General features: G+C 70.8%; 39 protein-coding genes, 2 tRNA genes and 2 pseudogenes. 11 read left to right on the forward strand and 32 right to left on the reverse strand.

Going from position 1 to position 47,160, the window contains the following annotated elements:
* The 4 genes and pseudogenes from GT045_RS03260 to GT045_RS03275 all read right to left on the reverse strand — a co-directional run.
* A pseudogene (locus tag GT045_RS03260) lies at positions 1 to 465 on the reverse strand (ribonuclease E/G); the annotation flags it as partial.
* Positions 466 to 727: 262 nt separating this feature from the next.
* Positions 728 to 1,504 (reverse strand): TIGR03936 family radical SAM-associated protein, encoded by a 777-nt coding sequence (locus tag GT045_RS03265; protein WP_161288360.1) that lies wholly within the window; start codon positions 1,502 to 1,504, stop codon positions 728 to 730.
* 46 nt (positions 1,505 to 1,550) lie between these two features.
* Complete coding sequence (locus GT045_RS03270; protein ID WP_161333238.1) at positions 1,551 to 2,720, reverse strand: hypothetical protein; 1,170 nt, start codon at positions 2,718 to 2,720, stop codon at positions 1,551 to 1,553.
* A gap of 37 nt (positions 2,721 to 2,757) precedes the next feature.
* Positions 2,758 to 3,357, reverse strand: a complete 600-nt coding sequence (locus tag GT045_RS03275) for a hypothetical protein (RefSeq protein WP_161288356.1) — start codon at positions 3,355 to 3,357, stop codon at positions 2,758 to 2,760.
* A 158-nt stretch (positions 3,358 to 3,515) separates the two neighbouring features.
* On the opposite strand from GT045_RS03275, the gene GT045_RS03280 reads away from it, so the two are divergent.
* Positions 3,516 to 4,760, forward strand: coding sequence for a dipeptidyl aminopeptidase (locus GT045_RS03280; protein ID WP_161333239.1), 1,245 nt, complete (start codon positions 3,516 to 3,518; stop codon positions 4,758 to 4,760).
* A 7-nt stretch (positions 4,761 to 4,767) separates the two neighbouring features.
* Here the strand turns inward: GT045_RS03280 and GT045_RS39430 are convergent, their stop codons facing one another.
* The 4 genes from GT045_RS39430 to GT045_RS03300 form a co-directional block, all read right to left on the reverse strand.
* Positions 4,768 to 7,293, reverse strand: coding sequence for an amino acid permease (locus GT045_RS39430; protein ID WP_237538326.1), 2,526 nt, complete (start codon positions 7,291 to 7,293; stop codon positions 4,768 to 4,770).
* Between the two features lie 227 nt (positions 7,294 to 7,520).
* Positions 7,521 to 8,651: a catalase family protein gene (locus GT045_RS03290; protein WP_161333240.1), complete on the reverse strand. Its 1,131-nt coding sequence runs from the start codon at positions 8,649 to 8,651 to the stop codon at positions 7,521 to 7,523.
* Between the two features lie 54 nt (positions 8,652 to 8,705).
* Positions 8,706 to 10,058: a Dyp-type peroxidase gene (locus GT045_RS03295; RefSeq protein ID WP_161333241.1), complete on the reverse strand. Its 1,353-nt coding sequence runs from the start codon at positions 10,056 to 10,058 to the stop codon at positions 8,706 to 8,708.
* A gap of 220 nt (positions 10,059 to 10,278) precedes the next feature.
* A complete protein-coding gene (locus GT045_RS03300) occupies positions 10,279 to 10,869 on the reverse strand; it encodes a hypothetical protein (RefSeq protein WP_237538324.1) in 591 nt (196 codons plus the stop codon).
* Between the two features lie 481 nt (positions 10,870 to 11,350).
* Here GT045_RS03300 and GT045_RS03305 point away from each other — a divergent pair, with 481 nt between their 5' ends.
* Positions 11,351 to 12,025 carry a GAP family protein gene (locus tag GT045_RS03305; RefSeq protein ID WP_161297602.1) on the forward strand — a complete coding sequence of 225 codons (675 nt, stop codon included), beginning with the start codon at positions 11,351 to 11,353 and terminating at the stop codon, positions 12,023 to 12,025.
* A 226-nt stretch (positions 12,026 to 12,251) separates the two neighbouring features.
* Here the strand turns inward: GT045_RS03305 and GT045_RS03310 are convergent, their stop codons facing one another.
* The gene (locus tag GT045_RS03310) at positions 12,252 to 12,740 is read right to left on the reverse strand and encodes a hypothetical protein (protein ID WP_161333242.1); all 489 of its coding nucleotides are present in this window, start codon (positions 12,738 to 12,740) and stop codon (positions 12,252 to 12,254) included.
* A 54-nt stretch (positions 12,741 to 12,794) separates the two neighbouring features.
* Between GT045_RS03310 and GT045_RS03315 the strand changes: the two genes are divergently transcribed.
* Both GT045_RS03315 and GT045_RS03320 read left to right on the forward strand, forming a co-directional pair.
* Positions 12,795 to 13,139, forward strand: a complete 345-nt coding sequence (locus GT045_RS03315) for a hypothetical protein (protein ID WP_161333243.1) — start codon at positions 12,795 to 12,797, stop codon at positions 13,137 to 13,139.
* A gap of 87 nt (positions 13,140 to 13,226) precedes the next feature.
* Positions 13,227 to 13,916, forward strand: coding sequence for a hypothetical protein (locus GT045_RS03320; protein WP_161333244.1), 690 nt, complete (start codon positions 13,227 to 13,229; stop codon positions 13,914 to 13,916).
* Positions 13,917 to 14,204: 288 nt separating this feature from the next.
* On the opposite strand, the gene GT045_RS03325 is transcribed toward GT045_RS03320, so the two are convergent.
* From GT045_RS03325 to GT045_RS03375, 11 genes are all read right to left on the reverse strand, one after another.
* On the reverse strand, positions 14,205 to 16,166 hold the full coding sequence (locus tag GT045_RS03325) for a TIGR03960 family B12-binding radical SAM protein (RefSeq protein ID WP_161333245.1): 1,962 nt from the start codon (positions 16,164 to 16,166) through the stop codon (positions 14,205 to 14,207).
* Positions 16,167 to 16,236: 70 nt separating this feature from the next.
* Positions 16,237 to 17,736 carry a CYTH and CHAD domain-containing protein gene (locus tag GT045_RS03330; protein ID WP_161333246.1) on the reverse strand — a complete coding sequence of 500 codons (1,500 nt, stop codon included), beginning with the start codon at positions 17,734 to 17,736 and terminating at the stop codon, positions 16,237 to 16,239.
* Positions 17,737 to 17,884: 148 nt separating this feature from the next.
* On the reverse strand, positions 17,885 to 19,081 hold the full coding sequence (gene rodA / locus GT045_RS03335) for a rod shape-determining protein RodA (protein WP_161297606.1): 1,197 nt from the start codon (positions 19,079 to 19,081) through the stop codon (positions 17,885 to 17,887).
* Complete coding sequence (gene mrdA / locus GT045_RS03340; RefSeq protein WP_161333247.1) at positions 19,078 to 21,336, reverse strand: penicillin-binding protein 2; 2,259 nt, start codon at positions 21,334 to 21,336, stop codon at positions 19,078 to 19,080. The genes rodA and mrdA overlap by 4 nt, the downstream gene beginning before the upstream one ends.
* A gap of 146 nt (positions 21,337 to 21,482) precedes the next feature.
* Positions 21,483 to 22,163, reverse strand: a complete 681-nt coding sequence (gene mreD, locus GT045_RS03345) for a rod shape-determining protein MreD (RefSeq protein WP_161297608.1) — start codon at positions 22,161 to 22,163, stop codon at positions 21,483 to 21,485.
* A gap of 12 nt (positions 22,164 to 22,175) precedes the next feature.
* Positions 22,176 to 23,114, reverse strand: a complete 939-nt coding sequence (mreC, locus tag GT045_RS03350; RefSeq protein ID WP_161333248.1) for a rod shape-determining protein MreC — start codon at positions 23,112 to 23,114, stop codon at positions 22,176 to 22,178.
* A 166-nt stretch (positions 23,115 to 23,280) separates the two neighbouring features.
* Positions 23,281 to 24,300, reverse strand: coding sequence for a rod shape-determining protein (locus GT045_RS03355; protein WP_014672705.1), 1,020 nt, complete (start codon positions 24,298 to 24,300; stop codon positions 23,281 to 23,283).
* Between the two features lie 230 nt (positions 24,301 to 24,530).
* Complete coding sequence (gene ndk / locus GT045_RS03360; RefSeq protein ID WP_161297610.1) at positions 24,531 to 24,944, reverse strand: nucleoside-diphosphate kinase; 414 nt, start codon at positions 24,942 to 24,944, stop codon at positions 24,531 to 24,533.
* 66 nt (positions 24,945 to 25,010) lie between these two features.
* Positions 25,011 to 25,373: a DUF4233 domain-containing protein gene (locus GT045_RS03365; protein WP_161297611.1), complete on the reverse strand. Its 363-nt coding sequence runs from the start codon at positions 25,371 to 25,373 to the stop codon at positions 25,011 to 25,013.
* 10 nt (positions 25,374 to 25,383) lie between these two features.
* A complete protein-coding gene (locus GT045_RS03370; protein ID WP_161297612.1) occupies positions 25,384 to 26,898 on the reverse strand; it encodes a folylpolyglutamate synthase/dihydrofolate synthase family protein in 1,515 nt (504 codons plus the stop codon).
* A 197-nt stretch (positions 26,899 to 27,095) separates the two neighbouring features.
* Positions 27,096 to 29,720 (reverse strand): valine--tRNA ligase, encoded by a 2,625-nt coding sequence (locus GT045_RS03375; RefSeq protein ID WP_161333249.1) that lies wholly within the window; start codon positions 29,718 to 29,720, stop codon positions 27,096 to 27,098.
* Positions 29,721 to 29,857: 137 nt separating this feature from the next.
* Here GT045_RS03375 and GT045_RS03380 point away from each other — a divergent pair, with 137 nt between their 5' ends.
* Entirely contained in the window at positions 29,858 to 30,835 is a 978-nt protein-coding gene (locus GT045_RS03380) for a DUF1720 domain-containing protein (RefSeq protein ID WP_161333250.1), read from the forward strand.
* Positions 30,836 to 30,899: 64 nt separating this feature from the next.
* Here the strand turns inward: GT045_RS03380 and clpX are convergent, their stop codons facing one another.
* The 5 genes from clpX to GT045_RS03405 all read right to left on the reverse strand — a co-directional run bounded on the left by clpX (position 30,900) and on the right by GT045_RS03405 (position 35,707).
* Positions 30,900 to 32,186 carry an ATP-dependent Clp protease ATP-binding subunit ClpX gene (gene clpX / locus GT045_RS03385; protein ID WP_161297731.1) on the reverse strand — a complete coding sequence of 429 codons (1,287 nt, stop codon included), beginning with the start codon at positions 32,184 to 32,186 and terminating at the stop codon, positions 30,900 to 30,902.
* Between the two features lie 170 nt (positions 32,187 to 32,356).
* Complete coding sequence (locus GT045_RS03390) at positions 32,357 to 33,022, reverse strand: ATP-dependent Clp protease proteolytic subunit (RefSeq protein WP_161297732.1); 666 nt, start codon at positions 33,020 to 33,022, stop codon at positions 32,357 to 32,359.
* Between the two features lie 69 nt (positions 33,023 to 33,091).
* On the reverse strand, positions 33,092 to 33,697 hold the full coding sequence (locus tag GT045_RS03395) for an ATP-dependent Clp protease proteolytic subunit (protein WP_202516528.1): 606 nt from the start codon (positions 33,695 to 33,697) through the stop codon (positions 33,092 to 33,094).
* A gap of 386 nt (positions 33,698 to 34,083) precedes the next feature.
* Positions 34,084 to 35,451, reverse strand: a complete 1,368-nt coding sequence (tig, locus tag GT045_RS03400; protein ID WP_161333251.1) for a trigger factor — start codon at positions 35,449 to 35,451, stop codon at positions 34,084 to 34,086.
* 179 nt (positions 35,452 to 35,630) lie between these two features.
* Positions 35,631 to 35,707 (reverse strand) — tRNA-Pro (locus GT045_RS03405).
* Positions 35,708 to 35,868: 161 nt separating this feature from the next.
* On the opposite strand from GT045_RS03405, the gene GT045_RS03410 reads away from it, so the two are divergent.
* Positions 35,869 to 35,939: transfer RNA gene (locus GT045_RS03410), tRNA-Gly, on the forward strand.
* Between the two features lie 303 nt (positions 35,940 to 36,242).
* On the opposite strand, the gene GT045_RS03415 is transcribed toward GT045_RS03410, so the two are convergent.
* Positions 36,243 to 36,566: a hypothetical protein gene (locus tag GT045_RS03415; RefSeq protein WP_161333252.1), complete on the reverse strand. Its 324-nt coding sequence runs from the start codon at positions 36,564 to 36,566 to the stop codon at positions 36,243 to 36,245.
* Between the two features lie 48 nt (positions 36,567 to 36,614).
* Positions 36,615 to 36,902, reverse strand: a pseudogene (locus tag GT045_RS03420) (replication initiator); the annotation flags it as partial.
* 220 nt (positions 36,903 to 37,122) lie between these two features.
* On the opposite strand from GT045_RS03420, the gene GT045_RS03425 reads away from it, so the two are divergent.
* Both GT045_RS03425 and GT045_RS03430 read left to right on the forward strand, forming a co-directional pair.
* A complete protein-coding gene (locus tag GT045_RS03425; protein ID WP_161333253.1) occupies positions 37,123 to 37,326 on the forward strand; it encodes a hypothetical protein in 204 nt (67 codons plus the stop codon).
* A 640-nt stretch (positions 37,327 to 37,966) separates the two neighbouring features.
* The gene (locus GT045_RS03430) at positions 37,967 to 38,191 is read left to right on the forward strand and encodes a hypothetical protein (protein ID WP_161333254.1); all 225 of its coding nucleotides are present in this window, start codon (positions 37,967 to 37,969) and stop codon (positions 38,189 to 38,191) included.
* A gap of 143 nt (positions 38,192 to 38,334) precedes the next feature.
* Here GT045_RS03430 and GT045_RS03435 read toward each other — a convergent pair whose 3' ends face one another.
* Positions 38,335 to 38,529 carry a hypothetical protein gene (locus GT045_RS03435; RefSeq protein WP_073894178.1) on the reverse strand — a complete coding sequence of 65 codons (195 nt, stop codon included), beginning with the start codon at positions 38,527 to 38,529 and terminating at the stop codon, positions 38,335 to 38,337.
* Positions 38,530 to 38,970: 441 nt separating this feature from the next.
* On the opposite strand from GT045_RS03435, the gene GT045_RS03440 reads away from it, so the two are divergent.
* A complete protein-coding gene (locus tag GT045_RS03440) occupies positions 38,971 to 40,197 on the forward strand; it encodes an acyltransferase family protein (protein ID WP_161333255.1) in 1,227 nt (408 codons plus the stop codon).
* A 146-nt stretch (positions 40,198 to 40,343) separates the two neighbouring features.
* Here GT045_RS03440 and GT045_RS03445 read toward each other — a convergent pair whose 3' ends face one another.
* Both GT045_RS03445 and GT045_RS03450 read right to left on the reverse strand, forming a co-directional pair.
* Positions 40,344 to 40,799, reverse strand: a complete 456-nt coding sequence (locus GT045_RS03445; RefSeq protein ID WP_161333256.1) for an HD domain-containing protein — start codon at positions 40,797 to 40,799, stop codon at positions 40,344 to 40,346.
* A gap of 270 nt (positions 40,800 to 41,069) precedes the next feature.
* Positions 41,070 to 42,239 (reverse strand): PP2C family protein-serine/threonine phosphatase, encoded by a 1,170-nt coding sequence (locus GT045_RS03450; RefSeq protein ID WP_161297739.1) that lies wholly within the window; start codon positions 42,237 to 42,239, stop codon positions 41,070 to 41,072.
* A 160-nt stretch (positions 42,240 to 42,399) separates the two neighbouring features.
* Here GT045_RS03450 and GT045_RS03455 point away from each other — a divergent pair, with 160 nt between their 5' ends.
* Positions 42,400 to 43,641, forward strand: coding sequence for a GNAT family N-acetyltransferase (locus tag GT045_RS03455; protein WP_161333257.1), 1,242 nt, complete (start codon positions 42,400 to 42,402; stop codon positions 43,639 to 43,641).
* A 148-nt stretch (positions 43,642 to 43,789) separates the two neighbouring features.
* On the opposite strand, the gene GT045_RS03460 is transcribed toward GT045_RS03455, so the two are convergent.
* Positions 43,790 to 44,599 (reverse strand): DNA-formamidopyrimidine glycosylase family protein, encoded by an 810-nt coding sequence (locus tag GT045_RS03460; protein ID WP_161333258.1) that lies wholly within the window; start codon positions 44,597 to 44,599, stop codon positions 43,790 to 43,792.
* 169 nt (positions 44,600 to 44,768) lie between these two features.
* On the reverse strand, positions 44,769 to 45,254 hold the full coding sequence (locus tag GT045_RS03465; protein ID WP_161297743.1) for a ribose-5-phosphate isomerase: 486 nt from the start codon (positions 45,252 to 45,254) through the stop codon (positions 44,769 to 44,771).
* A 255-nt stretch (positions 45,255 to 45,509) separates the two neighbouring features.
* Here GT045_RS03465 and GT045_RS03470 point away from each other — a divergent pair, with 255 nt between their 5' ends.
* Entirely contained in the window at positions 45,510 to 46,928 is a 1,419-nt protein-coding gene (locus tag GT045_RS03470) for an amino acid permease (RefSeq protein ID WP_161333259.1), read from the forward strand.
* Positions 46,929 to 47,160: the final 232 nt, after the last annotated feature.

The raw sequence follows: 47,160 nt of genomic DNA on the forward strand, positions 1-47,160 counted from the left end.
CTCCTCGCCCACGACGACCTCGCCGGCCTCGGCGACGGGCTCAGCGGCGGCGGACGCGGCCGGGACCACGGTCTCGGCGGCGGTCCCGGCGGACACCGGCGCACCGGCGGGAGCCGACGCGCGGCGGGTCGCACGACGACGCGGACGCGCGGGCGCGGGCTCCTCGGCGGCAGCGGCGGACTCGGTCTTGTCGGTCTCTTCGGTCACATCTGCCTCTTCAGCGCCGGTGGCACCGGTGGTACCGGCGGCCTCGTCAACCTCGTCCGTCTCGGTACCCTCGGCCACCTCGGTGGCCTCGGCGGCGTCCGCGACCGGTATGGCCGGCACGGTGACCTCGGCGGACGCCTCGGGTCCGGAGGGCGGTCCCGCCGGACGCGAGGCGGCACGGCGGCGCCTGCGCGGCGGCAGCGTGTCGCTGGGAGTGTTCAGTTCGGAACCCTCTTGGGGTTCGGTCGGCTCGAGCATGCGGGCGTTTCTCCCGTCAGGCTCCCGGGCGCCGCACCTGGTCCGACGCCGGTCTCGAGGGACCGTCCGCCGTTGACGTCCGCGGCCCGCGCGAAGCGCGATGGCCGCCGTCCGGGGCGCGGGCGCCGCACGGGAGCACTCTGTGTCCTGTCTCGCCGGTTCCGTACGCCTTGTCGGTACGGCCTGGCGAAAGTCTTCTGGTCGGTGCGCCGCCCGACCCAGGTGGCTCCCGAGTACGAGGGCTGCGCTACGACGTCCGTCCCTACGCGGGACCTTCCGGCGTCGGCGCCGTCGCGGCGGCAACCGGTTGGGCCGTCAGGGCCTCGGCTGCCTCGCGGTCGGGCGCGAGCGGGTCGGTCACCGTGCCGGTCTCTTCATCGAACAGCCCCTGCGCCAGCCTGGTCACCGCTGCGGGGACCGGCGGCGCCAGGTCGGCCACGGCGCGGAGACCGGACAGGACGTCGTCGGGTCGTACGGCAGGCGTCACGTGCCGAACAACCAGCCGCAGTATCGCACAGGGCCGGTCACTCGGCCTATCAGCCGGTGCACCTTGCGTTTCCAGGCTCACCACGGCCGGGCGGGCGTCGAAGGTGCGGACACCGTTCTTGGTCGCCCGCTGGACCTCGACGGTCTCGGCCCGCCCGAAGGTCTCGGCCGCGCGCCGGGCGTCGGCAGGGTCCACTCCGTCCAGCCGCAGCTCCCAGACGGAGGCGGTCAGCCGGTCGGCGAGGCCCGGGGTCCGTGCCTCGACCGCATCGACGATGTCGAGGCCCGCGGGCAGCGACTCGTCGAGGAGGGCGCGCAGGACCTCGGGGTCACGCGGTGCGGTGAGCGCGATCTCCAGGTATTCCGCCTCACTGCCCGTGCCGGTGGGTGCGGCATTGGCGTACGACACCTTCGGGTGCGGTGTGAAGCCCGCCGAGTAGGCCATGGGCACCTCGGCGCGGCGCAGCGCACGCTCGAAAGCGCGCTGGAAGTCTCGGTGGCTGGTGAACCTCAGGCGGCCGCGCTTGGTGTACCGCAGTCGGATGCGCTGCACCGCGGGTACGGGCGGCGGGCCTTCGGGCTGTCGCTTGCCCAGTGTCCTAGTCCTTCGTGAGAACGGTCGTACTCCTACCAAGAGTACGTGTGTCGTGGGCCGCGGGTTCCCGCCGGTCCACCGCGGCCGGCTCCCGGGGGGTGCCGAAGGCCCTCTGCCGGTCCACCGCGGCCGGCTCCCGGGGGGCGCCGAAGACCATCCGCCGGAACTCCGCACGGGCCTGGCGGGCCGTGTCACGGGCCGAGACCAGCGCCTCGCGCCCGATCCTCCCGGCCGTGCGCAGACCCGCGGCGACGGGCCGCAGCACGGCGGCCCGCAGGGCGTGCCCGACCGGAGTGAGCACGGTCCGGTACACCCAGCGCACCGGTTCCACGAGGATCCACCGCAAGAGGGTCCGGAGGACCCGCCCGACGGCCCGCGAGATCCGCCCGGCCACCCGCCAGGCGTGCCCGAGGGCCGCGCCCACCTCGCGCGCGACGAGGGCGAGGAACCTGCCGGCGGGGGCGAGGACCCGGCGCCACAGCACCAGCGCGGGCAGGACGAGCAGCACGCGGGCGGTCCGGTACAGGGCCAGGCCGATCCCGGTGACCAGCAGGGCCAGCAGCCGGCCCAGTCCGCGTACGCACCAGGCGACGGCCCGGCCGACGGGCGCGAGGACCCAGGTGTACAGCAGGCGGGCGGGTACGACGCACAGACACCGGGCGAGCCAGGCTACGGCCGTCCACACCCCCAGGCCGACGGCGGCCACCACCGCGCCGACGCCCCGCAGCAGCCAGGCCAGCCCGTGTCCGACCGGGCGCAGCACGCGCGCGTACACCCAGGCCAGCCCGGCGCCGATCCCGCGCGCCAGCAGGGCGACGGCGTGACCGAGCGGGGTGAGGACATGGCGGTGCAGCAGGCGCGCCGGGACGACGAGGAGGACGTGCCCGAGCCATCCGAGCGCCTTCCCGGCGGGCACCAGGACGTACCGCCACAGGCCCACGAGCGGCCACACGAACAGGGCCCTGCCGGTCCACAGCAGGGCCCGCCCGAGCGGCCTGAGCACGGTGTCCCGCAGAAGCCGCCCGGTGGCGACGAGCGCGTCCCACACCATCCGCACGGGCACGACCAGCACGAGGACGACGATCCGCACCGGCAGGCGCACGGCGACGACGAGACATCCTTCGGGCCGGGCCGGTGCTGGCGGCGGGGCGGACGGCGGTTTCTGCAGATCCATACAGGGGTAGACGCACGAGCCACCCGTCCGGATGCGGCTAGGTCGTGCGGGCCTTGTACGCCTCCGGGTAGCGGGCCGTGAACTTCACGGCCACGACGAGCAGGGCGACGGGGACGACCCAGTTGAACCAGTCGTCCTGGGCCGGGTAGCGCACGGCCAGCCAGGTGGAGACCGTCATGAGGGCGAAGGCGGCCCCCCACAGGGCCGTCAGCACGCGGTTGATGTGCCGGAAGACGGGCGTGTCCCACAGTTCGCGAGGGGTCTGCTCCCGGGCGTACTGGGCGGTGAACGGGTCGACGAACAGCGACCCGAGCGCCACGACGGCCACCAGCCCGTTGGAGATGACCTGGGCGTACGTCTCCAGCCAGGCGAGCTGCCCGCGGTGCAGGGCCAGCGCGAGGACCGCGAGCACCGCGAAGAACACGATGCCGGTGATGTCGAGGACGCGCAGGTTGCCGTGCAGCAGGTCCTGGCCGGCCAGGACGAGCGAGGCGACCAGCGCGGCGAGGGCCGCGTACTCCCAGGTGCTGGGGCTCGCGACCACCCCGAAGATGATCCACGGGGCGAACGAGAAGAAGATGCCGCCCTCGCTGACGGGCTTCCCGGCCGGGGCCTTCCTCGCCGTCTGCTGAACCATGGGGCTCCTCCCGCCCGGTGACGCGGCCGTCCCTTCACCCATCGTGCGGCCGCCGGGCGGTACCCCGCCTGTCGTGCGGTCCGGACGGAACGCTCCTAGCGTGAACATGCGGTCCGGACGGTCGGGGGTGTGCCGGTACGACCTCCCCGGGAGCGGCCATGAACCACCGGTTCAACGACAACGTCCAGTTCGACTACGAGATCCGTCTCGCCCTGGGCTCGGCCTGGCGCCGGGGCGCCGACGTGGGCGAGGTGCTCGCCACGGCCGCCGCCGTCGCCGACGGGGACGGGGAGGCGTGGTTCACCGCCTGGCTGGAGCTGGGCCGCAGGGTCCGGGAGCAGGCGGACCGCGACGCGGCCGGGGGGCGGACGGTGAGCGCGCGGGACGGCTGGCTGCGGGCCGCCGGGTACTTGGGCACGGCCCTGGTGGGCGTGGACGCGGTCGCCGACCCCGACGCCCGGCTGGCCGAGGTGTTCCCCGAGCACCGCGCGTGTCTCGACCGGTTCCTGGGCGCCTGGGATCCGCCCGCCGAGCGGGTCTCGGTGCCGTACGAGGACACCTCGCTGCCCGGGTACCTCGTGGGCCCGCCGGGGTCCGGGCCCGCGCCCACGCTGATCGTCAACAACGGCAGCGACGGCCCGGTCAGCTCGGCCTGGACACTGGTCGGCGCACCGGCCGTGGATCGCGGCTACCGTGTCCTGCTCTTCGACGGCCCCGGGCAGCAGTCGATGCTCTTCGAACGCGCGGTGCCCTTCCGGCCCGACTGGGAGAAGGTCGTCACCCCGGTCGTCGACTTCCTGCTGTCCCGCGCGGACGTCGATCCCGCGCGGATCGCCCTGGCCGGCATCAGCCAGGCCGGTTACTGGGTTCCGCGCGCCCTCGCCTTCGAGCACCGGATCGCCGCGGCCGTCGCCGACCCGGGCGTGGTCCGCGTCGTGGACAGCTGGTGGCCCCACCTCGGCCCCGAGCTGCGGGCGCTGTGGGAGTCCGGCGACCGTGCCGCCTTCGACGGCTGGCTGGCGGAGGGGCTGCGCCAGGACCCGGCCCTGGCCGCGACGTGGCGCTGGCGCGCCAAGCCGTACGGCATCGACTCGCCGTTCGACCTGCTGGCGGCGGTCTCCCGGTACGACGTCACGCACGTCGCCGGCCGGATCACCACGCCGCTGCTGATCACCGACCCGGACGGCGAGCACTTCTGGCCGGGTGCCTCACGGGAGCTGTACGACCTGCTGCCCGGCCCGAAGCACCTGGTGCGCTTCACCGAGGAGGAGGGCGCGCACCTGCACTGCGAGCCGATGGGCCGCGCGCTGTTCGAACAGCGTGTCTTCGACTGGCTGGACGACCGCCTCGGCGTCCGCGAGGGGCGGCGGCCGGCCGCCGGGACGGCGCCGCCCGGAGGGTAGCCGTCCGCTACCGGCCGTCCGGCGCGGGCAGATCCTGCTCGGTCCAGATCGTCTTGCCGGTGGCGGTGTAGCGCGTACCCCAGTGGTGGGTCATCTGGGCGATGATGAACAGGCCCCGGCCACCCTCGTCGTCGTTCGCGGCGTGCCGCAGGTTGGGCGAGGTGTGGCCGCTGTCGGAGACCTCGCAGATCAGGCTCCGGTCGCGGATCAGGCGTACCTGGACCGGGCCGCCGACGTAGCGGATGGCGTTGGTGACCAGTTCGCTGACGATCAGCTCGGTGGTGAACGCGAGGTCGTCCAGTCCCCAGTCGCCGAGTTGCTTGCTGACGGCCGTGCGGATGGTGGCCACCGCGGCCGGGTCCGGCAGCAGCGCCCACTCGGCGAACTGGTTGCGGTCGAGCCGGCGCGTGCGGACCACCAGCAGGGTCGCGTCCACGTCCACCGCGCCGGGCAGCAGGGTGGTGACCGCCCTGTCGCACAGCGTCTCCAGGGGCTCCCCGACGTCGGCGAGGATCTCCGACAGCCGGGCGAGTCCGGCGTCGCGGTCGTCGGCGGCCTGCAGCAGCCCCTCCGTGAAGAAGGCGACGAGACTGCCCGGCGCCAGCTCCAGTTCCGTGCTCTGGTAGGGCAGGCCGGCGATCCCCAGCGGCGGCCCCGGCGGCAGTTCGGGACAGCTGACGGCGCCGGTGTGCGGTTCGGCGACGGCCAGCGCCGGTTCCCCGGCCCGGGCCAGGCTGCACCTGCCGGACACGGGGTCGTAGACGGCGTACAGGCAGCTCACGGCGTGCGGCCTCCAGCCCCGCGGCCCGGCCCCGTCCTCCTGTATGGCCTGCTCGACCAGGTCGGTCAGCCGGGACAGCAGCTCGTCAGGGGCCAGGTCGAGCCGGGCCAGGACGCGCACCCCCGTACGCAGTCGGCCCATGGTGGCCGCGGCCCGCAGTCCGTGCCCGAGCACGTCCCCGACGACCAGGCCCACCCGGGCACCCGACAGCGGGATGACGTCGTACCAGTCGCCACCCACCCCCGACCCGCTGTCGGCGGGCAGGTAGCGGCTCGCCGCGTCGACCGCGGTGTGCGGCGGCAGGTGGTGCGGAAGCATGCTCCGCTGCAGTTTGAGGGCCACGCTGTGGCCGCGGGTGACCACCGGCATCAGCAGCACACCGATCAGCAGGGCGCCCAGGCCCAGGACGGCGACCCCGCCGGTCCGGCCGATCAGCGGCAGGTCGACGGCGGTCGCGCCGTACCCGGGGTTCGCGTAGACCACGAAGGAGGCGTACAGGAACAGCAGGAGCATGATCAGCCCGCCCAGGCCGGGCAGCAGCCCCTTGAAGACCAGGTCCCTGGCGTTGAGGGTGAGGATCTTGCGGTGGTACCAGACACAGGCGAAGCCGGTCAGTCCGTACTGGAACGCGATCGCGAGGCCGACCGAGTCGATGGAGTCGGCGAGGACGTTCTTGCTGAACGACGACAACAGGACGAGCACGGCGATCGCCGCCACTCCCATGCCGACGGTCCCCCACGTGGGGGTGAGGAACCGGCGGTGGACCCGGGCGAACCGGGAGGGGACCGCCTTGTGGACCGCCATGGAGAAGACGGTCCTGGCCAGGGGCAGGATCGTGGTCTCGGCGGAAGCCAGCGCGGAGATCAGCACCATCAGGATCAGCAGCCTCGACAGCAGCAGACCCGTCTCGCCGCTCCCGAACACGGCCTCGCCGAGGCCGGAGAAGACGTCGTCCGCGTTCTCCGTGTTGCCGAGGCCGATGCCTTTGGTGCCGACCCCCGCGAACGCCTGCGCCGAGGTGGACACGAGCCCGTACATGACCAGGAGCAGCACGGTGGACGTGACCCCGGCCCGGCCCGGCACCCGGGTGCTGTCGACGGTCTCCTCGTTGACCGAGAAGGCGGTGTCCCAGCCCCAGTAGATGAACACCCCCGCGAGCAGGCCCGTGGTCAGGGCCTTCGCCGAGGGCACCTCGAACGGGTTGAACCAGGAGGCGGAGACGTGGATCGCCGTCGGGGGCGGATCGGTGTAGACCCGCACCAGCGCGAAGACGGCGAACACGGCCAGCATCAGCACTTCCAGGCACAGCAGCCACCGCTGGACGGCCGCCGAGAAGCCGATGCCGACGTAGCAGATGACGGTCAGTACGGCGATCCAGACGACGCCCGCCACGGTGGTCCACAGCCGGTCCTCCGCCAGACCGTCCAGCCCCACCAGCCGGAAGCCGTAGGCGGCGGCGATCCCGGCGAGGTTGGCCATCACGATGATGTTGGCGACGATGAGGCCCCAGCCGCCCATCCAGCCGGTGCGCGGTCCGAAGGCGCGGGTGGCCCAGGTGAACGTGGTCCCGCAGTCGGCGTCGCTGGCGTTCAGTTCCCGGTAGGCGTACGCGATGAGCAGCATCGGGACGAACGCCATCATCGTGACGATCGGGGCCTGCAGTCCGACCCCGGCCACGATGATGCCGAGCGCCGCGGCGAGGCTGTACGCCGGACCGGTGGAGGCAAGGCCCATGACCACCGAGGAGAACATCCCCAGGGCGTTGTTCTTGAGCCCCTTCCGGCCGGCCGCGGTCCCGGGCGCGGGACGGCCGGCGGACTCGGCGCCACCAAAGTGCCTCACACTTGATTCCAACGCCGCGCCACTTCCCTCCGCAACAGCGCGAGGTCCACGGGGCGGCCTGCGGTCACCCGTCCGGGCGGCCCCGGGACCGGACGAGGCGGGCGGCAGCGCGCCGGCCGCGTCCTCCGAGCGGTCCTCTAACGAGGCGGTCCGAGCACCTCGTCGGCGCTGCGCGGCTCCGTGCGCGGCTGCCGGTTGAGCTTGTGGCGTTGGACGGAGGAGCGCCGGTAGACCTCCTTGCGGGCCCGCATGATGTTGCCGAGGGGAGCGTGCTCGGCGGTGACCCGCCAGGGCGTGAAGGACAGCGAGTCCATCTTCGCCAGGTTCTCCGGGCCGGAGATGTCCTGCCTCGGAAGCCGCAGCCGGGCGACCGTGACGGAGGGCGAGAGCTGCTCGGGCCACTCCACGGTGGTGTCCTCCACCGGCATCCGCTCCAGGTCGGTGCAGAGCTGGACCTGGATGTCGAAGGCGTAGGGCCGCTCCTGCAGCTCGGCCTGCAGGGCCGGGCGGAACACCTCCTCCCCGGAGGCCGGGTCGATGTGCCGCCGGACCACCGCGGCGGCGGCGGACGGTTCGGGGGTGAAGCGCACCTTGGCCACATGGTCCCCGTGCCGGACCGCCCCCATGGTCCAGTAGCTCGACAGCAGCAGGTTCGCCGCAGGGGTCTTGGACAGGCGGAGGAAGGCCAGGAACTCGTCCCACGCCCAGTCGTCCTGGTCCAGCGTCCCCTTGCCGGTGACGAAGTCGGTGAAGAAGCTGCGCGCGCCGGGACGGCCCCGGGAGAAGTAGGCCGGTGCGTTCAGGAACAGCTCCTGGATGAAGACGTAGTGCTCGACGGTGTTGCAGAAGAAGATCGGTCCGTTGATGTTGGCGTAGTCGAACGTGCCCGTGTCCGGCTCGTCGTCCAGCAGGGTCGGGCCGGGCATGCCGAACATCTTCAGGGCCAGTCCGGTGGCGGCGCCCAGCCTCGCGTCGGCTCCGGCGTGCGGCGAGCCGTTGGAGAAGCGGATGAGCGCGTCGTGGGTCCCCGGGGTCGCGTAGACGCCCTGGGCGTACTCGGCGGGGAGCCCGTCCAGGATCTCCACCTCTCCCCGGACCAGGCCGTAGCCCTTGGCGTGGGCGTCACGCAGGGCCTGACCGGTGCCGCCGGCCGCCACGGACTCGGCGATGTAGCTCTCGGTCCTGTCGATCACCGTCTGCAGGTGCTTGTCGAAGTCCGGGTCGTCGTCCTCGATGTCAGGTGTGTAGCGGACGAACTGTGCTGCCATGGCTTCGGCCTCCCTTCGGAAGGCGTGTTCGGACGTCGGGGACGGCGGTCCCCCTCAGTCCTCCAGTTCGGCGAGCCAGCGCAGGGCGCGCAGACCCGGCACGAAGCAGTACTCGCCGCCGCGGGTGGCCACGAAGCTGGGCAGGTTCCGCAGCCGGCGCCGGACCGGCTTCTCCGGGATGGTGACGCTGCCCGTCCCGCCGTGGTGCCCGGCCACGGGGTCCTGCTCCCCGGGGTAGCCGATGAAGTTGCCGTCGTTGACCCACTCGGCCTTGATGAACTCGAACTGCCGCTCAAGGTGGGCGCCGATGAAGACTCCGACCAGACCGCGGTCGGCGCCGTCGTCCTCCAGCACGCCCTCGGGCAGCGGCGGGCCGTAGGTGGTGCCGCGGCGGATGAGCCGGTGCATCCGGGCGTCACCGATGATCGTGGCGTCACGGGGGTTGTTGCGGCGGATGTGCGCGCCGGCGGGACAGCGCAGGCCGCGGTCGTCGTTCTCCCGGTACAGGAAGTTGTTGACGCGCTGCGGATCCGCGGCCAGTTCCGGGTCGTCGTGGTCCGGCGTCAGCGTCAGCGGTGCCCCGCTCGGCCAGCGCCCGATCATCTTCGCCGCCAGGAGTGCCTCCTCCTCGGCGCCGGAGCTGTTGGCGCGCAGGTAGCGGCGCCAGGCCGCCACGTCGGTGTGGATCTTGCGCACGGCCACGTAGGTGCCGTTGCGGCCCAGCACGTCGGGGCTGGGCATGGGCGGCAGGTTCCCGGTCTCGTCGGGGTAGCCGAGGATGAACTCGCCGGCCTTGATGGGGGCTTCCTGCGGATTGGAGCCGGGCAGTCCGACTCCCTCGATGTTCGGGTGGCTGATGCCGTCGCGGAAGCCGAAGGTGGTGCGCCCGGTCGGGAGCTGGTGGACGTCCTGCTGCCAGATCACCTCGACACCCGGGGTCTCCCGGAGAGCGGCCCCGGCCCGCTCCAGCTCCCGTTCCAGCTGCCCGGCGTCGGAGGACAGGGCGCTCAGCGCGATGTGGACCTCGCCGGTCCCGAAGGGGGCCTCCCAGTTGGCCGGGGCGTTCTCCCCCACGTCCCCGATCAGCCCGGCCCGCGCGGCCATGCCCTCCCGGAACGCCCGCGGGAAGCTGTCCAGCGATTCCTGAGGCACACCCAGGGCCCTCAGCCCCTGGTAGGTGAACGCCACGGCCACCCAGGCGTCGTGACTCCGGTCCGGGCTCGGCAGACCGCCCGAGGTCACCGGGAGCAACCGCCGCAGCAGGGCACGCCCGGCGTGGCGGTCGTCGACACGCAGGAAGACGAACTTCCCCTCGTAGGGCACGGGCCGCGGACGCAGCGCCCCGCTCTGGATGTCGTCGATGTCGACCCGCACACCGGCCGTGTCCCCGCTGTCCACCGTGTTCATGGTCGCTCGTGCCTCCGTATCGGTATCCGCTGGGCGACCCCGTTCCGGCAGGCGTCCGGTGGCCGGCCCGGTACGCCGGCGCCGGGACGGCGCTCGACGGGGGCCTGCTCTGCGGGAGCCGGTGCCGGGGTGGCGCCCGGCGGCGGGCGGGCTCTCGGGTACCGGCGCCGGACCGGCTCCCGACGGCGCACCGGCTCGCGGGCCGGCCGCGCCACGGGTTCTAGGCGGAGGCCTCGTCCAGCAGCTTCTGGAAAGCGGGCGTGGCGACCAGCTCCGCGTTGGCCGGGTTGTCCAGTGCCGCCCGGAACTCCGGGGTGTCCAGCACCTCCTGGAACGCCTGGCTCACGCGCTGGTCCTTCCAGACCTGCTGAACGGTCAGGTCGGGATAGGAACTCACGAAGACACCGGCGGGCTCCTGGTGGGAGACGAACCAGTCCTTCACCCCCGGATCCTTGACGCCGGGGAACCCTTCGGTGTGCGAGAAGACCTTGTCGAAGCGGTCCCCGACCTCCGTCTGGGCGAAGTCGTCGATGTAGTTGTCCCAGGAGCCGTCGAAGACGCTGGCGAACATGTGCCGGGTGTCGTTGTCGAAGATCACGTGCCGTGCGTCGTGCAGGGTGCCGATCTGGCGCAGGGCCGCGTGGACTCTCTCGTCGTTCGTGGCATCGGCGAGCATGGCCAGATCCTCGCGCATGGCGTCCGCGTGGCCCGGTTTGATCTCGGTGAAGACGGTGAACTCATGGGAGACCCCGTCCGACCTGCCTGGCCGCTCGGGGTGAGCTGATCGAGTCGCACCTGTCGTCGCAGTCATCGTGTGATTCTCCTGCCACGGATCGGTGCAAGGGACGCCCAGCGCCCGGGCATGAGGCGCCATCGCCCTCACACGCCCATCCTCACCGCGGATGTACGGCCCCGCATCTCGGCCCCGGACGCCGGGACGAGCACCTCCCGTACCGGGTGCCGCCCTGTGCCCGCCCGGTGCCGCAGCGGAGGCCGTGCGCACGTCAGGGGAGACCGTGCGCACGTCAGGGGAGACCGTGCGCACGTCAGAGGGAGCTCCCGAGGACAGATGGAGCCGGGCGCAGGAAGATGGGACGGGGCGTGCCGGGTACAGGTCGTCGCCTCACCGGCCGGCCGTCCGGGCGTGGCCGTGCAGCCGCGGCGCGGCCGATCGCACGGCAAGGCGCTGCACCGCCCGGGCACCAGGCACCCTGCCTCCGCCCGACCTCTGCTCGACCGGCCACCCGACCTCTGCTCGACCGGCCACCACCTGAACCCAGTTGGAGGCAACCATGGGCGCAGTTCTCGGTGACGTACTGGGTTTTGCGGCCGGCGTCGCGGTCAGTCCGCTTCCGATCATCGCCGTCATCCTCATCCTCGCCACACCCCGGGGACGTCTCAACGGAGTCCTGTTCACCGTCGGCTGGATCCTCGGGCTGGCGGTACTGGGCGCGGTGATGCTGGCGGTCGCCTCCCCCGCGGGCGCCTCCACGAACAAGCACCCGGCCACCTGGGTGGGAGCCCTCAAGCTCGCACTCGGCCTGCTGCTCCTCGTGTTCGGCGCCCGGCAGTGGCGGCGGCGCCCGAAGGATCCCTCGCAGGCGAAGCTGCCGAAGTGGATGGGAGCGATCGACCGCCTCACGCCGGTCAAGATCTTCGGACTGGGGGCGGCCCTGGCCGCGCTCAACGCCAAGAACGCCCCGCTGACCATCGCCGCGGGCGCCGCGATCGGCTCGGCCGGTCTGCCGGTCGGGCAGCAGATCGCATCACTGGCGATCTTCGTCGTGATCGCCACCCTGGGTCTGCTGGTCCCGCTCGGAGTCTTCCTCCTGGGAGGAGAGCGGGCCCGGAACACACTCGGGAACTGGAAGGACTGGGCGGCTCAGCACAACGTCGCCGTGATGGCCGTGCTGTTCTTCGTCCTCGGCCTGAAGCTGGTCGGAGACGGCGTCTCGATCCTGACCTGAACCGGCGGTGCGGCCTCCGGGCCTCTCCCAAGTGCCGTGACGGCGACGTCGGTTGATGGCGGAACGGTCGTGCTGCGGCCGGAAGAACCTCCCGGGGAGTTCACGGCATCCGGTGCGGTGCAACCGCAAGGCGGAGCATCACCCGCGCAACCGGATGTACCCGGGTGATGCGACAACGCGGCGGAGGCGCCGTGCCGGACGTCGCGAGCCGGTGAGCTTCCGGCGGCTAGTCGTCCTCGAAACGCCAGAGGACCAGGACGTTCTCGTCCGACACCCCGACCAGGCAGATGTCGATCGTGGTGCCCGCGAGGACGTTGGCGTGAAATGACGGAGCCAAGAACTCACCCTCTTCGCCGTCTTCCGCGTGCCCGTGGTTGGTGAAGAAACGTGCACCGTTCCCCACGGCCCCGAGGAGCTCCCGCAGGCAGGCGTCGCGTTCCTCATCCGGTGCGCGAAGGGACGCGCAAGGACCGTACAGAAGGGATCCGACCGAGATCAGTGCGGCCAACTGCGCGGCCTGGCCGGGTGAGACCTCCAGGATGCCGCCCCGCAACTCCTGGCGATCGACCTGCCGAAGTACGGGATTCCCCTGGATCGCTTTCATCACCGTGTCGTGCCAGTCCGCACCGCCACGGGCCACGAGCGCGGCGAAGGACCGACGCTCGTCGAAACGCCCCCGTGCGCATGCCGGCAGACCCACCTTCCCCTGCGTCACAGATCCTCCCCTTCGCGAGCGAGACGGTGGGGCAGCGTTACTGCCCCGGCGACGATGTCCAGAGCACTCTCGAACTTCTACTTCACCAAGGAACTCGACGAGAACCGGTTCTACGCAGTGGGTGGCGCCAACAGCGACGTGACCGGTGTGGTCACGGCGGTACTCGACGGCCGCGGCAACCCGAAGATCGGCGTCGACTATCAGACGAACGTCTGGGACCGGTACAACTGGGACGAAGGCAAGGGGGTCACCATCGGCCCGCTGGACATCCCGGACGGACAGCTGGCGAAGCTGCACCGGACCGGACTCGCCCGGAGTTCGACATGGGGGCAGCAGTGGTGTCAAGCAATTCGATCTCGCCTCCTCGCAGCCCGACGACGACCCGCTGCCGGGTCCTGACGAAAGCAGGGACGGACGCATGGACCCCGGCCGGGAGCAGCAGCAGGGCCGCACGGCCGGCAGGGAGACGGGCAGGACGGCGGTCCGGTGAACGACTTCTCCCCCTACCGGACCCCCGAGGGCCCCGTCGGGGACGGCGGCAGCAGCCGTGGTCGCCGACGAGGGTGGCTCGTGGCTGCCGCCCTGACCACCGCCGCGGTGACCGTGGCCGGCGCCGCTGTCGTCGCGGGACCGCTGCTCAGCGGCGGCGGTGACCGGGCGGCGGACAGGGGGCCGGACACACGGTGGGCCGAGGGGATCACACCCGAGTGGATGAGCGACCACATGGGTCTCGACGTCCCGGCCACGGCCCGGTCCGCCCAGGCCGCCTACAAGGTCACGTCCCGCTTCGACACCGGCCTCCTCACCTTCACCCTGACGAGGTCCGAGGCCGAGTCCTACCTCGCAGAGCACCCTCCGTCCGGCAAGTGGCTGACGCCGGCGGCGGCACAGCCCGACACACCTGCGTCGGATTTCGCCCACCTCGGGCTGCCGGAACCGGAGACGTTCAAGGACGGCATGCGGTACGGCGACGTCTGCCCCGGCACCGACGACGAGCCCGCCGGCACTCCGGGCGCACTCGCCACCGATCCGTACGACACCTCGGACGACAACTGCACCAGCCTGTACGCGTACGAGTACGCCTCGAACCGCACCCGCATCTATCTCCGCGCGCACTTCGAACCAGGTGTCAGCCCCCTCCCGAGGACCTCTTCCGCATCGCCACCGGCACACTGAGCGCCCATGCCGGTCGCGGGGCTGACAGCGAGTTCTCAGGCACGCCCCTCCACCGCGTCGGACGGATGGCCGGACGCGGTACCGGTTCGTGTCGCCGCCTACGCGCTGCCGAGATCACCGTCGATGGAGCAGGTCACGCCGACGCCGACGAGCAGCGCCAGGGTGGTGACCGACGCGGCGCTGGCGGACGAAGGCCGGAGGCGCCGACCGCGGCCGGCGCAACCGCCAACTCGTCCTCACTCGCCCCCGCCGGCGCCTCCGTCACCCGACCGAGTGCCCCGGCCCACCTCAGTGCGTGTGACCGCTCGAAGCCGGCGTCGGACCCGCGTTCTTGACCGTCAGGGGCAGCAACTTCTTGCCGGTCGGGCCGATCTGGATCTGGGTGTCCATCTGGGGGCAGACCCCGCAGTCGAAGCACGGGGTCCAGCGGCAGTCCTCGACCTCCGTCTCGTCGAGGGCGTCCTGCCAGTCCTCCCAGAGCCAGTCCTTGTCCAGGCCGGAGTCGAGGTGGTCCCAGGGCAGGACCTCCTCGTAGGTGCGCTCGCGGGTGGTGTACCAGTCGACGTCCACGCCGAAGGGGGCGAGGGCCTTGTCGGCGCACGCCATCCAGCGGTCGTAGGAGAAGTGCTCGCGCCAGCCGTCGAAGCGGCCGCCGTCCTCGTAGACCGCGCGGATGACCGCGCCGACGCGGCGGTCGCCGCGGGAGAGGAGGCCCTCCACGATGCCCGGCTTGCCGTCGTGGTAGCGGAAGCCGATCGCCCGGCCGTACTTCTTGTCGCCGCGGATCTTGTCGCGGAGCTTCTCCAGGCGCGCGTCCGTCTCCTCTGCGGAGAGCTGGGGCGCCCACTGGAAGGGGGTGTGGGGCTTGGGGACGAAGCCGCCGATCGAGACCGTGCAGCGGATGTCGCCCGAGCCGGAGACCTCGCGGCCCTTCTGGATGACGTGGGTCGCCATGTCGGCGATCTGGAGGACGTCCTCGTCGGTCTCCGTCGGCAGGCCGCACATGAAGTACAGCTTCACCTGGCGCCAGCCGTTGCCGTAGGCCGTCGCGACCGTACGGATCAGGTCCTCTTCCGAGACCATCTTGTTGATGACCTTGCGCATGCGCTCCGAGCCGCCCTCGGGCGCGAAGGTCAGACCCGAGCGGCGGCCGTTGCGGGTCAGCTCGTTGGCCAGGTCGACGTTGAAGGCGTCGACGCGGGTGGAGGGCAGCGACAGGCCGATCTTGTCGTCGGTGTAGCGGTCGGCCAGGCCCTTGGCGATGTCACCGATCTCGCTGTGGTCGGCGGAGGAGAGCGACAGCAGGCCGACCTCCTCGAAGCCGGTCGCCTTCAGGCCCTTGTCGACCATCTCGCCGATGCCCGTGATGGACCGCTCGCGCACCGGGCGGGTGATCATGCCGGCCTGGCAGAAGCGGCAGCCGCGGGTGCAGCCGCGGAAGATCTCGACCGACATGCGCTCGTGCACGGTCTCGGCGAGCGGTACCAGGGGCTGCTTCGGGTACGGCCACTCGTCCAGGTCCATCACCGTGTGCTTGGAGACGCGCCACGGGACGCCGGAACGGTTGGGGACGACGCGCGCGATCCGGCCGTCGGGCAGGTACTCGACGTCGTAGAACGCCGGGATGTACACCTCGCCCGTGCGCGCCAGCCGGAAGAGGACCTCCTCGCGGCCGCCGGGGCGGCCCTCGGCCTTCCACTCGCGGATGATCCGCGTCATGTCCAGGACGGCCTGCTCGCCGTCGCCGATGATCGCCGCGTCGATGAAGTCCGCGACCGGCTCGGGGTTGAAGGCAGCGTGGCCGCCGGCCAGGACGATCGGGTCGTCGACCGTGCGGTCCTTGGACTCCAGCGGGATGCCCGCCAGGTCCAGGGCGGTGAGCATGTTCGTGTAGCCCAGCTCGGTGGAGAAGCTGAGGCCGAACACGTCGAAGGCCCTGACCGGGCGGTGGCTGTCGACCGTGAACTGCGGGACACCGTGCTCGCGCATCAGTGCCTCCAGGTCAGGCCAGACGCTGTAGGTGCGTTCGGCGAGGACGCCTTCCTGCTCGTTGAGGACCTCGTAGAGGATCATGACGCCCTGGTTGGGCAGACCGACCTCGTACGCGTCCGGGTACATGAGCGCCCAGCGGACCTCGCAGCCGTCCCACTCCTTGACGGTGGAGTTCAGCTCGCCGCCCACGTACTGGATCGGCTTCTGCACATGCGGAAGCAGGGCTTCGAGCTGCGGGAACACCGACTCGACAGACATCGGGGGAACCTTTGTGAGCTGACAGGGGTGACCATCTAGCCTAACCCGCCCGGAGACCTCCCCCGTACGCTCAGACGGCCGCCTGGCTCCTGGCCTCCTTCCACAGCCCCGGCAGCCGTGCCTCCACCTGCGCCGCCCGCGCCTCCTCCCTGGCGTGCAGCGCCCCGTAGGTGAACCCGTTCTCCCCCGCCGCGTGCGCCACCGCGGACAGCTCGCGCAGGGTGCGGCGGGCCATGACGCTGTCCTGGTGCTCGCCGAGCAGTTTGGTCAGGGACTTCATGGACTTGGCCAGGGAACGGGCGGTGCCGCCGAGGGCGGGGACGGCGGCCTCGGCCGCGTACCGGGTGCGCTTGCCCTTCTTGCGGGCCTCGTGGAGGGCGACGTCGCGTTCCTCGCCGGGCGGCAGCTCCATGGCCTCGGTGACCAGGCGGGACACCTTGGCGAGGTCCTTGCGTACGGCCTTGGCGAGGACCTTCTCAGGCTTCCCGGCGGCCTTCTTCCGCAGCGGCGGGTCGGCGAGGAGGGCGTCCAGGGTGTCGAGCAGGGCCAGGTAGCGGGCCGAGTCCAGGATCGCGAGGAGATGGCCGCGGGCACTGCCGTGCCGGGCGCTCGCCCAGGTGGTGAACCGTTTGCTCACGGGCCCGTGGACCAGGGCGGGCGGGAGATCGCCGAGTGCGGTGGTCAGCCGCTCGGCCAGGACCTCCTGGTCGCGGTCGAGGCCCAGTTCGCCCGCAAGCCACTTCAGCTCGACGGCGATCGCGTCGGTGACGGCGGGGTCGAGGACCTTGCCGAAGGTGCGCAGGGTGCTGCGCAGGCGGCGGGTGGCCACGCGCATCTGGTGGACGGCGTCCGGGACGTCCCGGCGGACCCCCGGGTCGTGTTCGAGGATCTTCTCGCGCTGCTCGCGCACGTAGGCGAGGACGTGGTCGCCGGCGGTCACCGGCTTCGCCCGCCGCCCGGATCCGTGCCGGGTGCCGCCGGTCTGCTCCAGCGCCCGGGCCAGCTTCGACGCCGACTTCGAGGGCCGCACGCCCGCCTTGCGCAGACGCTTGTCCACCCGGTCGAGGAGAGCCGGGTCGGCCTCGTCCGCCAGTTCCACCTCGATCTCCGTCCACTGGGCGCTGCCGCCCTTGCCGATGAGCCGGTCGGCGGTCACGGTGTCGACGCTCGCCTCGGCGAGCACGGCTCCGTCGGCGTCGACGAGGTGGCGTACGTCGCGGGCGGAGCGGAGCCGGACGACGGGGACCAGTTCGGCGCCGCGGACCCGGGAGCGGACCAGTGCGGCGATCTCGGCCGGGACCGTGTCGGAGAGCGGGCACCGGATCTCGTCGCGGACTCCGGGGGCGACCGGGAACTTCAGGTGCCACCCGGCGTCGCTGCCGCCGGTGCGGCGGCGCAGGGTGAGGGACGCGGCGGTCAGGCGCTGGTCGGCGGTGTCGTAGTAGGTGGCGTCGAGTTCGACCAGGCCCATGTCGATCACGTCCGTCACCCCGCCGACGCCGGTCAGGTCGGGCAGCCCACTGTCATCGGATTCGTACTTGCGCTCGATCTCGCGTTTCGTGTCCGCCATGCCCCGAATCTAGTGCGACATGAGTCCGTACGGCAGGGTGCGCCACCACTTCCGGCCTGCCCGGCGATCCGGCCGGGCCCTCAGGGACGGTGTCCGGGGGTGGCCCCGGCCGCCCTCGCGTGGAGGGCCGGCCGGAGCTTCGCGAGACCTATGCCGACATCGGCCGCTGCACCTTGATCGACTGCAGGAGGCCGACGGCGACCCACACGGCGAACATGGAGGAGCCGCCGTACGACACGAAGGGCAGGGGCAGGCCGGTGACCGGCATGATGCCGAGGGTCATGCCGATGTTCTCGAAGGACTGGAAGGCGAACCAGGCGACGATGCCGGCGGCCACGATCGTCCCGTACAGCTCGGTCGAGTCGCGTGCTATCCGGCAGGCCCGCCACAGCAGGACCCCGAGCAGGAAGATGATCAGGCCCGCGCCGAGGAAGCCCAGCTCCTCGCCCGCGACGGTGAACACGAAGTCCGTCTGCTGCTCGGGCACGAACTGGCCGGTGGTCTGCGAGCCGTGGAACAGTCCGGCGCCGGTGAGGCCGCCGGAGCCGATGGCGATACGGGCCTGGTTGGTGTTGTAGCCGACGCCCGCCGGATCGAGGTCGGGGTTGGCGAAGGCCGCGAACCGGTTGATCTGGTACTCGTCCAGGATGTGCAGCTGCCAGATGGCGATGCAGCCGATCACACCGGTGAGGAGCAGGCCGAAGACCCAGCGGTTGGAGGACCCGGAGGCGAGCAGCACGCCCAGGATGATCGCCACCATGGCGAGCACCGAGCCGAGGTCGGGCATGAGCAGCAGGATCAGGATGGGCACGGCGGCCAGGCACAGCGACTGGAACACGGTCCGGTGGTCGGGGTAGGGCTTGTCGCCCGCGTCGACCCGCGCGGCCAGCAGCATGGACATGCCGAGGATGATCGAGACCTTGAGGAACTCGGCGGGCTGGAGCGAGAAGCCGCCGATGACGAGCCAGTTGCGCTGGCCGTTGATCGTCGCGCCCAGCGGGGTGAGGACGACCAGGGCGAGGAGCACGGACAGGCCGTAGAGGATCGGCACGGCGTTGCGCAGGGCCCGGTGGCCGAGCCAGACCGTGGCGATCATCAGGGCGATGCCGATACCGAGGTTCATCAGGTGCCGGACCAGGAAGAAGTACGGGTCGCCCTGGTTCAGCTCGGTACGGTTGCGGGTCGCCGAGTACACCAGCAGCGAGCCCATCAGGGACAGCGCGGTGGCCGCGAGCAGTATCGGCCAGTCCAGCCGGCGGGTGAGCGAGTCCCGGGCGAAGAGCCTGGTCCAGCCGGCCCGCTCGGGGCCGTACCCGGAGACGGAGAAGCTGTTCGTGCCGGTCATGCGGGCATCCTCCGCCTTCCGCGCGGGCGCTGCCCGCGGCGCCTGCGGGTGTCGCGGTTGCCCGTGCCGGGCGAGGGCGTGGTGCCCGCGGGCTGCTGGTCGTCGCCGTTGGTGGGGTTGTCCTTCTGGGCGGCCTCGGCGTCCTTCCCCGGGTCGCCGGTGACCTTGGGGGCGGCGATGGTGCCGTCGGTGCGGACCTTGGGCAGCGTCTTCTGCGGCTCGGGCAGCATCGCCTTCTTGTCGTCGATGGAGCCGTCGCCCTGGACGCCGTAGAGCGCGCTGTAGATGTTGCGCACGGCCTCACCGGAGGCACCGGAACCCGTACCGGCCTGGGCGATCGTCATGATCACCGTGTAGTCCTTGGAGTAGGTGGCCAGCCAGGAGGTGGTCTGCTTGCCGTAGACCTCGGCCGTACCGGTCTTGGCGTGCAGCGGGATCTTGTCCTGGGGCCAGCCGCCGAACTTCCAGGCGGCGGTACCGCGGGTGATGACGCCCGCGAAGGCGTCGTCCATGCCCTTGAGGGTGGCCTGGCTGACCGGCAGCCTGCCGCGCTTCTTCGGCTTGATCGGCGTGACGGTCCTGCCGTCCGGGCTGATGATCGCCTTGCCGATGGTGGGCTGGTACATCGTGCCGCCGTTGGCGACGGCGCCGTAGATCACCGCCTCCTGGATCGGGGTGACGAGGGTGTCACCCTGGCCGATGGAGTAGTTGATCGAGTCGCCCTCGCGCATCTTGTTGCCTTCGAGGCAGTTCTCGTAGGCGATCTTCTCGACGTACGAGCCGTCCTTCTTGCCGGTCCTGCACCAGGCGTCCTTGTTGGCCTTCCAGTAGTCCAGCTTCCACTGGCGGTCGGGGACCCGGCCGGTGACCTCGTTGGGCAGGTCGAGGCCGGTCTCCTTGCCGAGGCCGAACTGGTGGGCGGCCTTGTAGAAGTAGTCCTTCGGCTGGCCCTTCTTGGGGTTGATGCCGCCGTCCCGCTTCCACTCCTTGTCGGCGAGGCCGTAGAAGACGGTGTCGCAGGAGACCTCGAGGGCGCGGCCGAGGGAGATGGGGCCGAAGTTCTCGCCCTCGAAGTTCTTGAAGACCTGGCTGCCCACCGAGTAGGAGCTGGTGCAGGGGTAGCGGCCGTCGAAGGGGTAGCCGGCCTCGACCGCGGCGGCCGTGGAGACCACCTTGAACGTCGAGCCGGGCGCCGCCTGACCCTGTATGGCCCGGTTCAGCAGCGGATAGTCGGAGTTCTTGCCGGTGAGGGCCGTGTAGTCCTTGGCGGAGATGCCGCCGACCCAGACGTTCGGGTCGTACGTCGGCGCGGAGGCCATCGCGACGACCCGGCCGGTCTTGGCCTCCATCACGACGACGGCACCGGAGTCGGCCTTGTAGTTCGTGCCGGTGATCTTGTCGTACTGCTGGCGGGCGACCTTCATCGCCTTGTTCAGTTCGTACTCCGCGACCCGCTGGACGCGGGAGTCGATGCTGGTGACCAGGTTCGAACCGGGCTCGGCCGCGTCCGACTTGGCCTTGCCGATGACCCGGCCGAGGTTGTCGACCTCGTAGCGGGTGACGCCGGCCTTGCCGCGCAGCATCCTGTCGTACGTCCGCTCCAGGCCGGAGCGGCCGACCATGTCCGAGCGCAGGTACGGCGAGTCGGTGTCCTTGGCCTGCTGGATCTCGTCGTCGGTGACGGGCGAGAGGTAGCCGAGGACCTGCGCGGTGTTGGACTTGCCGGGGCCGGGGTAGCGGCGGACGGCCTCGGGCTCGGCGGTGATGCCGGGGAAGTCCTCGGACCGCTCACGGATCTGCAGGGCCTGCTTGGCCGTGGCCTCGTCGGTGATGGGGATCGGCTGGTAGGGCGAGCCGTTCCAGCAGGGCTGGGGGGTCTCGGCGTCGCAGAGCCGGACCTTCTGCTCGACCTCCGTGGGGCTCATGCCGAGGACACCGGCGAGCTTGGCGAGGACGGCCTTGCCGTCGTCCTTCTGCTTCAGCAGGTCGGTGCGGGAGGCGGAGACCACCAGGCGGGTCTCGTTGTCCGCGAGGGGCACGCCGCGGGCGTCCAGGATGTCGCCGCGCACGGCGGGGTCGACCACCTGCTGGACGTGGTTGCCGGAGGCCTCCCGCTGGTACTCGGCGCCCTCGCGGATCTGGAGGTACCAGAGCCGGCCGCCGAGCGTGCCGAGGAGGGAGAGTACGAGAATCTGGATCACGACGAGCCGGATCTGGACCCGTGGGGTCCGACCGGTCTCGGGGATGTTGGTCACTGCGGCTGCCTCCCCCTCTCAGTGCACGGACGTCTGCGCGCGAAGCACGTGTGTGCGAACCTGCCGCACGCGTACGAATGATGAACGACCAGCCTGTGAGCCCGCGTTCCGCCCCTGCCGACCCGTTCGGGTGAACTCCCCGGCCCTCACAGCCGCTTGACCCCCTTGATGCGGCCCGCCCCCCGGGCGGAGCGGGAGCGGGCCTTGGTCTTCAGGGCGCCGAGGCCGCCGCGCTGGCCGCCGATGCGCAGGCCGGTGCCGGAGGAGAGCCAGCCGGAGGAGATGTCACCGGCCTTGGCCGCGGGCCCGGTCTCGGTGAGCGGGTCGTTGTCGGCGCGGCGCGCCAGCCACATGACGCCGGGCACCACGAACGGGGCGAGCAGCAGGTCGTACAGGGCTGCCGAGATCAGCAGGCTGGTCAGGCCGACGTGCCGGGCGGCGGTGTCGCCGACCAGGGCGCCCACGCCGGCGTACAGCAGGGTGGAGCCGACGGCGGCGGCGACCACGACCGCCATGGGGCCCGTCGCCGACTTCAGCCGGCCGTTCTCCGGCCGGATGAGCCCGGCGAAGTAGCCGGTGACGCACAGGACGAGGGCGTAGCGCCCGGCCGCGTGGTCGGCGGGCGGGGCCAGGTCGGCGAGCAGGCCGGCGCCGAAACCGACGAGGGCGCCGCCGACATGGCCGTACACCATGGCCAGGCCGAGGACGGTGAGCAGCAGCAGGTCGGGCACCGCGCCCGGCAGGTGCAGCCGGGCCAGGACGCTGACCTGGATCACCAGGGCCACGACGACCAGCGCACTGGAGAGCAGGATCCGGTTGACACGCATGGGATTCAGCTCCTACTGCTGCTCGTCGGTGCCGGAGGCGCCGGCCGAGGGGGTGACCGTGACGGTCACCGTCGGCGTGGGGACCGGCTTGGGCTTGGTCGGGAGCACGGTGTCCCTCGGGTCCTTCTCCGGGGCCCGCACGACCACGCCGACGACGTCGAGCTTGGTGAAGCTGACGTACGGGGTGACGTAGAGGGTGCGGGTGAGGCCGCCGCCGGAGGGGTCGACGCGGGAGACCACGCCGACCGGCACGCCGGGCACGAACGGCCGGTCGGCCTGGGAGCCGAAGGTGACGAGCCGGTCGCCCTTCTTCACCTCCGCCTTGCCGTTGAGCAGCTCGACCCGCAGCGGGCGGTCGCCCTGTCCGGAGGCGAAGCCGAGTTCGTCGTCGCCCTCCATGCGGGTGCCGACGGTGAAGTCGGGGTCGTTGGCGAGCAGCACGGTGGCGGTGCCGGGGCCGACGGTGGTGACGCGGCCGACGAGGCCGTCGCCGTTGAGCACGGTCATGTCCCGCTTGATGCCGTCGTCGGCGCCGGCGTCGATGGTGATGGTCCAGGAGAAGCCCTGGGCCGACCCTATGGCGATGACCTGGGCGCCCTTGATGCCGTACTGCCCCTTGCCGGCCACCTTCAGCAGCTTGTCGAGCTGCGCCAGGCGGCTGCGGTTGCGGTCGTCGCTGCCGAGCTTGGCCTTGAGGGCCGCGTTCTCCTTCTCCAGCGCGGCGAGCCGGTCGTGCCGGCTGCCCGAGTCGCGGATCGCGGAGACGGCGTTGCCGACCGGGTCGACCGCGGAGCTCAGCCCGTCCTCGACCGGGCCGAACGCCGCTGCCGCGGCGTGCCGGGCACCGTCGACCGGGGAGTTCCGGCCTCCGCGGATGTCCACCGTGATCAGCGCGAACGCGATGGCGATCAGCAGGACCAGGAGCAGCCGGCTCTCTTTCGTGTCCCTCACGTGCGGCGGCCGTGCCCTTCCTCTAAGTAGGAATTCGGGGGTCCCTGGAGAACGCGGAATGGTGCGGCGCACACCAAGAGGCCCATTCGGGGGAGCTTATGCCTCTATATCAACGATCCGCCGCACGAGAGGAGAACGTCTCGTACGGCGGAATCGAAGAGTTACGTCATCTGCGCGGCTGGGCGTCCAGCACCTGCTGCAACGCCTCGAACTCCTCGACGCATTTACCGGAGCCGAGCGCGACGCTGTCCAGCGGGTCCTCGGCGATGTGGATCGGCATGCCGGTCTCCCGCCGCAGCCGCTCGTCGAGGCCGCGCAGCAGGGCTCCGCCGCCGGTCAGAACGATTCCGCGGTCCATGATGTCGCCGGACAGCTCCGGCGGGCACTTGTCGAGGGTGGTCTTCACCGCGTCCACGATCGCGTTGACCGGCTCCTCGATCGCCTTGCGGACCTCGGCCGCCGAGATGACGACGGTCTTCGGCAGCCCGGACACCAGGTCCCGGCCGCGGACCTCGGTGTGCTCGTCGGTGTCGAGGTCGTACGCCGAACCGATCGTGATCTTGATCTGTTCGGCCGTGCGCTCGCCCAGCAGAAGGCTGTACTCCTTCTTGATGTACTGGATGATCGCGTTGTCCAGTTCGTCGCCGGCGACGCGGATGGACTGGGCGGTGACGATGCCGCCGAGGGAGATGACCGCGACCTCCGTGGTGCCGCCGCCGATGTCCACCACCATGTTGCCCGTGGCCTCGTGGACCGGCAGGCCGGAGCCGATGGCCGCGGCCATGGGCTCCTCGATGATGTGCACCTGGCGGGCGCCGGCCTGGGAGGACGCCTCGATGACCGCGCGGCGCTCGACGCCCGTGATACCCGAGGGCACACAGACGACGACCCGCGGCCGGGCCAGGTACCGCCGCTTGTGGATCTTCAGGATGAAGTAGCGGAGCATCCGCTCGGTGATCTCGAAGTCGGCGATCACGCCGTCCTTCAGCGGGCGGACGGCCACGATGTTGCCCGGCGTCCGGCCGATCATCTTCTTCGCTTCGGCGCCGACCGCGAGGATCCCACCCGTGTTGGTGTTGATCGCCACGACGGACGGCTCGTTCAGGACGATTCCGCGACCCCTGACGTACACCAGCGTGTTGGCGGTCCCGAGGTCGACAGCCATGTCACGGCCGATGAACGACATTGAGTTCCCCATCCGGATTCATCTGGCTTTCCTGAGTATGTGAGGGCATATCAGGTCGGCGAGGCGGGTGCTGTGACGTGAAGGCTTCCATCGTAAACGCGCCTGCACGAACACTGCGCGAGGGTCTCCGCCATTGTCACCAGATGGCGTGCCGCCCCGCTTGTGGAGACGGGCGTTCGGGGACGCTCGTTCCCTCGATCGCCGGTACTCGTGCCGGAGATGTCCGGACCCTACGCGCGGCCCGGGAAGAAGATCTTCACCTCGCGCTCGGCGGACTCCTCGGAGTCGGAGGCGTGGATCAGGTTCTCGCGCACGATCACACCGTAGTCGCCGCGGATCGAACCCGGCGCGGCGGCGATCGGGTCGGTCGGGCCGGCCAGCTGGCGCACGCCCTCGATGACCCGCTCGCCCTCCACGATCAGCGCGACGACGGGACCCGAGGACATGAACTCGACCAGCGGCTCGTAGAACGGCTTGCCGACGTGCTCGGCGTAGTGCTGCTCCAGCGTGGCCCGCTCCAGGGTGCGCAGCTCCAGCGCGGTGACCTGCCAGCCCGCCTTGCGCTCGATGCGGCTGATGATCTCGCCGGTCAGGCCACGACGGACGGCGTCGGGCTTGAGAAGGACGAGGGTGCGCTGGCTCACGGGAGGCTCCTTACGCGACGTGCGGGGTGCGGTGGCACGAGGTTACAGGGCGTGTCGGGGCACCTGTCACGCAGCGTCAGGCGTGGAGGTGGACGACTGGGCCCGGGCCGCGAATCTCGCCTTCGCCTCGTCCACCTTCCTCCCGAAGTGCACCGATGCCCACCACAGGGCGGCGAACACCGCGCCCATGAAATACATGGTCGGGACGAAGACCCCGGAGGCGATCAGGGCGAGCTGCAGGGCCCAGCCGAGGGCCACCCCGCCGGGGCGGGTGACCATGCCGCACAGCAGCACGCACAACAGCATGGCGATACCGCTGACCAGCCACACCGTCGAGGTGGACAGGTCCGGGTCCTTCATGGCGACGAGGCCGGCGAAGCCGATGACGAAGAACTCGCCGATCAGGGTCGATGCACAGAGCGTACGCATGTCGGAAGTCTCAGCCCTTCCCGAGCAGCAGCCGGGCCTCGCCGACCGTGATGACGGATCCGGTGACCAGCACACCGCCGCCGGCGAACTCGCCCTCCTCCTCGGCCAGCGTGATCGCGGCCTCCAGGGCGTCCGGCAGCCGCGGCTCGACCTGCACCCGCTCGTCGCCGAACACCTCGACGGCGATCGCGGCCAGCTCGTCCGCGTCCATGGCCCGGTGGCTGGAGTTCTGGGTGACGACGACCTCGGCGAAGATCGGCTCGAAGGCCTCCAGCAGCCCCCGTACGTTCTTGTCGCCGCTCGCGCCGACGACACCCACCAGGCGGGTGAAGTCGAACGCCTCGCGCACGGCCTCGGCGGCGGCCTCGGCACCCGCGGGGTTGTGCGCGGCGTCCAGCACGACCGTCGGGGAGCGCCGTACGACCTCCAGGCGGCCCGGGGAGGAGACGGCCGCGAACGCCTTGCGGACGGTGTCGATGTCCAGCGGCTCCGCGCGCTGCGCGCCGACGCCGAAGAACGCCTCCACGGCGGCCAGGGCGACGGCCGCGTTGTGGGCCTGGTGGGCGCCGTGCAGCGGGAGGTACAGCTCCGGGTACTCACCGCCCAGGCCGCGCAGGGTGAGCAGCTGTCCGCCGACGGCGACCTGCCGGGCGACGACGCCGAACTCCAGCCCCTCGCGGGCGACCGTGGCGTCCACCTCCACGGCCTTCTTCAGCAGCACCTGCGCCGCGTCCACCGGCTGCTGGGCCAGGATGACGGTGGCGCCCTGCTTGATGATGCCGCTCTTCTCGCCGGCGATCGCCGCGGTCGTCTCACCGAGCCGGTCGGTGTGGTCGAGGCCGATGGGGGTCACGACGGCGACGTCGCCGTCGATCACGTTGGTGGCGTCCCAGGAGCCGCCCATGCCGACCTCGACGACGGCGACGTCGACGGGCGCGTCCGCGAAGGCGGCGTACGCCATTCCGGTGAGGACCTCGAAGAAGGACAGCCGGTACTCCTGCGCGGAGTCGACCATCTCGACGTACGGCTTGATGTCGAGGTAGGTCTCGATGAACCGCTCGGCGGAGACCGGGGCTCCGTCCAGGCTGATCCGCTCGGTGACCGACTGCACGTGCGGGCTGGTGTAGCGGCCGGTGCGCAGCTCGAAGGCGCCGAGCAGCGCCTCGATCATGCGGGCGGTGGAGGTCTTGCCGTTCGTGCCCGTGATGTGGATGGAGGGGTACGAGCGCTGGGGATCGCCCAGGACGTCCATCAGGGCGGCGATCCGGGCGACCGAGGGCTCCAGCTTGGTCTCGCCCCAGCGGGTGGCCAGCTCCGCCTCGACGTCACGCAGCGCCTTGTCGACCGCGGGGTCCTCCGGGCGCGTGGGTACGTCGGCCTGCGGCGTGCCTCCCTGCGTGCGCAGGGTGCGGCTGCCGGCCTCGATGACCGCGAGGTCGGGGTCGCGGTCGGTCTCGGCCTCGACGATCTCCTCGAAGGCGTCGAGGGGGTCGGGCTGGTCGTTTTCGTGCGGGACGTCGCTCACGAGGCCAGTCTACGGAGCCGGGAGAGGCTGCGCGGCGCCGGTATGGGGCGGCTTGTCCAGCCGACCGGCCGCGGGTGCGTCGTGGCTGGTCCCGCGGTACCCCGCGCCCCCGGACGAGCGAGGGCCCCGGCACCTTTCCGGTGCCGGGGCCCCAGCTGCGCGCCGGACGGTCACACCGCCCGGGTCGCGTCGGTCCCTCAGGCCGCCGGGAGCCTGTCGAGCTGGGCCTGGAGGCGGGCGATGTCCTCGTCGGCCTTGGCGAGGCGGGTGCGGATCTTTTCCACCACGTTGTCCGGGGCCTTCGCCAGGAACGCCTCGTTGCCGAGCTTGGCCGTGGCCTGGGCCTTCTCCTTCTCGGCCGCCGCCAGGTCCTTCGCCAGGCGCTTGCGCTCCGCGGCGACGTCGATCGTGCCGGAGAGGTCCAGGGCGACCTCGGCGCCGGCGACCGGCAGGGTGGCCGTGGCCGTGAAGGACTCGCCCTCCGGCTGCAGGCGCAGCAGCTGGCGGATGGCGGCCTCGTGCGGGGCGAGGGCCGTACCGTCCAGGGCCAGCCGGGCCGGGACCCGCTGGCCGGGCTGGAGGCCCTGGTCGGCGCGGAAGCGGCGGACCTCGGTGATGACCGACTGGAGGGTGGAGATCTCCTGCTCGGCCGCCGGGTCGCGGAAGCCGCTGTCGGTGGGCCACTCGGCGATCACCACCGACTCACCGCCCGTCAGCGTCGTCCAGAGGGTCTCCGTGACGAACGGGACGACCGGGTGCAGCAGCTTCAGGGTGACGTCCAGGACCTCGCCCAGGACCCGCTTGGAGACCTCGGCCGGCTCGCCGCCCGCCTGGAAGACCGTCTTGGACAGCTCGACGTACCAGTCGAAGACCTCGTCCCACGCGAAGTGGAAGAGGGTGTCGGAGAGCTTCGCGAACTGGTAGTCGTCGTAGTAGGCGTCGACCTCGGCGATGACGGAGTTCAGGCGGGAGAGGATCCAGCGGTCCGTGGCCGACATGGCCGACGCGTCCGGCAGGGGCCCGTCCACCGTCGCGCCGTTCATCAGCGCGAAGCGGGTCGCGTTCCAGATCTTGTTGGCGAAGTTGCGGGAGCCCTGGACCCAGTCCTCGCCGATCGGCACGTCGACGCCCGGGTTGGCGCCGCGGGCCAGGGTGAAGCGCAGGGCGTCGGAGCCGTACTTGTCCATCCAGTCCAGCGGGTTGACCGCGTTGCCGAAGGACTTCGACATCTTCTTGCCGAACTGGTCGCGGACCATGCCGTGCAGGGCGATGGTGTGGAACGGCGGGGTGCCGTCCATCGCGTACAGGCCGAACATCATCATCCGGGCGACCCAGAAGAAGAGGATGTCGTAGCCGGTGACCAGGACGGAGTTCGGGTAGAACTTCGCGAGCGACTCGGTCTGTTCGGGCCAGCCGAGGGTGGAGAACGGCCACAGGCCGGAGGAGAACCAGGTGTCGAGGACGTCCGTGTCCTGGTGCCAGCCCTCGCCGGTGGGGGCCTCGTCGTCGGGGCCGACGCAGACGACCTCGCCGTTCGGGCCGTACCAGACGGGGATGCGGTGGCCCCACCACAACTGCCGCGAGATGCACCAGTCGTGCAGGTTGTCGACCCAGTCGAAGTACCGCTTCTCCATCTCCTGCGGGTGGATCTTGACGCGGCCGTCGCGGACGGCGTCGCCCGCCGCCTTCGCGAGCGGGCCGACCTTGACCCACCACTGCATGGACAGGCGCGGCTCGATGGTGGTCTTGCAGCGCGAGCAGTGGCCGACGGAGTGGACGTAGGGCCGCTTCTCGGCGACGATGCGGCCCTCGGCGCGCAGCGCGGCGACGATGGCCGAGCGGGCCTCCAGGCGGTCCATGCCCTGGAAGGGGCCGTGGACGGTGATGACGGCGTGCTCGTCCATCACGGTGATGGCCGGCAGGTCGTGGCGCTGGCCGATCTCGAAGTCGTTCGGGTCGTGGGCCGGGGTGACCTTGACGGCGCCGGTGCCGAACTCGGGGTCGACGTGCTCGTCGGCGACGACCGGGATGGAGCGGTCGGTCAGCGGCAGCCGGATGAGCTTGCCGACGAGGTGCTTGTACCGCTCGTCCCCGGGGTGGACGGCGACGGCGGTGTCGCCGAGCATCGTCTCGGCACGGGTGGTGGCGACGACGATGGTGTCGTCCCCCTCGCCGTACTTCATGGAGACCAGTTCGCCGTCGTCGTCCTGGTACTCGACCTCGATGTCGGAGATCGCCGTCAGACAGCGCGGGCACCAGTTGATGATGCGCTCGGCGCGGTAGATCAGCTCGTCGTCGTAGAGCTTCTTGAAGATGGTCTGGACGGCCTGGGACAGGCCCTCGTCCATCGTGAAGCGCTCCCGGGACCAGGCGACGCCGTCGCCGAGGCGGCGCATCTGCCCGGAGATCTGTCCGCCGGACTCGCCCTTCCACTGCCAGACGCGCTCGACGAACGCCTCGCGGCCGAGGTCGTGCCGGGACTTGCCCTCCTTGCCCAGCTCGCGCTCGACGACGTTCTGCGTGGCGATGCCGGCGTGGTCCATGCCGGGCTGCCACAGCGTCTCGTGGCCCTGCATGCGCTTGCGGCGGGTGAGGGCGTCGATGAGCGTGTGCTCGAAGGCGTGGCCCAGGTGCAGGCTGCCCGTGACGTTCGGGGGCGGGATGACGACGGTGTACGGCGGCTTCTCGCTCTTGGCGTCCGCCTCGAAGTAACCGCGCTCTACCCAGCGCTCGTACAGCGGCCCCTCTACATCGGCCGGCGCGTACTGGGTCGGCAGTTCGGAGTCGGGCGCGGGTGGCTGCTGCTGAGCGTTCTCGGTCACGGGGCTCAGTTTAGAGGTGTCACGGGGCGGTCCCGAAACGCGTTTGTTCTGTAACGGTGGCGCCCCCGGTGCCGTGCGTCCTGCGGGCCTGAGCCAGGATGACAGGAACACATAAGCTTCTGGAGGGGAACCCAGGAATGAGTCACAACCAGCCGGGCCCGTACGGCCAGCAGCCCCAGCAGCCGGGCCCGTACGGCCAGCCGGGGCAGCCGGGCCCGTACGGCCAGCCGGGGCAGCCTGGGCCCTACGGTCAGCCGCCGCAGCCGCAGGCGCCGCAGCCCGGTTACGGCTACCCCCAGCAGGCTCCCCCGCCCCCGCCGCAGCCCGGGTACGGCTACCCCCAGCAGGGCGTACCGCAGCAGCCCGCGCCGTACGGCCAGCAGCCCGCGCCGTACGGGCAGCAGCCGAACCCCTACGGGCAGCAGCAGCCGTTCGGCATGCCCCAGCCGCCGCAGCCGGCCGGCGGCAAGAAGAAGACGGGTCTGATCATCGGTGCGGTGGCCGTGGTCGCCGCGCTGGCCGTGGGCGCGTACTTCGTGCTCGCCGGCAGCGGCGGCGTGGCGGACGACGGCCCGCACAAGCTGACGACTCCGGAGACGGTGCTGTCGGAGTACAAGAAGTCCGACGGCAAGAGCGGCACCATGTCGGAGAGCGACATGAAGGACGCCGAGAAGTGGGGGGTCCACGACCCCAAGGACGTCAGCGCCTCCTACGAGGCCGGGGACAAGGACAACCCGCTCAGCAAGAAGGAGATCAAGTTCGCCGGGGTCTACGGCACGATCGACGACCCCGAGAAGACCGTCGACGCGATGTTCGCGTACTTCAAGTCCCAGTCGGAGAAGGACGTCGTCCTGAAGGGCGAGCCGAAGGAGTACAAGCCGGCCTCGCTGAAGGGCGCGGTGCTCAAGTGCCAGCAGGCTTCGGCGCCCACCGGCGCGAGCACCGGCGGCCCGAAGGACGTGACGCTCTCGATCTGCATCTGGGGCGACCACAGCACCCTCGGCTTCGTCATGCCGATGGTCTACGCCGACCTCGCGGCGGGCCGGAGCAGTGACCCGGCGGCCGACGCCGAACTGGCCGCCAAGCTCCGCAACGAGGTCCGCGTCAAGATCTGACGTCCTCGCACACGCGGAAGGGCCCCGGCCGGTCGGCCGGGGCCCTTCCGCGTGTGCCGGTCGGTCACGCCGTCTTCTGCTCCCCCGAGCCCCGCCCGCGGGCGTCCCGGGGGATGAGGGTCGGGTTGACGTTGGACAGGACCACGTCGGCGGTGATGACGACGCGGGCGACGTCCTTGCGGGACGGGACCTCGTACATCACGCCCTGGAGGACTTCCTCCATGATGGCGCGCAGGCCACGGGCGCCGGTCTGGCGGAGGATGGCCTGGTCGGCGATGGCCTCCAGCGCCTCGCGCTCGAAGTCCAGCTCCACGCCGTCGAGTTCGAACAGGCGCTGGTACTGCTTGACCAGCGCGTTGCGGGGCTCGACCAGGATCTTCAGGAGCGCCTCGCGGTCCAGGTTGTGGACCGAGGTGATGACGGGGAGGCGGCCGATGAACTCGGGGATCATGCCGAACTTGACCAGGTCCTCCGGCATGACGTCCTCGAAGACGTCCTTGGCCTCCAGCTCGCGCTTCGACAGGATCGTCGCGCCGAAGCCGATGCCCTTGGCGCCGGCCCGGGACTCGATGATCTTCTCCAGGCCCGCGAAGGCACCACCCACGATGAACAGGACGTTCGTCGTGTCGATCTGGATGAACTCCTGGTGGGGGTGCTTACGGCCGCCCTGGGGCGGGACGGAGGCCGTGGTGCCCTCCAGGATCTTCAGCAGTGCCTGCTGGACGCCCTCACCGGAGACGTCACGGGTGATCGACGGGTTCTCGCTCTTACGGGCGACCTTGTCGATCTCGTCGATGTAGATGATGCCCGTCTCGGCCTTCTTGACGTCGTAGTCGGCCGCCTGGATGAGCTTCAGGAGGATGTTCTCGACGTCCTCGCCCACGTACCCCGCCTCGGTGAGCGCCGTGGCGTCGGCGATCGCGAAGGGGACGTTGAGCATGCGCGCCAGCGTCTGTGCGAGGAGGGTCTTGCCCGAGCCCGTGGGGCCGAGCAGGAGGATGTTGGACTTCGCCAGCTCGATGGCGTCGTCGCGGCCGCTCGCGCCGCCGTTCTCCCCGGCCTGGACCCGCTTGTAGTGGTTGTACACCGCGACGGACAGGGCCTTCTTGGCGGCCTCCTGGCCGACCACGTACCCCTCGAGGAACTCGTAGATCTCGCGGGGCTTGGGCAGTTCCTCCCAGCGGACCTCGCTGGTCTCCGCCAGCTCTTCCTCGATGATCTCGTTGCAGAGATCGATGCACTCGTCGCAGATGTACACACCGGGCCCTGCGATGAGCTTCTTGACCTGCTTCTGGCTCTTGCCACAGAACGAGCACTTGAGCAGATCGCCGCCGTCACCGATGCGTGCCACGGTGTGCTTCCCCTTCGCCTGGGAGACGCCTGGACGTTACGAGTCCAGCGGCTCCTGGTGCTGCCTTATGTCCGACGGTACCTTGCCGGACCCGGTGTTCGGGCCCCCCTTGGCAGGGTTCACTTTGACGTGCACCGAGCCAAGGGGGGCCGGACGTGCGTGGATCCGCCTCAGCGGACCGCGCTGTTGTTCAGCTTGCGGGTGGAGATGATCTGGTCGACGAGGCCGTACTCCAGCGCCTCCTCGGCCGTGAGGATCTTGTCGCGCTCGATGTCCTCGCGGATCTTCTCGATCGGCTGGTTCGAGTGCTTCGCCAGCATGTCCTCCAGCTGCTCACGCATCCGGGTGAACTCGTTGGCGATGATCTCCAGGTCGGAGAGCTGGCCGCGGCCGGTGGAGCCGGCCGGCTGGTGGATCAGCACGCGCGAGTTCGGCAGCGCCATGCGCTTGCCGGGCGTACCGGCGGCGAGCAGGATGGCCGCGGCGGAGGCCGCCTGGCCCATGCAGACCGTCTGGATGTCGGGCTTCACGAACTGCATCGTGTCGTAGATCGCCGTCAGGGCGGTCATGTCGCCACCGGGGCTGTTGATGTAGATCGAGATGTCCCGGTCCGGGTCCATCGACTCCAGGCACAGCAGCTGCGCCATGACGTCGTTGGCGGAGGCGTCGTCGATCTGGACGCCCAGGAAGATCACGCGCTCCTCGAAGAGCTTCGCGTACGGGTCGTACTCGCGGATGCCCTGGGAGGTGCGCTCGACGAAGCGCGGGATCACGTAGCGGCTGTCGGGGCGGGGCCCTTCGTACATGCCGCTGGCGGCGCCGGGGAAGTTGCTCATGGGGTGTTCACCGTCCTGGTGGCGTTCTGGGGGCTTCGGTCTCGGCGGTGCGTGGCGTGGCCTGGCCGGTCAGGCACCGGTGCCGCCGCCTCCCGGGACACCCGAGGCGTGCGTGATGATCTCGTCGATGAGACCGTACTCCTTGGCCTCTGCCGGGGTGAACCAGCGGTCGCGGTCGCCGTCGCGCACGATCGTCTCGACGGACTGGCCGGAGTGCAGCGCGGTCAGCTCGGACATCGTCTTCTTGGTGCGCAGCAGGTACTGGGCCTGGATCTTGATGTCCGAGACCGTACCGCCCAGGCCAGCGGAGCCCTGGTGCATCATGATGTCCGTGTGCGGCAGGGCGAAGCGCTTGCCGGCGGTGCCGCCGGTGAGCAGGAACTGCCCCATCGAGGCGGCCATGCCCATGCCGATCGTGACCACGTCGTTCGGGATGTACTGCATGGTGTCGTAGATCGCCATGCCGGCCGTCACCGAGCCGCCGGGGCTGTTGATGTAGAGGTAGATGTCCTTGTCGGGGTCGGCCGCAAGGAGCAGCAGCTGTGCGGTGATCTTGTTGGCGATGTCGTCGTCAACCTGCTGGCCGAGGAAGATGATCCGCTCGCCGAGCAGCCGGTTGTAGACCTGGTCGCCGAGGCCACCACCGATGGAAGGCTCGCCGGCGGCGGAGGGCATCAGATTCGTCACGTATCCACCTGCTCGTCTTACGACGGCGCCGGGCCGTCTCACGTCGTCCTGCCGGGGGCTTGGCGGGGGTTTCAGGAGACTCCCCTGCCCCCGTATTCATGGACCCTAACGCTCAGGCCCCTCCGGGGAATCCCGGAGATGGGAGTGTTCGCCGGGGGCGTAGCGCTCACGCGGGGCAGCGGTGCGTCACCGAGGTCCCGTGCCCGTCGCCCCGGCGGTCCCGGCCCGGGGTGACGAAGGGGCCCCCGGAGGGCGCCGTAGGGCGCCCTAGGGCGCCGGGGAGGGTGCCGGCGGTTGCCGCCGGGGTGACGAACGGGCCCCGGGGAGAGTCCCCAGGGCCCGTCGTGTGCGCTTCACAGGCGCCGTGGGGCCGCTCAGCCCTCGGCGTTCTCCTCGGAGGTCTCCGACGCCTCGGCGGCCTCGGTCTCCTCCTCGTCGTCCAGGTCGACGACCTCGCCGTTGGTGTCCTTCACCGTGGCGGCCTCGACCACGACGGCCAGGGCCTTGCCGCGGGCCACCTCGCCGACCAGGAGCGGAACCTGGCCGCCCTCGACGACGGCCTGGGCGAACTGGTCGGGGGACATGCCGGAGGAGGCCGCACGCCGCATGAGGTGCTCGGTGAGCTCCTCCTGGTTGACGTTCAGCTGCTCCTTCTTGACCAGCTCGTCCAGGACGAACTGGGTCTTGATGCCCTTGACCGCGGCCTCGCGGGTCTCGGTCTCGAACTCCTCGGCGGTCTTGCCCTGGATCTCCAGGTACTTGTCGAGGGTGAGGCCCATCTGGCCGAGCTGGTGGTGCTCCAGGTTGTGCTTGCGGGTGTTGACCTCGTCCTCGAGGAGCTTCTCGGGGACGGGGACCTCCACCAGCTCCAGCAGCTTCTCCAGGACGCGCTCCTGGGCCTGCGTGGCCTGGTCGAACTGCTTCATGTTGGCCAGGCGCTTGCGGCTGTCGGCCTTCAGCTCGTCCAGCGTGTCGAACTCGGAGGCGAGCTGCGCGAAGTCGTCGTCCAGCTCGGGCAGTTCACGGGCGGCGACCTGGGTGACCTTGACGGTGACCTCGGCCTCCTTGCCCGCGGCGGAGCCGCCCTTCAGCTCGGAGGTGAAGGTGGCCTCCTCGCCGGCGGACTTGCCCTTGACGGCGTCGTCGATGCCGTCCAGCAGCTCGCCGGAGCCGATGGTGTAGGAGACGCCGTTGGCGATGCCGTCCTCCAGCACCTCGCCGTCGACCTTGGCCTCCAGGTCGATGGTGACGACGTCGCCGTCCTCGGCGGCACGCTCGACCGGGGAGGTGGAGGCGAAGCGCTCACGGAGCTGCTCGACCGACTTGTCGATGTCCTCGTCGGTCACCTCGACGGCGTCGACCTCGACCTCGATACCGGAGTAGTCCGGGATCTCCACGGCCGGGCGGACGTCGACCTCGGCGGTGAAGTTCAGCGTCTCGCCGTCCTTCAGCTCGGTGATGTCGACCTCGGGCTGGCCCAGCGGGCTCAGCTCGGCCTCGTTGACCGCCTCGGTGTAGAACTTCGGGAGCGCGTCGTTGACGGCCTCCTCCAGCACCGCACCGCGGCCGAACCGCTGGTCGATGACCCGGGCCGGGATCTTGCCCTTACGGAAGCCCTTCACCGTGACCTGCTGGTTGATCTTCTTGTACGCCGCGTCGAGGCTGTCCTTGAGCTCCTCGAAGGGCACCTCGACAGTGAGCCGAACCCGGGTCGGGTTCAGGGTCTCCACGGCGCTCTTCACGGTTCGGTCTCCTTGTGGCTGACTTCTTGGGTTCTGCCGGAGCCAGACTGGTCCGGCGGATTTCGCCGCCCGGAGGAGTTCGTAGGCCGAGTGGGCCGGGACACACGGGCGCGCAGCTTGCATAGTAACCGCAGCGGGTCAGCGCCCCAAAAGGCGATCATCACGGCGTCAGGTGCCGGTGGTCGGGGTGGCGGGATTTGAACCCACGGCCTTCCGCTCCCAAAGCGGACGCGCTACCAAGCTGCGCCACACCCCGTCTGGTGCGACACGTAGGGTACATGCCCCGGCTGTTTCCGTCGGTCGTATTCCCGGGGGCGGCACGCCCGGATCGCCCGCCGCCGAACCCGTTGGCCTCGGCGGCGGGCGACCCGCTACGATGCCTTCAGTGCCGCGGTCACCGACCTGCGGCGCAGTGTTGCGGGCGTAGCTCAATGGTAGAGCCCTAGTCTTCCAAACTAGCTACGCGGGTTCGATTCCCGTCGCCCGCTCTGTGCGCCGAAGGCCCAGGCGAGAGGTTGATTTCCTCTCCCTGGGCCTTCAGTCATTCCGGGGACCGCTCAGTCGTCCGTGTCCCCCGCGTGCCCCTTCGGCCGGCGACGCCGCTTCAGAGCGTTCACGATCACCCCGTCCACCGCGTCGGCGATCTCCCGTTCACGGCTGCCGGAGGTGTGCTGCCGAAGATCATGAAAGCGCAGGCCCTTGATGCCGACCTCGGCGCAGGCCTTGTGCCACAGCCGTTGAAGTGGTTCCGGCGAGGTGTGGCGCCCTTCTCTCCGACGAAGACGCGGCCGTCAGCGCCGGGCTCGGCAAACTGCTTCATATGGGCGGCCACCGCGGGCAGGATCGAGCGCGGAAAGGCCACCGACCGCTTGCCCGACCTCGCTCTTGGGCGCCTTGTAGATCCGCCCGCCGTTGTTCAGCTCGGAGACCGAGCCGCGCACCCGGATCATGCCTGCCTCCAGGTCGACGTGGCGTCGGCGCAGTGCGACCAGTTCGCCCCACCGCAGGGCGCAGAACGCACCGAGCAGCACCAGGGCGCGGTGGCGCGGCTGTGAGGCGTCGGCGATGGCGAAGACGTCCAGGACGGAGGCGGTGGGCCGCTCCGGGGTAGACACCGCCTTCTGCGTCAGGCCTGCTCGCTGGGCGATCTCACGGCGCAGCTAGATCGTGAAGTACCGCCACAGTTCCGAGGCGTGGTTGTTCCACAGCACGGCGCCCGCGTAGTCGTACGTCTCGGGATCCAGCGGGGTGCCGAGTTCGGGTGCGTCCTCGGCGTGGCGGGTGCCGCAGCGGCAGGGCCGGTTGCCGGGCCGGTTGTGGATGGGGCCGAACGAGGGCGCGGTGAGGGTGGCGAAGACGCGGGGGTGATCCCGGATCGTGTGCGGGGTGCCCTTGTCGGGGTCGCCGACGAGGCCGGCTCGGATGAGGTGGTAAGTGTCGCCGGCGTAGGTCAAGGTCGTTCGTACAGTGGCGCGCTCCACCTTGACGCCCCTGAACCACACCCGCTCCACGGTGTGTGGGTCGACGGCGGACGGGATGGAAGGTGGGGTGAGTGGTGGATAGAGGTAGGGGTAGGGCGCGGCTTGCCGAGTGCGTTCGGGCAAGTGATCTTGGCCGGATGCCAGGCGATATTGACCGGCGCGGTCGAACGCCTGTCGGTACGGTCAGCCCATGGACGACCTGCCCGAGAGCGTGGACCGCCACATCCTGGACCATCGGATCATCCTGGCCCTCAAGGCGATCATGGACGCATCCGGCTGCACGCTCCACGAAGCGATCGACCTCTTCGGGGTCCGCTACGAGCAGCTCCGCCGCGACCGGCCGGACGACTTCCAGGTGAGCCGCGAGGAGTATGGACGCAACGTCTACACCTGACCTGCGGTCTCCCCGCCGGTCAAACTCACCTGGCAAACGGTCAAGATCACCTGCGAGAGGACACCGACGCCGCAGAACGGCGCCTACCGGCCACGCAGGGGTTCGAGGGCGCGAGATGCGGCGCCTGCGGTGCGAGACCGGGAGAAGGGCACACGTGCCCCCCACGTGCCCGATCGGGCAGCACCCATTGGGGAACAACAGGGAACCTCGGCGCGGACGCTGGAAACCGCGAGATCAGCCCCTTGCCAGGTCAGCGCCCATCCGCATACGCGATCTTCCAAACCAGCTACGCGGGTTCGATTCCCGTCGCCCGCTCTCGACGACTCAGGGCCAGGCCAGAGGATCATTCCTCCGCCTGGTCCTGAGTGTTTCCCGGGACGTGATCAGGTTCTCGTGCCCCCTGTGTGCCTCCGGGTGCCGCCGAGTGCAGCCGCTCCAGGCGGAGGGGGCACCGCCCGCCGACCGCGAGGGCACGTCCCCGCCCCACCCGCAGAAGCCGCAGCGCCGTCCAGCCGGCCCGTGCCACCACAGGCGCACCCGGCAGGCTCAGGGAGGGCCGCACATCCGGCGGTGCGGCGCCCCTGGACGGGCACCGGGTCGTGCCCCACTTTGCGCGCTACGCTGCCGCCCGGGGGTGTCCATGAGTGACCGAGACCTCACCGAGTACGAGCGGATGTGGACCACCGAACGGGATCAGTGGGCACTCTTCCGAAGCGACGCCGGCTACCTGCCCATCCTCAGAGGTGATCCGCCGATGGCCGAGGTCATCTGTGATGAAGAGCTGGCAGACCTTGTGGCCGCAAGGATGCTTGCCGCAGGTGTGGCAGTCGTAACCGACCCCAGGGAGTGTCAAGCCACTGGCTGAGGTCTGAGAGCAGGGGCAGGGCGGGCGAGCCGGGGGTGTGATCGTCGGCTTCCCCGGGCGAGCCGGGGGTGTGATCGCCGGCTTACCCGGGCGCCGGTCTGATCATCGGCTCCCCCGGAGCTCAGACCGGCTCCCCCGGGTGCTCAGAACCTGATCGAGTTGATCGAGTCCGCTATCGAGTTCAGAAAGCGGCTGATCGACGGCGCCATGCCCGTCGAGGCGAGGAAGAAACCGAAGAGGATCGCGACGATGGCGGGGCCGGCCTTGATGTTCCCCCCTCGGATCAGCACCACCAGGATGATCGCCAACAGCAGCACCACAGACAGTGAAATGGCCACAACTGATCACACCCTCGGTCGGTCCGCTCTCCCGGCCCGGAGGTACGGTCCGCGCACCCCCGCCAGAACCATCGTGCCACCAACCCGGCCCTGGTATGCGGCCCATGACGGAACGTCGGGCTGGAACCCGGCGCGGGCGATCTTCCGCACAGTAATTCGAGTGGGCACCCACACGCGACTCACCGATTAATTACGCCACTCCGTTTCCGTGTCCACACAACTTGCGCGTAGGTAATTCGAATTGACAGCACAGGGGTGACGTATGCCCCAATTAGTCTGGATGAATCGGGACATCAAGGGTGAACTGGCGACCCGCCCGTGCGCACCATCACATGAACTGAAGAGGCTGGTTCGGTAAATCGGGGGGTATCCGAACGCGATAACCAGGAATGAATCGCGGGAGTTTTACGAAATCCCGCGGGCGACGCTAGGGTGCCTGAGATGTTTGACGCCGCCTCGTCCCCCGGCCAGAACCGCAGGCCGCTCCCCCCGGCACAGTCGCCCGCGGACGGAGTACCCGGTCCGCGTACCCCGACGAGTACGCAGGAGCGGCCGGGGCCGCGAACGGCACCGGACAGACCCGCCGGACAGCGCGACGCGTTCTTCGACAACGCCAAGTACCTGGCGATCGCACTCGTCGCCATGGGGCACTCGTGGGAGCCGCTGAAGGGTGACAGCCGCGTCCTGGAGGCCGCGTACACCGTCGTGTACTCCTTCCACATGCCGGCGTTCATCATCATCTCCGGTTTCTTCTCGCGCAGTTTCGACATGCGCCCGGACCGGCTGAAGCGGCTGATCACCGGGGTCGCCGTGCCGTACGTGCTGTTCGAGACGGCGTACCCGCTCTTCAAGAACCTCGTCACCGGCTCCCACGAGGACATCACCCTCCTCGATCCCTGGTATCTGACCTGGTTCCTGGTCGCCCTGTTCGTCTGGCGGTTGACCACGCCCGTCTGGAAGCTGCTGCGCCGGCCGCTGCCGGTGGCCCTCGGCATCGCCATGCTGGCGACCGTCAGCCCGGGCATCGGTGACGACCTCGATCTCCAGCGCGTGCTGCAGTTCCTGCCGTACTTCGTGCTGGGCCTGTGCATGAAGCCCGAGCACTTCCAACTGGTGCGCAGGCGCTGGGTGCGGATCGCCTCGGTGCCGGTGTTCGCGCTGGCGCTGGCGATCGGCTGGTGGGCGGTGCCGCGCATGACCACCGCGTGGTTCTACCACCGCGACGCGGCGCAGGAGCTGGGCGCGCCCTGGTGGTACGGCCCGGTGATGACGCTGGCCATGATGGGCTGCTCACTGGTGCTGACGGCCTGCTTCTACTCCTGGGTACCGCGCCGCAGCACGTGGTTCACGGCCCTCGGCGCGGGCACGCTCTACGGCTACCTCCTGCACGGCTTCCTGGTGAAGTTCGCCGACTACCGCGGCTGGTTCGACCACGCCTGGCTGCACCGTCCGCTCGGCGAGATCCTGGTGACCCTGCTCGCCGCGACCGCCGTCACGGTGCTGTGCACCCGGCCGGTGCAGCGCGTCTTCCGCTTCGCGATGGAGCCGCGTATGCAGTGGGCGTTCAAGCAGGACGCGGCCGAGCTGGCCCGCGGGCGGCAGCGGCAGCAGCGGGGCCGGGAGCGGGAGCGAGAGCGGGAGATGGAGCACGAGAAGGTCGGCGCCTAGTCCGCAGTTCCGGCTCAGGGTGCGGGTCGAGTCCCGGGTCCGGTTCCGGTCTCGGCCCCGGGTCCGGTTCCGGTCTCGGTCCCGGGTCCGGTCTCAGTCCAGAGGCCGGCGTGCCTGTCGGTTCGGGGCTCAGGCCGGTTCGGGGCTCAGGCCGGTTCGGGGGTCAGGCCCAGGAGTGCACGCATCCGTGCGTACTTCTCGGTCAGGCGGTCCCGGGTCGGCTCGTCGAGCACCGCGAGGCGCCGCGGGTCGGCGTTGTGCGCCAGATCGGCCTCTTTCACCAGCAGGGCGCCGGGCGTGGTGAGGATCCGGGCGGCGTACGCCTCCGGGGGCTCCCCGGGCCGCTTGGTGAGGGCCCGCACGACGGCCTTGGTGCGCTCGGACAGGGCGGCCGTGGCCAGCCACTCCTCGCTCAGTGCGGCGTCCTCCACGGAGTCGTGCAGCCAGGCCGCCGCGATCTGCTCCGGATCGCCGCCGCGGGCGCGGACGCCCTCGGCCACGGCCGCGAGGTGTTCGGCGTAGGGCCGTCCGGCCTTGTCGGTCTGCCCGTCGTGGGCGCCGCGGGCGAGGGCCTCGACCTCGGCGAGGGTGAGATGGGTCATGCCCCGAGTGTCTCGTGCGCGGGATGTCCGGGGTCGCCGGGGGACCGTCCACGGACCGCCCGTGCCGTCCCCGGCCGTCTCCCGTGGGGGCGTGCGCCGCGGAGGGGCGCACCTGGCTCCGGGCCCGCTCGTCCCGCCACTCACCGCGCCACGGCCGCCTACGCGAGTGCTCCGGCCTCACCGCTCACCGCGCCACGGCCGCCTCGCGAGTGCTCCGGCCTCACCGCTCACCGGGCCACGGCCGCCTCGCGAGTGCTCCGGCCCCGCCGCTCACCGCGCCACGGCCGCCTCGCGGCAGATCAGCAGCAGTGCCCGGTCGTCGTTGACGTCCTTGGCGACCGCTTCGATGAGGTGCCAGGCGGCGCCGTGGAAGCCCCCGGCCACATAGCGGTCGGCCTCGCCGGTGAGCCGGTCGATGCCCTCCACGATGTCCCGGTCGGACGTCTCCACGAGACCGTCGGTGAACAGCATCAACACGTCCCCGGGGCGCAGCGAGCCCTTCACGGGGTCGAACTGCGCGCCGTCGTACACACCGAGCAGCGGGCCGTCGGCCGCCTTCTCCTCCCAGCGCCCGCTGCCCGCGCTCAGCTGGAGACCCGGCGGGTGACCGGCGGAGTACAGCTCGTAGTCCCCGGAGTCCAGGTCCAGGACCAGGTGGATGGAGGTGGCGAAGCCCTCGTCCCAGTCCTGGCGGAGCAGGTAGCCGTTGGCGGCCGGCAGGAAGGCGTGCGGGGCCAGGGAGCCGACGAGGCCGCCGAAGGCGCCGGACAGCAGCAGGGCGCGCGAGCCGGCGTCCATGCCCTTGCCGGACACGTCGGTCAGCACGACCTCCAGGGTCCGGCCGCCGTTCGTGCGGGACGCGACGACGAAGTCACCGGAGAAGGACTGGCCGCCCGCCGGGCGCAGCGCCATCTCGTGGTGCCAGCCCTTGGGCAGATTCGGCAGCTTGCTCTGCACGCGGATCCGCTCGCGCAGGTCGAACAGCATGGTGCCGCCGCGCCGCCAGGGCACGCCGACCCGGCTGCGGAACTGCGCGGTCAGCAGCCCGAAGAAACCGCACGCCGCCACCACCAGGACGATGCCCGGGGTGACCCGGGAGGGTCCCTCGGTGTACGGGCCGAGCCGCACCGACTCCACGATCAGCGCGGTGGCCGCCGCCGCGTACAGGCCGAGCAGGCTCGCCGGGCGCAGCAGGAGGCCGCCGGCGACGATCGGCAGCACCAGGGTGGCCGGGGAGCACCACACCGAGTCGAGGAGCGTCATGGCCGCGAGGACCGGGACGGCCAGCAGCAGGCCGGCGAAGGCGATCCAGTCGGAGCCGTCGCCGCGGAAGTAGTCGACGGCGCTTCTGCGCAGCCCGACCCGGGCCCGGTGCCACTGCATCTTCCACCGGGCCGTGAACGTCTCGGCCTTCGCGCGCCGCTGTCGTCCTGCTGCCATCAGTTCGGGACCCTATCCAGCCGACCGGCCGCTTGGCACGGGAGGTCCCACTTGTCCCCCCTGCGAGGTTCCGCTTCGGCGTTCGCCTGGCCGGTCGCGCCGCCTGCCGGCGGGGGGAAATTCACTGGCTCGTCCCCGTACGCCCTGATAGGCATGGCCCATGGGGACTGAGGACGGAACCGAGTTGAAGACACTGCGCCCTGAGGAGTTCGACCGGTGGTGGGAGCACCTGCTCCGCGCCTTCGGCGGCGGGCCGGCCTCGGCCGAGGAGCGCGAACTGGACAGAACGGTCACCGAGTTCGACCGCTCCCTCGCCGTCTGGGACGCGGACACGCTCGTGGGCACGTCCGGGGCCTTCAGCTTCCGGATGACGGTACCGGGCGGGGCGGTGGTGCCGACGGCCGGCGTGACGATGGTCAGTGTGGCGGCGACGCACCGGCGGCGCGGGGTGCTGACCTCGATGATGCGGCGGCTGCTGGACGACGCGCGCGCCGAGGGCGAGCCGCTGGCCGCGCTGTTCGCCTCCGAGCCGGCGATCTACGGCCGGTTCGGGTACGGCTCGGCCACGTCCCAGCTCAGCGCCGAGATCGACACCGGCCGGGTGACGCTGGCGGTGCCCGAGGGCACCGACGAGGTGCGGCTGCGCTACGCGGCGCCCGCCGACGTCCTGGACGCGTGCGAGGCGGTGTACGCGGCCCTGGTGCCCGGCCGCCCCGGCATGCTGGCGCGGCAGCCCGGCTGGGAGCGGGCCGGTCTGCTCGACCCGGAGAGCGGGCGGGAGGGGGCGTCGGCCCTGCAGTGCGTGCTCGCCGAACGGGACGGCGAGGTCACCGGGTACGCGCGCTTCCGCACCAAGATGGGCTGGGGGCCGAGCGGGCACGACGGCACGGTGTCGCTGGAGGGCCTGGCCGCGCTGGACCCGGCGAGCGAGGCCGCGCTGTGGCGGTTCCTGTTCGGCGTCGACCTGATGACGACGCTGAAGGTGCGCAGCCGGCCGGTCGACGACGCCTGGCAGCACCTGGTCTCCGACATCCGCCGCTGCCGGGTGCAGTCCAGGGACGCCGGGTACGTCCGCCTCGTGGACGTGGGCGCGGCCCTGTCGGCCCGTACGTATCTGACGCCCGTCGACGTCGTGTTCGAGGTCGAGGACGCCTTCTGCCCGTGGAACACCGGGCGCTGGCGGCTGACGGGAGACGCGAAGGGCGCGTCCTGCGAGCGCACGGCGGACCCGGCCGATCTCGCGTTGTCCGTACGGGAGCTGGGGGCGGCCTACCTGGGCGGGGTGAGCCTGCTGTCGCTGGCGGCGGCAGGGCGGGTGCGGCAGGCGCGGCCCGGGGCGCTGGCGGAGGCGTCGGTGGCGTTCGGCTCACCGGTGGCCCCCTGGCTGCCCCACGGCTTCTAGGCGACGCGCCCGGAGGCCACCTCCGCGGGCAGCCGGGCACCGGACCACGTGGCCCGAGGCCCACATCCGTCGGCACCCCGGGCACCGGACCAAGTGGCCCGGGGTCACCTCCCCGGGCAGCCGGGGCACCGGACGAGGTGGCCCGGGGTCACCTCCGCTGGCAGCCCGGGCACCAGAAGAGGTTGCGGGCGGCGAGGCCGGCGGTGCGGATGTCCGCGCCGCAGATGTGGCAGGGCAGGTTCGCGCGGCGGTAGACGTACACCTCGCCGCCGTGGTCGTCCACGCGGGGCGGGCGGCCCATCGCCTCCGGGGTGTGCTCGGGGCGGACGGTGTCGATCCGGTTGTTGCGTACGCCGTCCCGCATCAGCTCGGCCAGGTCGGCCCACAGGGCGTCCCACTCGGCCGGGGTGATGTCCCGGCCCGCGCGGTACGGGTCGATGCCGTGCCGGAACAGGACCTCGGCGCGGTAGACGTTGCCGACGCCGGCGACGACGTTCTGGTCCATGAGCAGCGCGGCGATCGTGGTGCGGCTGCGGGAGATCCTCCGGTACGCCGCGTCCGGGTCGGCGTGCGCGCGCAGCGGGTCGGGGCCGAGCCGGGCGTGGACCGCCGCCTTCTCGGCGTCCGTGATCAGGGCGCAGGTGGTGGGGCCGCGCAGATCGACGTACGACCGGTCGTTAGTGAGCCGGAGCCGGACGGTGTCCGTCGGCGGGGGCGCCGGGGCGTCGCCGAAGCCGACCTTGCCGAAGAGGCCGAGGTGGATGTGGACCCACTCGGCGGCCCGGAAGCCCAGGAAGAGGTGCTTGCCGTGGGCCTCGGTGGCGGTCAGCTCGGTGCCGTCCAGGAGGGCGGCGGCGTCGGAGAACTTGCCCTGGGGGCTGGTGACGCGGACGGGACCGCCCTGGAAGCGGTCGGCGTAGTCCCGGGCCAACCGGTGGATCGTGTGCCCTTCCGGCACGGCTGACGTGTCCTTTCCTTCTTCCGCACACCGGGTCCTTCTTCCGCGCACCGGACGCCGGGGCGCGGCCCCCGCGGGAGCCGGGCCCCGGCGTCCGGGGTGGCAGGGGCCACGGGCGCGGCCCCGAGCCGGCGGCTTCGGCCGGGATGACGGTCCGGGCCGGGCCGGGCTACTGCTGGGGGTGGTGGGCCGGGATCGGGGGGAGGTCGCCCGTCGTCTCGTACGCCGACAGCATGTCGATACGGCGGATGTGCCGCTCGTCACCCGAGAACGGGGTGTTCAGGAAGACCTCGACGAACTTGGTCGCCTCCTGCGTGCTGTGCATCCGCGCACCCACGGCCACCACGTTGGCGTCGTTGTGCTGCCGGCCGAGCGCCGCCGTCTCCTCGCTCCAGGCCAGCGCCGCGCGCACGCCCTTCACCTTGTTCGCGGCGATCTGCTCACCGTTGCCGGAACCGCCGATCACGATGCCGAGGGCGTCCGGGTCCGCCGCCGCCTTCTCCGCGGCGCGCAGGCAGAACGGCGGATAGTCGTCCTGGGCGTCGTAGATGAGCGGCCCGCAGTCGACGGGCTCGTGGCCCGCGGCCTTCAGCCACTCGACGAGGTGGTTCTTCAGTTCGTAGCCCGCATGGTCGGAGCCGAGATACACGCGCATGCCACGAGTGTGACACGGCGGTGGCGGGGCAGCAGCCTCGGGTGCGGACGCGGAGCCTGCGCCCGAAATGTGAGCCAGACCATAGAACCTCAAGGCAACCTCAAGTAACGATACGGATTCAGAGGTTCCCGAATTCGTTCGCCTCGGATTCACTGGACCGACTCGTACACCGCTCGTGCGATATCCCGTACCCAGCCCCACAACGGCACCCCCCTCGTACGGGAAACGCTCCACCGGCGCAAAGGAAATCCGTCCATGACCCCTGGTTCCGGACTTCAAGCAGGCCTCAAGAACCGCCATCTCTCGATGATCGCCATCGGAGGTGTGATCGGAGCCGGACTCTTCGTCGGCTCCAGCTCCGGCATCGCCACGGCGGGCCCCGGCATCCTGCTGTCCTACGCCCTCGTCGGCACCCTCGTCGTCCTCGTGATGCGGATGCTCGGCGAGATGTCCGCCGCCAACCCCACCTCCGGCTCCTTCTCCGCGCACGCCGACCGGGCCCTCGGCCGCTGGGCCGGTTTCTCCATCGGCTGGCTGTACTGGTTCTTCTGGGTCGTCGTGCTCGCCGTCGAGGCGACCGCCGGTGCCAAGATCCTCGAAGGCTGGGTCCCGGCCGTCCCGCAATGGGGCTGGGCGCTGATCGTGATGTTCGTCCTGACCGCCACCAACCTGGTCTCGGTCGGCTCCTACGGCGAGTTCGAGTTCTGGTTCGCCGGTATCAAGGTCGTGGCGATCGGCGCGTTCATCGTCGTCGGCCTGCTCGCCGTGTTCGGCGTGCTGCCGGGCGTGCACGCGGACAAGGCCAGCTTCGGCAACCTGACCGGCGAGGGCGGGTTCCTGCCGCACGGTCCGGGCGCGATCCTCACCGGTGTGCTGCTGGTCGTCTTCTCCTTCATGGGCAGCGAGATCGCCACCCTGGCGGCCGGCGAGTCCGAGGACCCGCAGAAGGCGGTCACCAAGTCCACCAACAGCATCATCTGGCGTATCGGTGTCTTCTACCTGGGCTCGATCCTGGTCGTGGTCACGCTGCTGCCGTGGAACGACCCGTCCATCAAGAAGGACGGCTCCTACGTCGCCGCGCTGAACTCCCTCGGTATCGCGCACGCCGGCGAGGTCATGAACGTCATCGTGCTGACCTCGGTGCTGTCCTGTCTCAACTCCGGCCTCTACACGGCGTCCCGGATGGCCTTCTCGCTCGGCCAGCGCGGTGACGCGCCCAAGGCGTTCGCCCGCACCACCTCGCGCGGTGTGCCGCGGACCGCGATCCTGGCCTCGGTCGTCTTCGGGTTCGTGGCGGTCTTCTTCAACTACCAGTACCCGGACACCGTCTTCCTCTTCCTGCTGAACTCCAGCGGCGCGGTGGCCCTGTTCGTGTGGCTGGCCATCTGCTTCTCGCAGCTGCGGATGCGGAAGATCCTCCAGCGCGAGGCGCCGGAGAAGCTCGTCGTGAAGATGTGGCTGTACCCGTACCTGACCTGGGCGACGGCCGGGATGATCGTGTTCGTCCTGATCTACATGCTGTTCGACACCGAGCACGACGGCCGGGAGACGGTGCTGCTGTCCCTGCTGGTCGCGGCGATCGTGCTGGTGATCGCCGCGGTGAAGCAGAAGCTCACCGCGAACCGCCCGGTCCCCGAGGCCGAGGTCCCGGCCGACAAGGTGTCCATCGGCTGACCCGGCCCCCGGACCGGACCGTCCGCACCGGACGTCCCCGCACGGCAGACGGCCGCACGACCCGACGGAAGACGTCGGGACGTGCGGCCGTCGCGCGTCCGCCGTCGCGCGTTCGCGGTCGCGCGTCCGCCGTCGCCCGTCCGCCGTCGCGCGTCCGCCCTCGCGCGTCCGCCCTCGCGCGTCCGCCCTCGCGCGTCCGCCCTCGCGCGTTCCGCGCGGCCTACGGCCCCGG

Source organism: Streptomyces sp. SID486 (assembly GCF_009865385.1).
Taxonomy (GTDB): domain Bacteria; phylum Actinomycetota; class Actinomycetes; order Streptomycetales; family Streptomycetaceae; genus Streptomyces.

What these genes read in the sequence shown, in the direction of transcription:
- GT045_RS03295 (WP_161333241.1), bottom strand. Translation starts at nt 10,058, where the DNA reads ATGAACACGGTGGACAGCGGGGACACGGCCGGTGTGCGGGTCGACATC.
- GT045_RS03455 (WP_161333257.1), top strand. Translation starts at nt 42,400, where the DNA reads ATGGGGACTGAGGACGGAACCGAGTTGAAGACACTGCGCCCTGAGGAG.
- GT045_RS03380 (WP_161333250.1), top strand. Translation starts at nt 29,858, where the DNA reads ATGAGTCACAACCAGCCGGGCCCGTACGGCCAGCAGCCCCAGCAGCCG.
- GT045_RS03275 (WP_161288356.1), bottom strand. Translation starts at nt 3,357, where the DNA reads ATGGTTCAGCAGACGGCGAGGAAGGCCCCGGCCGGGAAGCCCGTCAGC.
- GT045_RS03425 (WP_161333253.1), top strand. Translation starts at nt 37,123, where the DNA reads ATGGACGACCTGCCCGAGAGCGTGGACCGCCACATCCTGGACCATCGG.
- GT045_RS03440 (WP_161333255.1), top strand. Translation starts at nt 38,971, where the DNA reads ATGTTTGACGCCGCCTCGTCCCCCGGCCAGAACCGCAGGCCGCTCCCC.
- GT045_RS03300 (WP_237538324.1), bottom strand. Translation starts at nt 10,869, where the DNA reads ATGACTGCGACGACAGGTGCGACTCGATCAGCTCACCCCGAGCGGCCA.
- GT045_RS39430 (WP_237538326.1), bottom strand. Translation starts at nt 7,293, where the DNA reads ATGTTCTCCTCGGTGGTCATGGGCCTTGCCTCCACCGGTCCGGCGTAC.
- GT045_RS03325 (WP_161333245.1), bottom strand. Translation starts at nt 16,166, where the DNA reads ATGTCTGTCGAGTCGGTGTTCCCGCAGCTCGAAGCCCTGCTTCCGCAT.
- GT045_RS03445 (WP_161333256.1), bottom strand. Translation starts at nt 40,799, where the DNA reads ATGACCCATCTCACCCTCGCCGAGGTCGAGGCCCTCGCCCGCGGCGCC.
- GT045_RS03430 (WP_161333254.1), top strand. Translation starts at nt 37,967, where the DNA reads ATGAGTGACCGAGACCTCACCGAGTACGAGCGGATGTGGACCACCGAA.
- GT045_RS03395 (WP_202516528.1), bottom strand. Translation starts at nt 33,697, where the DNA reads ATGCCCTCCGCCGCCGGCGAGCCTTCCATCGGTGGTGGCCTCGGCGAC.
- GT045_RS03290 (WP_161333240.1), bottom strand. Translation starts at nt 8,651, where the DNA reads ATGGCAGCACAGTTCGTCCGCTACACACCTGACATCGAGGACGACGAC.
- rodA (WP_161297606.1), bottom strand. Translation starts at nt 19,081, where the DNA reads ATGACCGGCACGAACAGCTTCTCCGTCTCCGGGTACGGCCCCGAGCGG.
- GT045_RS03465 (WP_161297743.1), bottom strand. Translation starts at nt 45,254, where the DNA reads ATGCGCGTGTATCTCGGCTCCGACCATGCGGGCTACGAACTGAAGAAC.
- GT045_RS03355 (WP_014672705.1), bottom strand. Translation starts at nt 24,300, where the DNA reads ATGTCGTTCATCGGCCGTGACATGGCTGTCGACCTCGGGACCGCCAAC.
- GT045_RS03330 (WP_161333246.1), bottom strand. Translation starts at nt 17,736, where the DNA reads ATGGCGGACACGAAACGCGAGATCGAGCGCAAGTACGAATCCGATGAC.
- mreD (WP_161297608.1), bottom strand. Translation starts at nt 22,163, where the DNA reads ATGCGTGTCAACCGGATCCTGCTCTCCAGTGCGCTGGTCGTCGTGGCC.
- GT045_RS03365 (WP_161297611.1), bottom strand. Translation starts at nt 25,373, where the DNA reads ATGCGTACGCTCTGTGCATCGACCCTGATCGGCGAGTTCTTCGTCATC.
- GT045_RS03470 (WP_161333259.1), top strand. Translation starts at nt 45,510, where the DNA reads ATGACCCCTGGTTCCGGACTTCAAGCAGGCCTCAAGAACCGCCATCTC.
- GT045_RS03280 (WP_161333239.1), top strand. Translation starts at nt 3,516, where the DNA reads ATGAACCACCGGTTCAACGACAACGTCCAGTTCGACTACGAGATCCGT.
- GT045_RS03315 (WP_161333243.1), top strand. Translation starts at nt 12,795, where the DNA reads ATGTCCAGAGCACTCTCGAACTTCTACTTCACCAAGGAACTCGACGAG.
- GT045_RS03305 (WP_161297602.1), top strand. Translation starts at nt 11,351, where the DNA reads ATGGGCGCAGTTCTCGGTGACGTACTGGGTTTTGCGGCCGGCGTCGCG.
- GT045_RS03450 (WP_161297739.1), bottom strand. Translation starts at nt 42,239, where the DNA reads ATGGCAGCAGGACGACAGCGGCGCGCGAAGGCCGAGACGTTCACGGCC.
- GT045_RS03270 (WP_161333238.1), bottom strand. Translation starts at nt 2,720, where the DNA reads ATGGATCTGCAGAAACCGCCGTCCGCCCCGCCGCCAGCACCGGCCCGG.
- GT045_RS03390 (WP_161297732.1), bottom strand. Translation starts at nt 33,022, where the DNA reads ATGAGCAACTTCCCCGGCGCCGCCAGCGGCATGTACGAAGGGCCCCGC.